Source organism: Mesorhizobium sp. NZP2298, from assembly GCF_013170825.1.
In the GTDB taxonomy this organism is placed as follows: Bacteria; Pseudomonadota; Alphaproteobacteria; order Rhizobiales; family Rhizobiaceae; genus Mesorhizobium.
The window spans coordinates 1,474,881-1,530,248 of the sequence record NZ_CP033365.1 but is presented as its reverse complement, the minus strand read 5'-3'; the positions used below and the strand labels follow the sequence as shown (position 1 = coordinate 1,530,248).

Below are 55,368 nucleotides of genomic sequence, written 5' to 3'. Positions count from 1 at the left end.
GCCGGCTTGCGGGAAACAGGCGTCCCTTTCGTGTTTGCCTCCGGTTATTCGGATGCGGACGAGATCAAGGCGTCCTTCCCGGGGGTGAGGCTGGTCACCAAACCCTATTCAGGCGAGGATCTCGTCGAAGCGGTGGCGCGGGCCTACGGACGCGGCTCTGCGGGGTGAGATCGATACAGCTGCGTTCGAATCCGCTCGCGGAACCTTACGTCAATGCGCCGCGGTCCCCGTGACCTGAGCCGAGATCGCATCGGGACCATATTCGTCCTCGCCGGAAATCTTCAGGATTTCCTGCAGGCGCGTGCGGGCCCTGCTGACGCGGCTCTTGATCGTTCCGACCGCGCAACCGCAGATTTCGGCGGCCTCCTCATAGGAGAAGCCCGATGCACCGATGAGGATGATGGCCTCGCGCTGGTCTTCCGGCAATTGCTCGAGAGCGCCACGAAAATCCTTGAGGTCGAGTTGGCCGTGCTGGGCGGGATGCACCGCGAGCCTGGCTGTCATGATGCCGTCGCTGTCCTGAACCTCGCGGCCGCGTTTGCGCATCTGCGAGTAGAATTCATTGCGCAGGATCGTGAAAAGCCATGCCTTGAGATTCGTGCCGGGCTGGAAGCTCTCATGCTTGTCCCAGGCCTTGACCAGCGTTTCCTGGACAAGGTCGTCAGCCTTGTCGGCATTCTGAGTCAGCGACACGGCAAAGGCCCGCAAGCTCGGGATTGCCCCAAGCAGATCGGTCTTGAAGCCTTGGGAGACCGCGGCCATGCCTCAGTCCTTCTTCTGTGCGGGTTCGGTCTGTTCCAGCTGGCTAAGCAACTGGGCAAAGCGATCCGGCACATCATCCGAGACCAGCTCGTCATAATATTGCTTGAGTTTGCGTCCGATCTCGGAGTTCGGCCCCAGAGGGTCGCCGACACCGTTCCGGCGCCTGTCCTCGGCGCCAGCCACAATATCTTTCGTCATATCCTTCATTTCGCCCTTATATTCCCAGCGTTAGGCCGCTCATACTCAACTCAATACAAGGCGAGCGGCACCCTCGTCTGGTTGCCCATCCCGACACCAAACGCCGTTCCCGCCTATTCGTTCCATATCGGCCGGAACTTTTTCACAAAACCCGCGTTGTATTAGCGGGGCTTGCAATCAGCTTGACCTGCAAATCCAGGCAATCACGTCATTCTGAGGGAGACGTTTTACCATGAGTTTATCCGCCACCATCGCACCGCATCTGCCGTTCCTGCGCCGCTTCTCGCGCGCTGTCTCGGGATCGCAAGAGAGCGGCGACGCGCTGGTCGCTGCGATGCTTGAGGCCATCATCGCCGACATCGACATCTTCCCCGAGGCATCGAGCGACCGCATCGCTCTGTACAAGGTTTTCGCCAAGCTGTTCACTTCCGTCGCCATCCGCGTGCCGCAGGAACAGGCGCAATCGGCGTGGGAGCAGCGCGCCGCCGCCAATCTCAATGCGATCGCGCCGCTGCCCCGCCAGGCTTTCCTGCTGGTTGCCGTCGAAGGCTTCAGCGAGGACGAGGCGGCCGAGATTCTCGATGTCGGCGACCAGCAATTCTCCGAACTGCTTGCCCAGGCAAGCAATGAGATTTCCCGCCAGGTGGCGACCGACGTGCTCATCATCGAGGACGAACCGCTGATTGCCATGGACATAGAGGAGATGGTCGAGAGCCTCGGTCATCGTGTCGTTGGAACGGCGCGCACGCATGCCGAGGCGGTGACGATGTTCGGCAAGACGCGGCCGAAGATGGTGCTGGCCGACATCCAGCTCGCCGACGGCAGTTCGGGCATCGAGGCGGTCAACGAGATCCTGTCGTCAACCTCGGTGCCGGTTATCTTCATCACCGCCTTCCCCGAGCGGCTCTTGACCGGCGAGCGCCCCGAACCGGCCTTCCTGGTGACCAAGCCGTTCAATCCCGATATGGTCAAGGCACTGATCAGCCAGGCGCTGTTCTTCGACCGCCAGGCAAAGGCCGCCGCATAGGTTCGCTGTTTTCCAGCACGAATATTCCAGAATCAGAGGCCGTCCGACGCGATGCGTCGGGCGGCCTTTTGGCAGCCGAGACCGTCATTCCTGAATTTCGCTATCGGTTCCGCCTCTAACGGTTTGCAAGCATCGTCTTTTTCGGCAAATGGTGGAACAAACCGCATCCACCCACGTTTTCCCTGCACCATTCGGAAGGAGATGAACCATGCTTTACTGGGCGCTTGTATTTCTCGTCGTGGCAATCATTGCCGGCGCGCTTGGTTTCGGCGGCATCGCCGGCACGTCCGCCGGTATAGCGCAGATATTGTTCTTCATCTTTCTCGCCTTCCTGGTCATTTCGCTTCTGGCCGGCCTGTTCAAACGGGCGTGAGGGCGAGCGCTTCTCCGAGCGAACACTGGAAGCCGCACCCCTCAAACGGTTTCCAGCCACCGCCGGGCGGTATCCCTCCAAGGGACACCGTCCGGCGGACCGCTTTAGAGGGGCAGGTTCTCGGGACATTTCATTTTGGAACCCATTCGACAGTGAGCCGTTCAGCCTGAGTTGGGTGGACAGATAGACCGATGCGCTCCAGGACTGCAGATAAAACGGAAGGCGCACGGAGCGATGAAGTCATCGCCTTGCATCCGGCTGAAAGTGGCATGCAGCTTGGCCGTGCCCTTCTCCACGCACTGCACAATGCAGGCATTTCCGTCCTCTATCAGGATCGCGACATGAAGACCGTGTGGGCTCGCAACATGCGTGCGCCCTGGGCTTCGGACAATTCCGACGGCAACGGCATCCTGCCGACGGCGCAGGCCGACCGGATCAGCGCCGCCAAGCGCGATGTGGTTGCGACCGGCAATCCGGAGCGCCTTGAAATCAGTGTTCCGGTCGAGAATGGCGTCCGCTGGTTTCAGGTTTGGGTCGATGCCGATCGGGGCGACGCCGGTGACGTGCAGGGTGTCGTCACCACCATGGTCGAGACGACCGAGCAGAAGCGGCGCGAACAGACACTGACAACGCTGCTGCGCGAGGTCAGCCACCGCTCGAAGAATCTCCTGGCGATCATCCAGAGCATCGCGAGCCAGACCGGCCGCTATTCAGATGGCATCGGCGACTTCCTGACGCGCTTTCGCGGCCGGCTGCAGTCCCTGGCCTCCTCACAGGATCTCGTTACGTCCTCGAACTGGCGCGGTGCGGCGCTTCATGAACTGGTGACGAGCCAGGTTGGCCGCTATGGGACGAACACACCGCACAGCCTTCGCTTCCGGGGTGCTAACCCCTACCTCAATCCCAACGCCGCGCTTCATATCGGCCTGGCCATGCATGAGCTCGCCGTAAACTCGGTCAGCTACGGCGCTCTGTCCCGGCCGGATGGATTTGTAGAGGTAACCGCCGATCTCAACACCGCCGCGACCGGTGAGGTTACACTCTCGCTGACATGGGCCGAAGCCATCGGAGTCAATGGCGGTCGGGGGACGGAGAAGCGCTTCGGCAGCGTCGCGCTGGAGCGGGTGGTGCCGACATCCCTGAGCGGAACCGCGACCCTCGACATCACGGATGGCCGCCTCGAATACCGCCTCGTCGTCCCACACAGCAATTTCGAGGCGCAGTGAGCGGCTCGCGGCAAGCAACGACCTTAACCAGCCGTTCACCATAAAAGCGGATGGTTTTTTACCCAGACACCGCCGGAACCTGTCCAGCCTTCGGACATTGTTGGCAGCAGGACTTCAGACGGTAGGGGAGGATTGTTTTGACGGTTGCCGACATCAACAGATTGGAACAGGCCGCCCGTATTTCGATGGGCGAATTTCTGGATGCCGAAGCTGCCGCGGAAACACGCCCTCATGCACGTCACGGCTTGATGAAAGGGATCGGCCTGACGCTGGCCGCGATAATACTCCTGGCCGCTCTGTTCCAGTTGACCTGACCCGAAGTCCTGCTCGCCCTCCCCGGCGCTCTCGGCTGGAAGCCGCTAACTTTGCCCAGGTCCCAGGCCGGCTTGTCGCTGGCAGCCTCTGGCCGTGCGGAAACTCAGTTCTTCACACCGTCATTATTTGCTTGTCCTTGTGGCATGACAGGAACTTTTTGACGATGTGCGCCGTTGTTGCGGCGAGAGGACATCTCGTCATGGAACACATAGCCGCGTTGTTGCTGGTCATCGGCTGTTCGAACTCAATGGCCGATTGCCACGAATTGCAGGTGCCCGTCAGTGTTTTCGCGACCGCCGACGAATGCACCGCTGAACGGCCATTCGCGATGGGCGACGTGCAAGGGCAGGCGCAGCATGTTGTCGCCAAATGCCTCGCGGTCGATCCCGCGCTTGAGGATGACTACGATCAAATAGTCTGGAATGTGCGCCCCGACGGCAGCCTCAATGCATCATTGGCGATTTCCAATGTGGTGATGGCATCGGCGGCGGCGCGCCCAGAAAAAGACTATCTTAGCCAACAATAAATTCGAGCAGCAAAGGCCGTCAGTTCGTGCTAAATGGCTGCTGGACCCAACTAAGCTAAATGGCTGCTGGAGCCAACTAAAGTGTGGACACAAGTGAGGAGTGACTCAATGCGGAAGATGATTATTGCGATGGTTGCGGTTGCCGCTCTCAGCGGCTGCACCTCGACCGAGAAGGACGTGGCTGGCGGCACCTTGATTGGTGCTGGCATTGGCGGTCTGGTGGGCGGCGGCAAGGGTGCCCTGATCGGGGCGGCTGTCGGTGCCGGATCGGGCTTGCTGGTTCGCAACCTGCGCAACGGCTATTGCCAGTATCGCGACCGTCACGGCCGGATTTACACGGCCCGCTGCAACTAATTCGGCGATAGTCGAAACTTCGATCCGGAGGCCGGCCATGCCAGCCTCCGGATTTTGCACGTATGGGCATTCCATCGCTATCGGCGCGGTCACTGGCCATCAGCCCGTGAGCGGAATTCTTATTTCCACCTTCAAACCATCGGCCTGAAAATCGCGCTTGATCGTGCCGCGCAACTCGCGCGTGACATTGAGGTCGATCAGCTTGGTACCGAATCCGGTCTCGACCGGCGCCTCGACCTTTTTCTTCCCGGCTTCTCGCCAGTTCAGAGCCAGCGTCCGCTCGCGCCCCCGCCCTTCCAGCGACCAGTCCACTTTGAGCGCCCAGTCACTTCGGTGCGCATTGGCGGAATTGCCGGCTTCGCCATATTTCAGCGCATTGGTCGCCAGTTCATGGAAGGTGAGGCCAAGCGCCTGCGTCGTGGTCTCGTCGAGCAGCACCTCGGGACCGGTCAACAACCCCTCCGGCAGGTCCTTGCCGAATACCTGGCCAAGTTCGATGCGCAGGAGATCGGCGAGATCGGCCTTCTGCCAGCGCGAGCGCGTCAGCATGTCCTGGGAAGCGGCCATCGCCTGCAACCTGGCCGAGAACGAGGCCGAAAACTCATTGACGTCGGTGGCTCGCGAAGCTGTCTGCCGCGCGATCGCCAGCACCCTGGTGATCGAATTCTTGATGCGATGCTTCATCTCCTGCAGCATCAGGTCTTTTTCGAGCAGGCTCTTCTCGGTTGTCTCGTGCAAGCGCGACGCCGCCTCATAGGCACGCTCCTGATAGCGCGCCACCAGCGCGATGGCGCCCGCCGCCAGCAGCCCGAACAGCCCAAGCATCACAGGGATGGCGCGCGACGACGGCTGCGAGAAGGCGCTGGTTGGCCTGAACAATACCGTCCACGGCCGGCCGGCCACCGTGATCTTGCGGGTGACCAGCAGCCGATCGCCAAAGGACGAAACCGGCGGCGTCTCCGACTGGAACAGAAGGTCGTCGCTGTTCACCGCGCCGTCATAGATTTCCGTGTTGACCGGCAATAGCGGCGCACGGCTGAGCGCGATCTGGAACAGGTCGCGGGCGCGGAAGGCCGCGTAGAGAAAGCCCGCGGTCGAGGATCGCGATGCGTTGATGACCTCGGGCGCTGTTTCGACGTTAAGCCGGACGAAGACCAGGAAGCCGGTGAAGGTCTGCGTGGCGCCCGTACCTTGGCCCAGTTGCAGCAGCCCGCTCGCGTGCTGCTGGTCATCGGCCATCGCCTTCTCGATCGCCGCGCGCCGCACTGGTTCGCTGAACATATCGTAGCCGATGCTGGCCTGGTTGGACGGGTCCATCGGCTCGAAGAGCATGATGGGCGCGCGCCATGGCTGCGTCGTCTCCGGATAGACCGGATGGCTGGTGCCAAAATCGTGCAGGATGTCGCGTTCGACCGCCGCCTCATCGCCCGTCTTGACCAGCCCGAGGAAGCCGATGCCGCGCAGGCCGGCGAAATTGGTGTCGACATCCAGCGCGTTGAAGAACGCCTTGAACTCGTTCTGGGAGATGTCGCCATTGCGGGCGTCGAACAGGGCCTGCGTCGACCGCAGCAGCGACAAATGCAGATCGATACGGCTCTCGATCCGGTTGAGTGCGTCATCGGCCGCCGCCTCGAACTTGATGCGGGCGGCTTCCTGCGTCGCGAAATAGGCGAACCCCGCCATGGTCATGCTGATCAGCGCAACGGCGATGAACGCGACAATCGGAAAAAGCTTTTTCAACGGATGATGCGGCCCATGAGCAATACCGGACCTTTATGGTCAAGTCGCCGGGCCAACACAATGGCAAGGCCAACCCATCGCGATCACTGGCACATCACGTGAGCGGCAACGGGGACGTGCGGGAGAGCCAATGCACCCCGCCGAAAGCCCTCAGGCGGCGATCTTCAACGCACCTGGTCCGGGAATGGCGCCAGGGGGACATTTGCCCAGGATGATCATGCCGAGCACCTCGTCCTGTGTGACGTCGGTGGTGCGCGCGGTGCCGACGACCTGTCCGTTCTTCATCACGCAGACCCGGTCGGCCAGCTCGAACACATCATGGATGTCGTGGCTGATCAGGAAGATGCCGATGCCGTCGGACTTGAGCTGCCTGACCAGTTCGCCGACCTGAGCCGTCTCTTGCGGACCGAGGGCCGCCGTCGGTTCGTCCATGATCAGGATGCGGGCGTTGAACAGGATCGCGCGTGCGATCGCCACAGATTGCCGCTGTCCGCCCGACAGTTTGATCACCGGTTCCTTGAAGCGCTGGAAGCGGGGATTGAGCCGCCCCATCACCTTGCGCGCCTCGGCCTCCATGGCAACATCGTCGAGCGTGCCCCAGGCGGTCATCAGTTCGCGGCCGAGGAAGAGATTGGCAGCGGCGTCGACATTGTCGGCCAAGGCGAGCGTCTGGTAGATCGTCTCGATGCCGTATCTCTTGGCGTCGCGCGGGTTGGAGATCGAAGCCTCCTCGCCATTGACGAAGATCTGTCCGGCGTCGCGCTTATAGGCGCCGGACAGGATCTTGATCAGCGTCGACTTGCCGGCGCCGTTGTGGCCGAGGAGCGCCACGACCTCGCCCGGGAAAAGATCGATCGAGGCGTCGTCGACGGCCCGGATGCCGCCAAAGGCGATCGAGATGTTGCGCATGTCGATCAGCGGCGTGCCGGCGGCGGGAGAGGTTTTGTCAGCCATGATCTTTCTCCCCCTAAACCCGTTTGCGATAGACGGTGTCGAGCCACACGGCGATGACCAGCACGGCGCCGACGACGATGCTCTGCAACGGCGAGTCGACGCCAAGCAACACCATGCCGGACTGCAGCGACTGCATCAGCAGTGCTCCGAGCATGGCGCCGATGATCGTTCCGGAGCCGCCGGCCAGCGACGTGCCGCCGATGACGGCGGCGGCGATGACAAGCAGCTCGTCCAATGTGCCAAGCACGTTGGTCGACGAGTTCTGCCGGGCAGACGAGATCGCGGCGGCGATCGTGGCCAGCACGCCCATGATCATGAACACCTTCATGGTGATCCAGCGTGTATTGATGCCCGCCAGGTTGGCGGCCTCCGGATTGCCGCCGATGGCAAAGACATAGCGGCCGAAACGGGTGCGGTTGGTGATGAAGGTCATGATCAGCCCGACGGCGATCGCCATCAGCACCGGGATGGCAATGCCGTGGGCGATGAACAGGCCACCCTCGGGCACGGTGATGTTGTTGGCGGCGGCGTATCTGTTCACGATGCCGATGGGCCAGGGATAGGAATTGGCCAGCCACACCGCGCCCATGATGACGGCGCAGGTGACGGTGCCAAGCAGCGTCTCGGCCCAGACCGGGCGCAACGGGAAGCGGAAGCGCTTGCGCTGCACCCGCCCATTGAACAGTGCAAACACGACGGCGAGGCAGGCGACGATGCCGACGATCCAGCTCCAGGTGGCACCGATCGATCCGGCCGGGCCGCCGCCCATCAGCTGGAACGTGGCGTCGAGCGGTGCCACGGTCTGGCCGCTGGTGACCCACCAGGCGGCACCGCGCCAGACCAGCAGGCCGCCCAGCGTGACGATGAAGGCCGGCACTTCGAGATAGGCGATGATGAAGCCCTGGAAAGCGCCGATCAGCAGCCCGAGCGCCAGCCCGATGACCAGTGCCAGAACCCAGATCCAAGGATTGCCGAGTTCAAGCCCGACGAACCGGACCAGGAAATGCACCTGGGCAAAGCCCATGACCATGCCGATCAGACCCTCGGCAGAGCCGACGGACAGGTCGATATTGCGCATGACGATGACCAGCACCATGCCGCAGGCCATGATCGCGACAGCGGAAGTCTGCACCGACAGGTTCCACAGATTGCGCGGAGTGAGAAAGGTGCGGCTGTCGAAATCGAGGGGATTGACGCCCAGACGCAGACTCGAAATCACGTGCAGCCCGACCCAGATCAGCAACAGGGCACCGATCATGCCGAGCATGCGGGTGTCGATCTCGGTTGCCTTCAGGAACCGGGCGACCGCGCCAAGCTCCGACGCGCGCGCGGTGTCGGCCTGCGGGTTGGACGTCGTGTCGGTCATGATTCCTCCCACCGGCCGGCCATCCGGCGCGGAGCCGGAACGCAGCCTAGAAGCTATCCGCCTGATGCGGAAACACAAATCTTTTTGAGAAAACGCCGCGGCTTTTGGGCCGCGGCGTCGATGACGAACAGTGCTGCGCCGTTCTAGTTGCAGGCCGCGACGCTACCGGCGGCGACGCCCGCGCAGACTTCATCCTTCTTGATCCAGCCGGCATCGATGACGAGATTGAGATTGTCCTTGGTGATGGCGACAGGGGTCAGGAACAGCGACTTGACGGTGTTGCCGCCGGGGGTCGTGAAATCCTTCACGCCGGCGATGTCGGTCATCTTCTTGCCGTCAGCCAGCTGCGAGGCGATCTCGGCGGCATTCTTGCCGAGCTCGCGCGCGTCCTTCCACACCGACACCGTCTGGGTGCCGAGCGCGATGCGGTTCAGCGCGGCATGATCGCCGTCCTGGCCCGACACCGGCACGGTGCCGGCAAGGCCTTGCGCCGTCAGCGCCGCGACGACACCGCCTGCGGTGCCGTCATTGGCGGCGACCACGGCATCGACCTTGTTGTCGTTGGCGGTCAGGAACTGTTCCATGTTCTTCTGGGCGTTGGCGGGCAGCCAGCCGTCCGTATAGGCCTCGCCGACATTCTTGATCTTGCCGCTGTCGATGGCCGCCTTGAGCACTTCCATCGAGCCCGAGAACAGGAAATCGGCGTTCGGATCGGCACCCGAGCCCTTGATGAAGACATAGTTGCCTTCCGGCTTGACCTTGAACACTGCGCTGGCCTGCAAGCGGCCGACTTCCTTGTTGTCGAAGGTCAGGTAGAAGACGTCCTTGTTCTCGATCAGGCGGTCATAGCCGACGACCGGAATGCCTTCGTCCAGTGCCTTCTGCACCGCCGGGCCGATCGCCGAAGCATCCTGCGCCAGGATGATCAGCGAATTGGCGCCCTGCGAGATCAGGCTCTCGACATCGGTAAGCTGCTTGCCGGGATTGGACTGCGCATCGGCGGAAATGTACTTGTCGCCGGCGGCCTCGATCGCCTTCTTCATGGCGGCCTCGTCGGTCTTCCAGCGCTCTTCCTGGAAGTTCGACCACGAAACGCCGATAACCTTGTCCTTCGCCTGCGCGACCGACGCAAGCGTCAGCGACATGGCGACACCCGCCAGGATGGCGGCCGTGAATCTCTTCATGATATCCTCCCTGCGCCGCGTATGGCGCGACCAAACTGACCCAAAGGCCGGCACAGAGGCTCTATTTTTTCGAGCCTCAAAAAAAATACTGATCCATCGTCGGAACGCTGTCAACATCGATTCTGATGGATCTTGAGGTGTCGCGGACTTTTTTTCGAGCCCCGCAATAAATAAATGACAGCACCGGCCGCTTCTGCCAGTATTTGCCCCAGTTGCCGGCAGTGTTCGAGGGGCAGGAAGAACCGCGGCGACCGGGAGGATGTGGGAAAGTATGTCGGTCGGAATCCGCCACGACGATCTGCGCCGGCGCAACCGCGCCATGGTGATTGCGGCCGTGCGCCGGGCCGGCCAACCCTCGCGCACCGAGATCGCCGCGACCACCGGCCTCAGCCATTCGACCATATCGGCGATCTCTTCCGACCTGATCGGCGAAGGCATCCTGGCCGAGGGCAAGCCGAGCGAGGCCGGTACGCTCAAACGCGGCAGGCCACAGGTCGGCCTCGGCCTCAACCCGGAGGCCGCGGCCATCATGACCGTCGTGCTGTCGCTGAATTTCCTGTCCGTCGCCGTCATCGACTATGCCGGCCAGGTGATATCAGAGGAACAGCGCCGGCTGGACACGCTGACCATGTCGCGCGAGGCGCTGATCGGTGAATGCGTCGCCATTGTACGGCGCCGCCTCGAGGATCCCGATATCGACGTGCGCAGTGTCGCCCGTATCGCACTGGCGATCCAGGGCATAACCGACACCAAGGCCAGGGCCATGCTGTGGTCGCCGATCACACCGCAGACCGACATCGCCTTCGCCGACATACTGGAAGCCGAGTTCGGCATCCCGGCCACCATGGAGAACGACTGCAACATGATGGCGGTGGCGCTGCGCTGGCGCGACCCCGAACGCTACCGCGACGACTTCATCGCCATCCTTTTGTCGCACGGCATCGGCATGGGCCTGGTGCTGAAGGGCGAGCTGTTCACCGGCACCCATTCGTCGGGTGGCGAGTTCGGCCACATGATCCATCGGCCAGGCGGCGCACTCTGCCGCTGCGGGCGGCGCGGCTGCGTCGAGGCCTATGCCGGCAACTACGCCATCTGGCGCAATGCCAGGCAGCTTGGCGAGGACACCGAACCGGTCGCCGACGTCAGCGACACGCAGATGCGGGCACTGGCGACGACGGCACGGGAACGGGCCGGGCCCGAGCGCGAAGCCTATCGCAAGGCCGGCGAAGCACTGGGTTATGGCCTCGGCAGCCTGTTCGCGCTGATCGATCCCGCACCCGTGGCCATGGTCGGCGTCAGCGCCGCCGCCTTCGACCTGATCGAGCCGGCATTGCGCGAGGCGATTGCTCAGACCGCCGGCGGCCAGCACTCGAAATCGATTTCGTTCGACACCGAACCGAACGAACTCCCCCTGATCCGCGAGGGCTGCGCCATGCGCGCACTGACCTTCGTCGATCAGGAGATCTTCGCGCCGGGCGCGCAGGCAAGAGGGAGTGCTGGAAAGAGCGTTGCCTGAAACCCGCGCGGAACGCCCTGGACTTCCGGAAAGGCACGGCCGGGCGCCGTGACTGCGCGTCTCAACCGCTTGACTGAGCGTCCCAAACCATTGACGGCTTCGGCAATCGCGACATCCATGCCGTGTGATCGGAGCGACGCCGACGCAGGAGACAGTGGAAAGTCGCCGCGTGGACTTCCGTTGTCGCGGCATCATCTTTGCTGGTTTTCGCGGGCGTATTGATGTTTGCCGTTATTATCTTTCGCACTCGCGCCGGCTGAGCGCTCCTTTAATCCTCGCGGATCGCGTAGCCTGCCCCACGGATGGTGCGGATGACGTCGGGCATGCGGCCATTGTTGACCGCCTTGCGCAGGCGGCCGACATGCACGTCCACGGTGCGTTCGTCGATATAAATCGTCTCACCCCAGACATTGTCGAGCAACTGGCTGCGCGAGAACACGCGGCCGGGATGGCGCATCATGAATTCCAGAAGGCGGAATTCGGTCGGCCCGAGCCGGATCTCGCTCTTCTTGCGGTAGACCCGATGCGATTCACGGTCGAGCACGATGTCGCCGACCTTGAGCACGCTGGACAGCACTTCGGGCTTGGCGCGGCGCAGCAGCGCCTTGACGCGCGCCATGAATTCCGGCGTCGAGAACGGCTTGACCAGATAATCGTCGGCACCGGTCGAAAGGCCACGCACGCGGTCGCTCTCCTCGCCGCGCGCCGTCAGCATGATGATCGGCAGCCGTTCGGTCTCGGGCCGCATTCTTAGCCGGCGACAGAGTTCGATACCGGACACCGCCGGCACCATCCAGTCGAGCACCAGAAGATCGGGCACGTTTTCCTGCAGCCGGATTTCGGCTTCATCGCCGCGGGTTACCACCTCGACCTGATAGCCTTCCGATTCCAGATTGTAGCGGAGGAGCACGCCGAGCGGCTCCTCGTCCTCCACCACCATGATGCGTGGTGCGATCATTGACTGGTCACCTCTAAAGCAATCCCGGGAAAAATATGTAACGGTTTTCCATCCTGAATTGCGTGAAACAAAGAGATAGAGCGGTTCGGCGTTTCCGCGAAACGATGAACCGCTCCAACGCTCAAGCCGCCGGCGCCGACATCGCCGTCTCGTCCTGTTTGGGGCGGTTGGCGGGCAGTTGCGTGCCGGTCAGGACATAGTACGCGTTCTCGGCGATGTTGGTCACATGGTCGCCGATGCGTTCGAGATTCTTGGCGCAGAACAACAGATGCGTGCAAGCGGTGATGTTGCGCGGATCCTCCATCATGTAGGTCAGCAGCTCGCGGAACACCGAGGTGTATTTGACGTCGATGCGTTCGTCGTCGGCGCGCAGCTTCGCAAGCGCGGCGGCATCGCGCGCCGCATACTCCTCGATCACGCCCTGCACCTGGATCAGCACCAGCTGCGCCATGGCGTCGATGGAATGCGACAGGTCGCGCGGCGTTGCGGTGAGACCGACGGTGCCGACGCGCTTGGCGATGTTCTTGGCAAGGTCGCCAATGCGTTCGAGGTCGCCAGCCATGCGGATCGACCCGACGACATGGCGCAGATCGTCTGCCATCGGCTGGCGCTTGGCGATCAGCGTGATGGCGCGATCGTCGAGTTCGCGCTGGCGCGCATCCATGATGGCGTCGTCGGAGACCACGCGCTGTGCCAGCGCGTTGTCGGAATTCAGCAGCGCCTTGGTGGCGCCGCCGACCATCGAGCCGGCGAGATCGCCCATGTCGCTGATCAGCCTGCTGATCTGTCCGAGATCCTCGTCGAAGGCTGCGACTGTGTGTTCGGCCATGATCCTGGTCCTCGTAATGCGTGCGATCAGCCGAAGCGGCCGGTGATGTAGTCTTGCGTGCGCTTCTCGCGAGGCGACGTGAAGATCTTCTCGGTGCGGTCGAACTCGACCAGTTCGCCCAGATACATGAAGGCGGTCTGCTTCGAGACGCGCGCCGCCTGCTGCATGTTGTGGGTGACGATGACGATCGTGTAGTCGGCCTGCAGCTCGTCGATCAGTTCCTCGATCTTGGCGGTCGACAGCGGATCGAGCGCGGAGGCCGGCTCATCGAGCAGGATGACCTCCGGCTTCACCGCCACCGTGCGGGCGATGCACAGCCGCTGCTGCTGGCCGCCCGACAGGCTGAGGCCGCTGGCATTGAGCTTGTCCTTGACCTCGGTCCACAAAGCGGCGCGCTTCAGCGCCTGCTCGACACGACCGTCCATCTCGGCCTTGCTGATCTTCTCATAGAGCCTGACGCCGAAGGCGATGTTCTCGTAGATCGACATCGGGAAGGGCGTCGGCTTCTGGAACACCATGCCGATCTTGGTGCGCAGCAGGTTGAGGTCCTGCGAGCGGTCGAGAATGTTCTGGCCGTCGAGCAGCACCTGGCCCTCGGCGGTCTGCTTGGGGTAGAGCTCGTAGATGCGGTTGAAGACGCGCAGCAGCGTCGACTTTCCGCAGCCGGAAGGGCCGATGAAGGCGGTGACGCTGCGCTCAGGCAGCGACAGCGTGATATCCTTCAGCGCCTTCGATTGGCCGTAGTAGAAGTTGAGGTTCTTGACCTCGATCTTGGCCTTGGCCGCCGCCTCGGCGGCGATCGTCATGTCTGGAGACAACATCTGGCTCATTTGTCCTCTCTGCGTCCGGTCAGGCTGCGCGCGAAGATGCTGAGCGCGAGAACCGTCAATGTGATTATGAGTGCGCCGGTCCAGGCCAGTTGCTGCCATTCCTCGTAGGGACTGAGAGCGAACTGGAAGATGGTGACTGGCAGGCTGGCCATCGGAGCGTTGAGATTGCTGGACCAGAACTGGTTGTTCAGCGCCGTGAAAAGAAGGGGTGCGGTCTCGCCGGAGATGCGGGCGATAGCCAGCAATATGCCGGTGACGATGCCCGAAAGTGCCGCGCGATAGGCAACCGAACGGATGACCACCCAGCGCGGCGCGCCGATCGCGGTGCCGGCTTCGCGCAACGCGTTCGGCACCAGATTGAGCATGTCCTCGGTGGTGCGCACGACGACCGGGATGACCAGGATGGCCAGCGCGACGGCACCGGCGATCGCCGAGAAATGCCCCATCGGCCGCACCATCAGCTCATAGACGAACAGGCCGATGATGATCGATGGCGCCGACAGAAGGATGTCGTTGATGAAGCGCACCACGGTAGTGAGCTTCGAGAAGCGGCCGTACTCGGCCATATAAGTGCCCGCCAGCACGCCGATCGGCGTGCCGACAATAACGGCGATGACCGTCATCACCACGCTGCCGTAGATGGCATTGAGCAGGCCGCCGGCGTCGCCGGGTGGCGGCGTCATTTCCGTGAAGACCGAAAGATTGACGCCCGCGAGGCCCTTGTAGAGCAGAGCGCCGAGGATGAGCGCCAGCCAGGCCAAGCCGATGCCGGCGGCGACGACGCACAGCGTCATCATCACGCCATTCTTGCGCTTGCGGCTGTGGTGAAGCGATGCGGCTATCGACATCGGTCAGGCTCCCGTGCGGGCATCGATGCGCATCAGCATATAGCGTGCGATGGCAAGGATCAGGAAGGTGATAACGAACAGGATCAGGCCGAGCGCGACCAGCGAGGAGGTGTAGAGATCGCCGACGGCTTCGGTGAATTCGTTGGCGATGGTCGCCGAGATGGTCGTTGCCGGCGCGAACAGCGAAGTGCTGATGCGGTGGGCGTTGCCGATGACGAAGGTCACCGCCATTGTTTCACCAAGCGCGCGGCCGAGAGCCAGCATGACGCCGCCCATGATGCCGATGCGCGTGTAGGGAATGACGACCCGGCGCGTGACCTCCCAGGTCGTGCAGCCGATCCCATAGGCCGATTCCTTCAGCACAGACGGCACCGTATCGAACACGTCCTTGGTGATCGAGGTGATGAAAGGCAGGATCATGATGGCCAGGATCATCGCCGAGGTCAGCAGGCCGATGCCATAAGGGGGGCCGGCGAACAGGCTGTTGAGGCCCGGAATACCGTGGAACACGCTGATGATGAAAGGCTGCACGGCCGTCTGCAGGAACGGTGCCAGCACGAACAGGCCCCAGATACCGTAGATGATCGAAGGGATGCCGGCCAGCAATTCCACCGCCATGCCGATGGGGCGCCGAAGCGGGCGCGGGCAGAGCTCGGTGAGGAAGATGGCGATGCCGATGCCGAGCGGCACGGCGATCAGGATGGCGATCGCCGAGGTGATGATGGTGCCGTAGATCGGGGCCAGAGCACCGAACTTCTCCGTCACCGGGTTCCAGCTTTCGCTGGTCAGGAAGGAAAAGCCGAAAGTCGACAGGGCTTGCCAGGAACCGGCAAACAGCGAGATCGCGACCCCGCCAAGCAGGACCAGCACCAATATCGCGGCGGCGCGGGTTGTCGCGTGGAAGATTGAGTCGGTCAGCGCGAACCGTCGAACGATGGCATCGCGGGAACCTCTGACGGCTGGCAAGGCTTCCTGGACAGCGCTCATGTCAAGCTCGGCTCTTTCAGGTTGAAGGGAAAGGAGCGCCACGGTCGCGGCGCTCCTTTGGAAGATGTTACTCGCCGGCGTAGACGGGCTTGCCGCCGGCCTGGATGTCGGCCTTCCACGAAGCCTTGATCAGGTCGACGACGCTGTCGGGGATCGAGACATAGTCGAGCGCCTTGGCGGTTTCCTTGCCGTCCTTGTAGGCCCAGGCAAAGAACTTCAGGGCGTCGCCGGTTGCGGCTGCGTCGTCCGGAGCCTTGTGGATCAGAACCCAGGTGGAAGCCGCGATCGGCCAGGTGGTGTCGCCCGGCTCGTTGGTGATGATGACGTTGAAGTTCTTGGCACCCTTCCAATCGGCATTCGAAGCTGCCGCACCGAAGGATTCGAGCGACGGCTCGACGACCTTGCCGGCAGCATTCAGCATTTTGGAATAGGACAGGTTGTTCTGCGACGCATAGGCGTATTCGACGTAGCCGATGCCGCCGTCGGTCTGCTTGACGGTGTTGGCAACGCCTTCGCTGCCCTTGGCGCCAACGCCCGTCGGCCATTCGACGGCGGTGTCGGAACCGACCTTGTCCTTCCAGTCGGGCGAGAGCTTCACCAGGTAGTCGGTGAAGTTGAAGGTGGTGCCCGAACCGTCCGAACGATGCACGACGGCGATCGCGGTAGACGGCAGGGTGAGGGTGGGGTTCAGCGCCTTGATCGCGGCGTCGTCCCAGGTGGTGATGGCGCCGAGATAGATCTGGGCCAGCGTCTTGCCGTCGAGCACGAGTTCGCCCGGCTTGACGCCGGTGAGGTTGACGATCGGCACGATGCCGCCCATCACCATCGGGAACTGCACGAGGCCGTTCTTTTCCAGGTCGGCGTCGGACATCGGCTTGTCCGTGGCGCCGAAGGTCACGGTCTTGGCGATGACCTGCTTGATGCCGCCGCCCGAACCGATCGACTGGTAGTTGAGGCCGATGCCGGTGTCCTTCTTGTAGGTGTCGGCCCACTTGGCGAACACCGGGTAGATGAATGTCGAGCCGGCGCCGGAAAGGTCAGCTGCCATTGCCGCGGAAAGGGTGAAGGTAGACGCCGTAGCCATTGCAATCGCAACGGCCGCCGAGCGGATGAAATGTCTCATGTGGCCTGCTCCTGTTCGGAAGATGGTCTCTCGGCGCCATTCGTAACCGGCGCCCGCTGAGGCCAATAGCCTTCGATTATAACAGTCGCATGACAGTTTCGTGTCAGCCCGGTAACGCGTCACGGGCACTGGCAAGGGCGGTGGCATCGGGCGGTCGCGACCTGATCCGAGTTTGCTCTCGGAATCAGTGACTTGGGCCATCCGCCAGCCGGAGCCGCCGCCGGATTCGACGGGGCTTTCTCGGGGGAAGAAAATCCGGACGGGAGCGCGTTGCTCAAGGCCAGAGCGTGTCGTGGCCGGGCCATCGCCAAAAACAGGTCCGTTGGGGTAGGTTGACGCTGCTTCTTTGCCGGCGGTCGCTGCTCCCGCCCGTAACTGCAAGGGCGGAATTCGATTTTGCTATTGTCTCGGCTGGGCGCCACCTTAGATATGGTGCGATCGCGCCATAGTCATTGCACGCAGGCGTAGCGGCAAATCCGCGATTGATTCCCTTGGCTTGCCTCTGGCACCCCCGGGACAGGCAACGCGGTGCTATCCCGCGTTGCGCTGGACCTGGCGGCCGGTGCCGATCCAGCGCTCGACCTTCTCCAGCAGGGCCCTGGGGCTGATCGGCTTGGGCAGGTAGTCGTCCATCCCCGCCTCCAGGCACCGCTCGCGATCGCCTTTGAGCGCATGCGCGGTGACGCCGACGATCGGCACATGCGTGTCGGTTTCCTGCTCCAGCCGGCGGATCGCGGCGGTCGCCTCGAGCCCGCTCATCTCCGGCATAGAGACATCCATCAGGATCATGCACGGATTGAGCTTGCCGAAGGCGTCGAGCGCCTTGCGGCCATTGCCGACGATCTCGAAACCATAGCCGGTTTCGCCAAGGATCTGGGTGAAGACCATCTGGTTCACCTCATTGTCCTCGGCCACGAGGATGTCCAGCCTGTCTCCGCCACCAGCGGTGGCAGGCAGCCTGGGGCGAACCGGTGGCGGCTGCAATTGCGCGCGTTGTTCGGACAATGCCAGCGGCGGAGAAGCGCCAGGCCCCTCGCCTGCGAGCGGCTGGGCGGCGTGGCCATCCGTGGCATGGCGATGGCGCTGTATGGTCGCGACCAACGTCTCCAGGAGCACCGAGGAACGCGCCGGCTTGATCAACTGGGCGTCGATGCCGAGATCGCGGTAGCTGGTGTTGGCGAGCGACTGGTCGACCGAGGTCAGCATGATGATCGGCGTGTCGGCGAGACCTTCGGTGTTGCGCACGATGCGCGCCATTTCTGCGCCGCTCATCCCAGGCATCTGGTAGTCGAGCACGACGCAATCCACGGGCACGCCGTAGGCGGCGGCCGCGATCAGCACCTTGAGGCCCTCGGCGCCGCTTTCGGCGGCGCAGGAATCGAACGTCCACGAGGTCATCTGCTCGGTCAGGATGGCCCGGTTGACGGCATTGTCGTCAACGATCAGCACCCGTGCGCCTGTCACGTCCACCGGCATGATGCGCTGCCCGTTCTGCTGCCCGGCACTGGGCAGCGTCACGGTGAACCAGAAGGTCGAGCCCTTGCCCTCGGCGCTCTCGACGCCGATCTCGCCGCCCATCAGTTCGACCAGCCGCGAGGTGATGGCAAGGCCAAGCCCGGTGCCCTCGTGCCGCCGTGTCGAAGAGGTGTCGACTTGGCTGAATTTTTCGAACACCAGCTTCAGTTTTTCCTCGGGGATGCCGATCCCGGTGTCGGTGACCGAAATCGTCAGCTTGGTTCCGGTCGGGACCCTCTCGCCGGTCACGTCGACCAGCACATGGCCTTCATCGGTGAATTTCACCGCGTTGCCGAGCAGGTTGGTGACGATCTGCCTGATGCGGCCGACGTCGCCGATGAACAGGTTTTCGAGCCTTGGCTCGACGCGCACGATAAGCTCGAGGTCCTTTTCCTTGGCACGCGTCGACACCAGCGTCGCCACATCCTCGATCGCCTCGGCAAGGTTGAAGGGCGCCGGATCGAGCACCATCTGGCCGGCATCGATCTTGGAGAAGTCCAGGATGTCGTTGATGATGGTCAAGAGCGCGTTGCCCGACTTGACGATGATGTCGGTGAACGTCTTCTGCTTCGGATCGAGATTGGACTTGGCCAAGAGTTCCGCCATGCCCAGCACACCGTTCATTGGCGTGCGGATTTCATGGCTCATATTGGCGAGGAATTCCGACTTTGCGCGGTCGGCGAGCACGGCGCGCTGGCGCGCCTCGCTGAGCTCCGCCTCGCGCATCTTCAGCTCCGTGATATCGGTGGTCGATCCGATGAGGTAGAGCGAACCGTCCGACGCGATCATCGCGCCCTTGCGCGCAAACTGGTGGCGCACGCTGCCATCGGGAAGCGTCACGCTCTCCTCGATCTCCTGGGTTTCGCCGGTGCGCAGCACGGCCAGATCGCCGGCGACGAAGGCCTCGCCATCCGGGCCGAAGATCTCGACATCGGTCTTGCCGATCGCCTCTTGCTTGCTGAAGCCGGTAAGGTCGCACCAGCCCTTGTTGACATAGAACTGCCTGAGGTCGGAGCGCTTGGCGTAGATCGACACCGGCACATTGTCGATCAGGCTGCGGAACACCTCGTTCTCGCGCATGCTCTCTTCCAGAGCCCGCTCGCGCGCCTTGACGTCGGTGATGTCGGTGCTGGAGCCGACCAGATGCACCGATCCGTCGGTCGCCACAAGGCGGCTCTTGCGCGTCATCAATTGCCGCACCGTGCCGTCGCGATGGGTGACGGGCTCCTCGACCTCGCGCACGGCGCCGGTCGCCACGACATCGGTGTCGTCATGGCTGTAGGCTTCCGCTTCCGCGGCGCCGAACAGCTGGCGGTCGGTCCGGCCGATGACGTCTTCCTTGGCGAGGCCCGTGATCGCGCACCAGGCCTTGTTGACGAATTCGATGCTCAGGTCCTGCGCCTTGATGAAGGCGGCCACCGGCAACTCATCCATGACGTGCCGGAACAGGTCGATCTGGCGCATGGAATCGCGCAGGGCGGCTTCGCGGCTCTTGATATCGGTGATGTCGACGCGCACACCGATGAACGTGCCGTCATCGGCGCGCATGTCGTAGACCTGATACCAGCGTCCATCGGCATTGAGGCGCTCGTAGGAAGAATTTGGCAGCCGGTAGCGCTCCAATATGCTGTCGAGCCAACGTTCGGGTTCGGATTCGTAAAGCCCGTCGATCCCGCTATCGCCGCTCGAGCGGAAATAGCCGACTGAGCGGCCGAATTCCAACGCCTCGCGGAAACTCCGGCCGGGCTGCCAGAAAGGTTTCAACGCCGGCAGCGTATCCTGCAGCTTGCGGTTGGCGAAGACGAACTTGTCATCGCGATCGTAGATGATCACACCGGCCGGCAGCGATTCCAGCACGCTGGCGAGATGCTTGCGCGCATCCTGCGCCTCGGTCTCGCGCCGTTTCATATCGGAAATGTCGAAGAGGAAGCCGGCGACATAGTCGCGGCCGCTTGGCATGCGGACGCGGTTTTTCCTGACAATGCGCGAACGAGCGGCGCCTTCATCGTCGAAATTCTCTTCGACTTCATAGATTTGTCCCGTCGACAGGACTTCCCGTTCACTGCGTTCGAAGAGCGCGACCTGGGTCGGCCCGAGGAAATCGCCACCGGGTCTGCCAAGCATGGCTTGCGGTGTCTGGCCGAACAGTTTCGCGAATGCCTCATTGACGAAGACGAACCGGAGATGATCGTCCTTGACGAAAATCGGATCCTCGACGGCGTTGATTACCGCCTCCGCGAGCCGCGCCTTTTCCAGCGCATCGGCGAGCTCGGCGTCGCGCAGCTTCAGCTCGGTGACGTCGTAATAGGTCAGCAGTCGCTTGCCACCCGACAAGGCTGTGATGGAGAACAGCATCGTCTTGCCGTCGGCATGGCGGAACTGGCGAGCCGAGACGCTGCCGGCTCGGATCTCATCCAGCCGGCTGGCGAGATAGCGCTCCCATTCCGGCTGGGCGATATCACCATAAATGCCGTTGCGCCGATTGATCTCCATCAGCAGGCTGAAGGGTGCGCCGACGGCCACATCGCCTTCCGACATCTTGGAGATGTCACGATAGGCCTTGTTGATAATCAGCGTGTCGAGCTTCGCGTCGAGAAGCACGATCCCCATGCGCATGGCATCCATCGTCCGCTCGAGATCGGCAAGATGCCCGGCGGTGTCGCCGCCGATTGGCGGTTCCTGCCTTGGCTCCATGTCTTCGAACGCGATGTCTTCGAACGCGCTGGCCAGTGCGGTGACATTGCGGCCTATGCCGCGATAGCCGGCAAATTTTCCTTCGCTGTCGAACCGTGGGAAGCCTGAAGTCAGCACCCAGCGACAGCCGGCGCGACCTCCCTTCAGTTCATAGACGAAGTCGCGGAAAGGCCGGTGCGCCTCCAGATCCTCCAGATGCGCCGCCGCGCTGCGCTTGCCTTTCAGGACCTGGGTCAGGAAATCGAAGCGGAACCGGCCGAGCACATCAGCCGGATCGATGCCGGTGGCCGCCTGATAGGTGGGTGAAAGCCAGGAGAAGCGCAGTTCGGCGTCGGTCTCCCAGATCCAGTCCGAGCCTGCCTCGACCAGCTGGCGAAGCGCGTCGGCCGAATCCATGTCCGCGCATGCTGGCGCGTCACCACGATGCACCGCCTTGCCGGACCCACGCCTGCCGCGCGCACCGATTGCTTCGTCCGCTTCCGCCATGCTGTCCCCACCCCGAAAATCAAGGTCGAACCCTCCCTCCGCGGTTCGTCGGCGGAATGTGCCCGAGAAGCATTAACGATCCGCTAACCTTAACGGCGCGACCGGCACGCTCGGTCTGCGTTATTCCGCCCGGTTGTCGGGCGGACCAAGGCTGCGTTATAAGTCCATGCAGGGGTGTTGCTAATGTACGGACGGATAGGGCCTTTCTTGCTGGGCGTGACACTGCTTTTCGGCAGTGGCTGTTCGCGCAGCTATGACGGCACGGTCATCATCCCGCGGCCGCTCGACGCCAGGCGCTTCTGGGAACGGCCGCCCCCGAATGTCGATTACGCGCCGCAAGTCGACAATGGTGCCTTTCCGGTGCCACCACAGCCGCCCGAACAATTTTCCGAACGCAGGATTTCGAAACCTGCCGTACAGAGACGACACCAGACGAGGCTTTCACCGCCGTCACCCGCGTCCTCGGAGCCGAAAAAACAACTGGCGTGCAGGAACGTGAGCGCGCCAGGCCAGCGAGTCCGCATGGTCTGCGACTGAGCCCTGGAAGTACAAACCGAAGTCGCGAGCAGGCTCTACAGTGATGCCGCGCCTTTCTTCGGCTCCTTTGCACCAAGCTTGTCGAGCGCGAACCGAACCTGGCGCAAATCGTCCTGCCAACCGTCATCATCACCCATCGAGCTCTCCGATGCCGCCCGTTGCAGCCCACGTGCCTCGGATTCGATCTCACGCAACTCGGCGATCTTTTGTTCGGTGGACAGGGATTCGTCCTCGACGATTTCCTGCACCCGCATTTCCCGGAACGTGGCCATGGCGTTTCTCCTGGCTGATGTCGATCACAACGCCGTGAGCGCCCCTCTGTTCCAGCTGACCTTGCCGCCGCGCCGGCGGCTCGCTGCAAGTCGTATCCGCCGAATGGGAAGAAAGAAGTGGTTTATTCCGCCGGAAAAAAGGCCGGGCCGACCACACGCACCGTCCGCTTGCCGGCCTCGATCGACTGCAGCTGGGCAACACCCGGGGCTTCGGTGCCGGATTGCGGGATTGCCGCGACACTGCCGAGGTCCGGCTTCGGCTGAGGCAGGGGAATGATGGCGTTGGACATGTCTGTCGGCGTCACGGTCCTTGCCCTGAGTTCGGCAACACGCGAATAATAACGTTTGACGTCGCAGGCCTTGAAATTTGCATCGTCTCGGTAGCGGAAAGCCGATGGCAGTTCGGTGTAGGGTTTGCGCGTATCTAGCGCGATCATCTTTTCGGTTTCCAGACTGGCATCGCTCAACGTGTAGAGATCGACGGCCGGATCATCGCAGATATAACGGCACTGATCGGCCGTTTGCTTGAGATCGCCGCTGCCGGCGAATTGCGACTTTGGCGCCGGGAAGAAATATCCATCCGACAGGCGCACGCAAAACAGCATCGTATTGCCGGTATACGTTGCTCCACCCGTTGCGGCTTGGGTCTTCGGTGCCGAACGCTGCTCCTTTGCCCCGGATGTGCAGCCGAGCGCCGCGAGGCGCGCCTGCAGGCCCGAAATGTCCCGGCCGGAATTGGACGCGGCCGCCATCTGGCGCTGCACCTCCGCCCGGTTTCTGGCAAGGTCGGCGCAGGCGTTGAAGAAGCCGCCCGTGGCACTTTGCGCCGTACACCTGCGCTGCCTCTCCAGGCCCTGGACTGCCGCAAGCTGGCGGCGCAATTGCGCCAGTTCGGGGCTCACGCCCCCGCCGCGGCCGCCAGAAAGCAACTGGCTTCTGATCGCGCTGCAACTATCCGCATAGGAAGACGTCGTGCCGAATGCAAAGGCAGCCACCGTCAGCAGCGCGACCATCATGGGAAGCCAGAAACGGATCATCGCGACGACACTGTCCCTGTTGCTGACGACGTGGGGAAGGCGTTATTTCTACTTGGGTAATCTTCGACTAAATGAGCTATACCTAATACTTAAGATTTTCCGATCTAGACAGACTTTTATCTAGTGCAATAGAAGGACTCCTGTAAATTCGGTATTACATTTTTATTTCAAGATTGAGACGAACCGGAAAACAAGTGCGACCAGACCGGTGCTGTCGACGTTGACAGGCCATGGCCTCTGGCGAACGATCAATCCGGCGTTACCGGGTGCATGACGCTGAAACCTTTGCCTGACCGCGGCGTTTATGGACAAGGGAGAACACAGATGTCGATCCACTTCACGGTATCGGAACTGACAAGGAACCTTTTTCATTCCCTCGGGCTGGATCACGAGCGCGCGCCACGACCGCTCAATCCCGAGCAAAATCTGCTGTTGGAATGCTACCTGGCCGGACAAATTCCGGAATCGGCCTGGAGCGATTATGTCTTCGAAACACCGGACCTGGCCCGGCATGCCGAGGTACGGCGCCTAAGCCATTGAGCCGTTGGTTTGAAGAACCGGTCTGGCGGGTTGGAAAGCCCTGACGGTCAATCCGCCATTTGGAAGCATTTCCTCGCCCAGTCGCGAGGTTACGAAATCCACGTGCCGCCACTTCCCGCTGAAGGGCCGGCGCGGACTGCTATTGCTTCGGGGAAGTCAGTTGCAGCGTGAAGACGTTGCCGCCAATGCCCTGCGCCAAGGCCGGTGAAAAAGTCAGGGGCGTGCAATTCCTGACGGCGGCAATGGCCGCGTCGATGAACGCCTTCCGCGCCTTGTCATCGCCGGCGACCTTGGCGGCGGTCGGCCGCGGCGGACCGATGAGCGAGCCGTCGCGCTTGAAGCTGAAACTCAAAGTGACGGTGGAATTTCCTGCATCCGCAGGCGGCGTCCAGCACGCTTGGATCGCGGCCCCGACATCATCCATTGTATTGAGCGTCGCGGCCCGCGATGGGAGAAGCGTCCCGGCAAGCATTCCACCGGCGATCATCAGCATTGCCGCCACGCATTTCATCGCAAACCCTCATCTCACTCCAGGCCGGCATTCCAGGCCGGATTCGCCGGAAGGGATGTTAGACCCAACGTCGACGATGACAATATCCCGACGCAAAAAGTTGATGCTCCGGGTTTGCCTGGTCACCGTCGCGCGATGTCCCGGCAGGGGGCTCGGAAAAGCAAAAAGGCCGGCACGGAGCCGACCTTTCCTTTCACCGATATTGCGCCAGTACATCCGTGGTCGCGCGGCGAATTCCTGACAGTAGATAGGGCTTTGGTTAACGAATCCTTAACGTCAGGCCTTCGCCTGCGATCTCACATAGGCGATGTAGCCACGCACGTCGCCGGCCGGCTCGGTGTAGGCCTTGCCAAGCTTCTTCTCGATTGCCGCCATATATTCGGTCGCCCATGGCGGCAGCGCGTAGTCGATGACCGCCAGGAACTCGAGCGTCGCCGCCAGCCGGATGTCAGCGATCGACGGGTTCTGGCCGCCGATGAACGGCTTGCCATCCCTGAAGAAGCTATGGAAAACCTCCAGCGGCTCGGCGATCGCTGCCATCGCGGCCTTCTGCGCCTCGGACTTCTTGTCGGGATGGGCATCGCTGTGGCCGACCTCGCCGGCATATTGCGGGAACCCCAGCGCCGGGTATGTGGCGCGCGCCACATAGGGGTAGAGTGTGCCAATCAGGTAGAACATGGCGCTATCGACCATCGCCCGCCTGGCCGGCGCCTTGGGATAGAATTTCTCCAGCCCGTACTTGTTCGCCAGATACTGCATGATGGCGCAGCTTTCCCAAAGCACGCCTCTGGGCAGCCCCTTGTCCTCGATCATCGGCGTCAGATGCGCCGGATTGCGCGCCATGTATTCGGACGAGCGCGTGTGACCCCAGGCGTCCGTCTCGGCGGCATCGAACCCTGCAGCGCGGGCAAACACCCGCACCGTCATGTTGTTGACGCTCGGCTTCAGCATGCTGAGCTTCAGCGCCGGCTTTTTCGCTGCCTTGGCCTTGGCGGTCTTCGGCGCCGGCTTTTTGGCTGCCGGTTTTGCCGAGGCTTTCGCGGCCGCCTTCGGCGCGGCCTTTGCTGCCTTCACCGCCGGCTTCGCGACTGTTTTTGCGGCAGGCTTGGCGGCTGCTTTCGGCTTTACCTTGGCACCCGGTTTCTTCACGCTCTTGGTCACTGTCTTTACCATTGTTGTCCTCCCTCTGTTTCGTTGGCCGTCAGTATGGATTCTTCGGCGCCCGGTCGTCCGACAAGGTCGCGCGGGAGCTTTCGACAAGCGCCTGGATCGCATCGGCAAGATGCACCTCGGCGATGTTGTAGTCGCCGCGCGCGACGCGCAGCCTGTGTGCCTGCATCAGCACGTCGGCATGGGTGAAACCCGCCGGCGGCTCGAAGCGGTAGGAGGCGAGTTCGATCAGCAGGCCGAGCGGATCCTCGAAGTAGATCGAATCCATGAACCCGCGATCCTTGACGCCGCTGTGCTTGATGCCACGCTCGTCGAGCCTGGCGACCGCCTGCAGGAAGGTGACGCGCGACACCGCGAAAGCGATATGATGCACGCAGCCCGTATCGGTCGGCGTGCGCCGCTTGACCGGTGTGCGGCTCTCATCGGTGAAGACGGTGATGAGCCGGCCGTCGCCTGGATCGAAATAGAGATGGCTTTCGCTGGCCTTGTCGAGGTTGGGCTGCTCGAAGATGAACGGCATGCCGAGCACGCCTTCCCAGAAATCGATCGAGGTCTGGCGCCCTGCGCCGACCAGCGTGATGTGGTGGACGCCCTGCGATTGCAGTTTCTGCATTGGCCTTCTCCCCGCGGCATCGATTGCCCGTCAGGATCTGCCTGGCACCCGGCATTCCGCGCGGCGCTTCAGCCGTGCCTCGAAATCCATGACGTGATGCTAATGCAATCGGCGACGCCGCGCCAGAAGCGGCACGTCCTATCATTGCACGAAGGGCGAGACCGCTCTTGGCCGCAAAAGCCTGCGGGATCTTCAAGGGATGGCGGCACGATCGCGACGCGAAAGCCGTCCGCATCGCGTGCCGGCCGAAGCAATGACTAGGCGACGGCCCTGAGTTCGGCTTCCGCAAGCATCCCCACGCCGCCACACTCTGTGCAAGTGAGGGTCTTCCCCGGGCAACTGGTCTGATGTGTCCCTTGTGGGCAGCAGTGCCCTTTCGAGGCACTCCATCTGGAGCAATCGAAAACCTTGCCGCCGCCATGACAACGCGGGCAAATCATCTTCAGTGACGCCATTCCAACTCTACCGACCCAAAAATCCGCACTGCCGCGGATGCTACCCCGGCACCGCAAGTAACAGAGATCGCTGCGCTTTCAAGCGCCGCAGCCTGACTTAAATTGGGTGGATCGAAGGCTTTAAGCCTCCGGGCTCTCGGAAATTTCGCCAATCCCCTGGCCAGACGCGATCCGCGCGGATGCGTGCCCGAGCGTCGTCCGAGCCCTCTCTATTCTCAGAGCTGGATCGCCACGAAACGTGGATAGGGCTGCCTCTTTCATCCATTCGGCCGATGCGCCAACTCATCCTGAGGGCCATATTGAACGTGATCCTACGGATCACCGAGCAGTCCGAAGCCAGTCCCTTTGCGACTACTCCAAGGCCCGCCTGACTCCCGGTCGGCGGGCCTTCCCATGCAGGCAATCAGGACGATCTCGGGGCGCGGGCGCGGATAGTGGCGCAGCCGGAATCGCCTCGATCAAAGATTGAAGACGTGCGAGGCGGTCAGCCCGGCCAGCAGCACGCCCGCAAGGAGAGCGATGATGGAGGCGAGGAACCAGCGCAGCGTGACCCGATAGACCGGCTCGTCGTCGTCGCGCGGGAGCAGCGAACGCCACAGTGCGACGAGTTGCAGAACGATGGCCAGTGCGAGAAGGACCGTCGCCAGGATCGAGGCAATCGTCCATCCGCCATCAGCTTCGAAATTCCAGTACCGCAGGAAGAGAAGCGAAAATCCGAGCAATACGGTGATCGCGGAGATCACACCTTGTCGGTAGCCGCCGGGCAGGGGAACCCTGCCTGCCTCGATTGCCTGAAAAGCCGGCTCGATGGCGTCGTCGGGATGGCCGCCCTGGCGGTTGGAAGGGTCGATCATGGAGGCAACATCTGGTTGGCAGCCCTGGAGGTCGGTGCAGGTTCCCCCTTCAATCCATACGAACGAGGAAGCCTTGCGGCCGTCATCATCATCCCTGTGCCTTCTTCGCGCAAGGTGAGCGGCTTGAGGCCATCGACAGCCAGAGTGCGGCCAGGCGCATGCTCAGGGTAAGCCGAGCGGCAAAAATGGCCAATCTAGCCAGAGAGGGAAGCTTGGTACGCCCAAGGGGAATCGAACCCCTGTTCCCGCCGTGAGAGGGCGGTGTCCTGACCGCTAGACGATGGGCGCGCTCAAGAACCGGCGATATAGGCTGACGGCCGGGAAAAAGCAACTGGCGTTCGGCGGCTTTACCAGATCGAATGAAAAGCCGCCCGCGCCTTACCGTTTCGGCTCGATCAGGTCCCAGAGATTGCCGTGGAGATCGGCGAAAACAGCAACCGTGCCATAGGGTTCGAAACGCGGCGCCTCGCGGAATTCGACTCCCTTTTCCAGCATCGCCGCATGGTCACCTGCAAAATCATCGGTTTCGAGGAACAGGAAAACCCGGCCGCCGGTCTGGTTGCCCATGCTTTGCCTTTGCGCCTCGTCGGACGCCTCGGCCAGCAGCAGCCTGGCGCCTTGCCCGTTGGCCGGCGCCACCGTCACCCAGCGTTTGCCGCCGCCGAGATCGACATCCTCGAGCAACAGGAAGCCCAGCCGCCCGACATACCAGGCGATCGCCTCGTCATAATTGGCGACGACCAGTGCCACGGTCGCGACACGGCGATGGTCGGCAAAACCCTTCATGCCTTGGGCCTGTTCGTTGTTGCGGCCTGTCATTTGTTGCGAACAGCAAAACGGCCGATCAGGCGGCGCTCGCCGATGTCATAGACGAAGATCGTGCGGCCGCCGTCGGGAAGTTCGGCATCGATCGAGATGCGATTGCCCGACAGCGACTGGCTGACCACCTTGGCGCCGACCGGCAGCACGATGTCGCCGCTCAACGGCTCGCCGGCGGGCACCTGGATATCGCCGGCCGATGGCGGGTTCTCGGGAGATGCTTTGCGGGCTTTGTAGACAATCGCCGCGATCACCACCATAAGGGCCAGCAACAGCAGGCCGAGATTGATGGCCATGAAGCGGACGAGCTTGCCACGCATCTTTTCGACCTCGGGATCGAGCGGCTTTTCCTGATCTTCTTCGGCAGCGGGCCGGGCCATGGCAAAACATTCCGGAACGGTTTTTCGATGAGCGCTCATAACGAAGAGGCCCCCGAATTGATAGGGGACCAATTGACGGAGGCGGCACGCGCCGTGCTGATAGCGGGCGAGGATGCGGCCGGCCAGCGGCTCGACCAATGGCTGGCGGCCAGCCTTGGCCCTGATATGTCGCGCAGCCGCGTGCAGATGCTGATCCGGCAAGGCGCGGTCAAGGTCGACGGCAAGCCGGTCGACGAGACCAAGCGCAAGATGACACCAGGCGAACATGTATCGGTCGCGATGCCGGAGCCGGAGCCGGCCACGCCACAGGGCGAGGACATCGTCCTCGACGTACTCTATGAAGACGACGCGGTGATCGTCATCAACAAGCCGGCGGGGCTGGTCGTGCATCCCGGCGCCGGCAACTGGACCGGCACGCTGGTCAATGCGCTGATCCATCATTGCGGCGACAGCCTTTCCGGTATTGGTGGGGTGCGCCGGCCAGGCATCGTCCATCGTCTCGACAAGGAGACCAGCGGCGTCATGGTGGTGGCCAAGACCGACCGCGCCCACAAGGCCCTGTCCGAAGCCTTCGCCGACCATGGCCGGACCGGCGATCTCGAACGCGCCTACCTGGCCCTGGTCTGGGGCATCCCGCAAAGGCCGACCGGAACGGTCGATGCGCCGCTTGGCCGCGCCGCCGACCGGGTGCGCCGCGCCGTGGTGCCGGAAAGCCGCGACGACGCCCGCCATGCCGTCACCCATTTCGCCGTTCAGGAGCGTTTTGGCGAGAACCAACAGGCATTTGCAAGCGCCAGCCTGGTCGAATGCCGGCTGGAAACGGGCCGCACCCACCAGATCCGCGTCCACATGGCCCATATCGGCCACCCGGTGATCGGCGACCCCGACTACGGCCAGGCCTTCCGAACCAAGGCCAATCGGCTGCCGGAGCCCCTGAAAAGTCAGGTCAAGGCATTTTCCCGGCAAGCTTTGCATGCCTGGCTCCTTGCATTTCGCCATCCGGATACCCATCTACCGATGAGGTTCGAGGCGCCGATACCGGGGGACATGGAGGAACTCGTCGGCGGCTTCCGTAATCTCTGAACCTGCCATCAACGAGCTCGAAACCAGCCATCAAAAACCTGACCGGCATTGTTCACTTCAACGTGACACACTGTTTCGTGTTGAACAAATGTCTGTCTTTTCTGGTTTTGTTCCTGTATAAGATCTGATGTCGCGAGCGAGCCTTTTGGTGTTCGCGTCACATGCCCGCCGCGTTTCGGGGGCATCACTCCAATAGAGAGGGGGCGCTATCATGGCCCAGTCACTACCCAGTATCGTTTCCGGCGAAGGCGGCCTCAGCCGCTATCTGGAAGAAATCCGCCGCTTTCCCATGCTTCAGCCGCAGGAAGAGTACATGCTCGCCAAGCGTTATGCCGAGCATGAAGACACTTCCGCTGCGCACAAGCTCGTCACCAGCCATTTGAGGCTCGTCGCCAAGATCGCCATGGGCTATCGCGGCTACGGCCTGCCGATCGGCGAAGTGATCTCGGAAGGCAATGTCGGCCTGATGCAGGCCGTCAAGAAATTCGAACCCGAGCGCGGCTTCCGCCTCGCGACCTACGCCATGTGGTGGATCAAGGCCTCGATCCAGGAATACATCCTGCGCTCGTGGAGCCTGGTCAAGATGGGCACGACCGCCAACCAGAAGCGTCTGTTCTTCAACCTGCGCAAGGTGAAGGGCAAGATTCAGGCGCTGGACGACGGCGACCTCAAGCCCGACCAGATCGCCGAGATCGCCACACGGCTCAACGTTTCCGAAGCCGAAGTGGTGTCGATGAACCGCCGCCTGTCGGGCGACGCGTCGCTCAACGCGCCGATCCGGGCGACGGAAGGCGAATCCGGCGAATGGCAGGACTGGCTGGTCGACGACCACGAAAGCCAGGAAGAGATGCTGATCGAGCAGGACGAGCTGGAAAACCGGCGCGGCATGCTGTCGGGCGCTCTTGCCGTGCTCAACGAGCGCGAGCGGCGTATCTTCGAGGCCCGTCGCCTCGCCGAAGAGCCGCTGACACTGGAAGAGCTGTCGGCCGAGTTCGACATCAGCCGCGAGCGCGTGCGCCAGATCGAGGTGCGCGCCTTCGAGAAGGTGCAGGATGCTGTCAAGGCCGCCGCCAAGCGCCAGACCCAGGCCCTGCGCACCATCGAGGCCCAGCCGGCGGCTTAAAGCCCGGGTTCGGTAATGAACAAAAGGCGGCGCCGGGAAACTGGCGCCGCCTTTTTCGTACGCGCGGCCGAGAGCGGCGATTGCCTTAAAGTGAGTCCAGCGGAAACTTCAGATACCGCCGGCCATTGGCTTCCTGTTCCGGCAGCCGTCCGCCATTCATGTTGACCTGCAGCGCATGCAGGATCAGCCGCGGCATCGGCAATGTCCGGTCGCGTCCCTCGCGCAAGGCGACGAACTCGGCCTCGTTGCGCGCTGCAACGAGATGGATGTTGGTCGCCCTCTGCGCGGCCACCGTGCTTTCCCACAACGGCTCGCGGCCACCGGCCTGATAATCATGCCCGACAAAGACGCGCGTCTCGTCGGGCAACGCCAGTATGCCCTGGATCGAGCGCCACAGCCGCGCGGCACTGCCGCCGGGAAAATCAGCACGCGCCGTGCCGCTGTCGGGCATGAACAGCGTATCGTGAATGAATGCGGCATCGCCGATCACGTAGGTGATCGAGGCCAGCGTGTGCCCCGGCGAGAACAGCACCTTGACCGGCATGGTCCCGACCCGAAAGGTTTGGCCTTCTGCGAACAGCCTGTCCCATTGCGAGCCATCGGCGGGGAAATCCGGCCAGTTGTAGATCACCTTCCACAGGTTCTGGACGTCGACGATCCTGTCGCCGATCGCCATCGGCGCTCCGGTCTTCTGTTTGAGGTAGTGTGCCGCCGAGAAATGGTCGGCATGCGGGTGGGTGTCGAGGATCCACTCGAGCTCCAGCCCGCTTTCTCCAACGAAATCGAGCAGCGCATCGGCGCTCTTCGTACCCGTCGTGCCGGATTTCTCATCGAAGTCGAGGATCGGATCGATAATGGCGCACCGCTTCGTCGCCGGATCGGTGACGACATACTGGATGGCCCCGGTCGGCTTGTCATAAAAGCCCTTGACCTCAGGTCTTGCCAAAGCCACGTCCAAACCGAGCTCTCCAACCTCAGCCGGCAGGAACAATTTTCTCCGCCGAAACCCAACCAGAGCATGGTTGTCCACCCAAGAAGGCCAGTCAAGCATGACTTGGCCCGCAGGGGCGGAAAAGACAAAAACCGTTCCGGCGCCTGATTCAGGCGGATGGCTGCTTGGTCTTCCTCAGATAGGGCAGGATGGTCTCGAAGGCGCCAAAACGCTTGATTGCATCCTCGTTGGAAACGGCGGCGGTGATGATAACATCCTCGCCCTGCTTCCAGTTGGCCGGCGTCGCCACCTGATGCTTGGCGGTGAGCTGCATGGAATCGACCGCGCGCAGGATCTCGTCGAAGTTGCGGCCGGTGGTCATCGGATAGGTCAGCACCAGCTTGATCTTCTTGTCCGGTCCGATGACATAGACCGAGCGCACCGTGGCGTTGTCGGCGGGCGTGCGACCCTCCGAGGTTTCGCCGGCACCGGCGGGAAGCATGTCGTAAAGCTTGGCGACCTTGAGGTCCTTGTCGCCGATCAGCGGATAGTTCACCGAATGGCCGGTCGCCGTCTTGATGTCGGCCTGCCACTTGTCGTGGCTCGCAACCGGATCGACGGAGATGCCGATGATCTTGACGTTGCGCTTCTTGAACTCGCCTTCCAGTCCCGCCATCGTGCCAAGCTCGGTCGTGCAGACCGGTGTGAAGTTCTTCGGATGGCTGAACAGGATCGCCCAGCCGTCGCCGATCCAGTCATGGAACTTGATCTCTCCTTGCGTGGTCTCTGCGGTGAAGTCCGGCGCGATGTCGTTGATACGAAGGCTCATGGCACATTTCCCCTGTAACTGATCTGGTCCCCGGTCAGCGCGACGGGCGGCAAACCGTGCCGCCACCAAGCGCCCGCCCACCGGCACAGCCGCATCTTAGCGCAAAAATCGTGACCGCAAGATAATATGAAACTCTTGTCGGCGGCGGAATGAGCATTTTCATGCTGCCGACGGCATCGGCGCAAGAGCCTTCCGGTTGCACGCGCAAGGCCTCGGCAACTCAGGCCTTGTTGATCGCCAGCGTCGCCGTCAGATCTTCCATGCGCTGCGCCAGCGCGCCGAGCGCGTTGGTCAGCACGCTGTCGCTCTTGTCGGCCTTGGTCAACGCCTCGTCGCGCGTCTTGCGCAAGGTCAGCACTTCGCTTTCCATGCCCTTGACGCGTTTCTGCAGCTCCGACAGTTCGTCCATCACCATGATGCCGGCCATGACCGTCAGCCGCTGGTCGCCGATCTCGCCGAACGAGTCCTTCAGGTGTGAGACATAGCGGTCGAAGCGCTCGGCAAGGTCGATCAGATGCTCTTCCTGGCCCTCGTCGCAGGCCATGCGATACTGCTTGCCGTCGATTGAAACCGTGACCTGTGCCATGGGCCAGCTCCTATCTGTCCAACACGGCGCGGATGGTTTCCATGGCGGTCACCAGCCGTCGCGAGACTTCCTTGTTGGCGTCTTCCAGACGTTCGGCGCGCGCTTCGGAATTGTCGAGTTCCTGCGCCAGCCGTGAGCGGTCGGCATTCATCCGCTGCACTTCGGCCTCGGCTTCCGAATAGTCGCGCTCGTGCTCCAGCTTGGCCGCGACGGCGTTCTCCAGCCCTTCGATGGCCTTGCCCAGCCTGGCGATTACTTCCTTGAGCGTGCTTTCCCCGGTCATGGCTTCGTCCTGTGCCCTGCCCATCACCGAATCGTTCGCGTTCAGAACGCGTTATCTCGGAAACATTAGGCACCGGGTGAAGGCAACGTCAACAAAGCTCTCGCGACTGTCCCCCGCTAACGCTAATGTAGGCCCGCCGCCGGCATCACAAGACTGGCAAATGTGCGCCCGATTTGTTGACTAAAAGCCCGCGCCTGCTATGTGTCGCGCACCCTTTTCAAGGGCTCTCCCAAGCCCCCAAACCCCCACCCTGGAGGAACCATGACGTCGCGTGAACAACATGACCGGATGGCCAATGCGATCCGTTTTCTCTCCATGGACGCTGTCGAGAAGGCGAATTCCGGCCATCCCGGCCTGCCCATGGGCTGCGCCGACATCGCCACGGTGCTGTTCACCCGCTTCCTGAAATACGATCCCAAGGCCCCGCACTGGGCCGACCGCGACCGCTTCATCCTGTCGGCCGGCCATGGTTCGATGCTGCTCTATTCGCTGCTCTACCTGACCGGCTACGAGGACATGACGATCGACCAGATCAAGCATTTCCGCCAGTTGGGCTCCAAGACCGCCGGCCATCCCGAATACGGTCATGCCACCGGCATCGAGACGACGACCGGCCCGCTCGGCCAGGGACTGGCCAATTCGGTCGGCTTCGCGCTTGGCGAGCGCATCATGAACGCCGCCTTCGGCAACGACCTCGTCGACCACTACACCTATGTGCTGGCCGGCGACGGCTGCCTGATGGAAGGTGTTTCCCAGGAAGCCATCGCGCTTGCCGGGCATCTGAAGCTCAACAAGCTGATCGTCTTCTGGGACAACAACAACATCTCGATCGACGGTCCGGTTTCGCTCGCCGACAACACCGACCAGGCCGCCCGCTTCCAGGCTTCCGGCTGGAATGCCAGCCATATCGACGGCACCGATCCGGAAGCGATCGCCTACGCCATCGAGGCCGCCCGCCATTCCGACAAGCCGACGATGATCGCCTGCAAGACGACCATCGGCTTCGGCGCTCCAACCAAGGCCGGCACCAACAAGGCGCACGGCTCGCCGCTCGGCGCCGACGAGATCGCCGGCGCGCGCAAATTCTTCAACTGGGAGTCGCCGCCTTTCGAGATTCCAGCCGAAATCCTCGAGGCTTGGCGCGCAGCCGGCAAGGCCGGCGCCGAGCCTCGTACCGACTGGGAAGGCCGCCTCGCCAAGGCCGAGCCGAAGCTGAAGGCCGAGTTCGAGCGCCGTCTTGCCGGCAAGCTGCCGTCCAACTTCGACGCCGTCATTGCCGAGTACAAGAAGAAGCTCTCGGCCGACAAGCCGAAGGTCGCCACCCGCAAATCGTCCGAGATGGCGCTGGAAGTCATCAACGGCGCCGTGCCGGAAACCATCGGCGGCTCCGCCGACCTGACCGGCTCCAACAACACCAAGACCAGCCAGACCAAGAACATCACGCCCGACGACTATGGTCAGCGGTATGTCCACTACGGCATCCGCGAGCATGGCATGGCGGCCGCGATCAACGGCCTGACGCTGCATGGCGGCCTCATCGCCTATGGCGGCACCTTCATGTGCTTCTCCGACTATGCCCGCCCGTCGATGCGGCTTTCCTCACTGATGGGCATCCGCTCGATCTTCGTCATGACCCATGATTCCATTGGGCTCGGCGAAGACGGCCCGACCCATCAGCCGGTCGAGCACCTGGCGGCCCTGCGCGCCATCCCCAACCACAATGTCTTCCGTCCGGCCGATGCGGTGGAAACCGCCGAATGCTGGCAGATCGCGCTCGAATCCGAAAAGACCCCGTCGACCCTGGCGCTGACCCGTCAGAACCTGCCGACGGTGCGCACCGAGCACTCCGCCAAGAACCTGAGCAGCCAGGGCGCCTATGAACTGGCCGCGGCCAGCGGCGAGGCGGCGGTGACCATCTTCGCCACCGGCTCCGAGGTCGAGATCGCTCTTGGCGCCCGTGACTTGCTTGAGAAGCACGGCCACCCGACGCGCGTCGTCTCGGTGCCTTGCTTCGAGCTGTTCGACAAGCAGAGCGACGACTATCGCAAGAAGACAATCGGCAATGCGCCGATCAAGATGGCGATCGAGGCCGGCATCCGCCAAGGCTGGGATCATCTCATCGGCTCGGACGGTATCTTCGTCGGCATGACCGGCTTCGGCGCCTCGGGCACGATCGAGCAGCTCTACCCGCATTTCGGCATCACCGCCGAAGCGGCGGCCAAGGCGGCGGAAGCACGCCTGCACGCCAAGTAAGGCCTGTGCATGTGCCCAAGCCGTATTGCGGTTTTGGAGTAAAGACATGCACGAAACAAAAATGCCCCGGCGAAGTCACGCAAAGCGATTTCGCCGGCCTGGCCCAACCTAATCGATTTAAATCCGCGTCGCTGCGGCTAGATTCTTTCCGCTTGCGCCGCTATGAAGCTGCGGACCCATCGTCTGCCCTCCAGCTCCCAGGGAGAGAAAAATGACCGTCAGAGTTGCCATCAACGGATTCGGCCGCATCGGCCGCAACATCCTGCGCGCCATCCACGAATCCGGCCGCAAGGACATCGACGTCGTCGCCGTCAACGACCTCGGCCCGGTCGAGACCAACGCGCACCTGCTGCGCTACGACAGCGTGCACGGCCGCTTCCCGCATGAAGTGTCGGTGTCCGGCGACCAGATCACGGTCGGCAAGGAAAAATTCAAGGTCACCGCCATCAAGGACCCGACGCAGTTGCCGTGGAAGGAACTCGGCGTCGACATCGCGCTCGAATGCACCGGCATCTTCACCGCCCGCGACAAGGCCGCCGCGCACCTGACCGCCGGCGCCAAGCGCGTGCTGGTATCGGCCCCTGCCGAAGGCGCCGACCTCACCGTCGTCTATGGCATCAACCACGACAAGCTGACCAAGGACCACATCGTCATCTCGAACGCCTCCTGCACCACCAACTGCCTCGCGCCGCTGGCCGCCGTGCTGCACGAGACGGTCGGCATCGAAAAGGGCATGATGACGACGATCCACTCCTACACGGGCGACCAGCCGACGCTGGACACCATGCATAAGGATCTCTATCGCGCCCGCGCCGCGGCCCTGTCGCAGATCCCGACCTCGACCGGTGCCGCCAAGGCGATCGGCCTCGTGCTGCCCGATCTCAAGGGCAAGCTCGACGGCATCTCGATCCGCGTGCCGACCCCGAACGTCTCGGTCGTCGACTTCAAGTTCATCGCCAAGCGCCCGACCACGGTCCAGGAAATAAACGACGCGGTCATCGCCGCTTCCAATGGCAAGTTGAAGGGCATTCTCGGCGTCACTCATCACCCGAACGTGTCGATCGACTTCAACCACGATCCGCGGTCCTCGATCATGGCGCTCGACCAGACCAAGGTGATGGACGGAAACTTCGTTTCGGTGCTGTCGTGGTACGACAATGAGTGGGGTTTCTCCAACCGCATGGGCGATACCGCCGTCGCCTTCGGCAAGACCATCGCCTGATCACAGGCTTGCAGTCTCGCAGCTTCAAACGCCCGGCTTTGTCCGGGCGTTTTTCGTTTGCCGGAGCAGCAACGCCTGACCGCCCGAAAATCATCGGCTTCGGCCAAAAAACCACCCTCCCGCCTTGCACTGGCCATCCCTTCGCCCCACTCTCCCGTAAATCGATACAAAGAGGAATTCGAGGGGCAAATCACGGATGGAGCATGCGATCTATCTCGTCACGCTGGTCGGCACGGCGCTCGTTGTCGCCGCCGCGTTTTCGAGCCTGATCGCCTTCCGCTTCGGCGCCCCCCTGCTGCTTCTGTTTCTCTGCATCGGCCTCGCCACCGGAACCGACGGCCTCGGCATCGAATTCGACAATGCCCGTATTGCCTATTTTGCCGGCTCACTGGCGCTGGCTGTCATCCTGTTCGATTCCGGCTTCGGCACGCCGCTCAACGCGCTGCGGCAGGCGGCGGGGCCGGCCCTGTCGCTGGCGACCTTCGGCGTGCTTATCACCACCGGCCTGTTCGGCGCCGCCGCCCACTACCTGCTCGACCTGACCTGGCTCGAATCTTTCCTGCTCGGTGCGGCCGTCGCTTCCACCGATGCAGCCGCGGTGTTCTTCCTGCTGCGCGCCGGCGAAATCAATCTGCGCGAACGCGTGCGCTCGACGCTCGAGGTGGAATCCGGCACCAACGACCCGATCGCCATCTTCCTGACCATCACGCTGGTCGAGATCATCGCCGCCCACGCCAACCCCGAGACCAATGTCCTGGTCACCAACCTGATCCTCGGCTTCATCCTCAATATGGGCCTCGGCGCCATTGTCGGCGTGCTCGGCGGCCTCGCCATCGTACGCCTCGTCGACCGGCTCAACCTCGACCATGGCCTGCTGCCGATCTTCGTGCTGACCCTGTCGCTGATGGTCTTCGCCGCCGCCGGCGCGATCGGCGGTTCGGGTTTTCTGGCGGTCTATCTCGCCGGCCTCATTGCCGGCAATTCCGACATTCGCGCCGTCACCATCCTGAAGCGCTTCCAGGACGGCATGTCGTGGTTGGCGCAGATCATCATGTTCCTGATCCTCGGCCTGTTCGCGACGCCCTCGCAGTTTCCGGCGATCATGGTGCCGGCGATTGCGCTTGGCCTGTTCCTGATGTTCATCGCCCGGCCGATCGCGGTCTGGCTCTGCCTGATCCCGTTCCGCCTGCCGCGCCCCGAAGTCGCCTTCGTCTCCTGGGTCGGTCTGCGCGGCGCGGTCTCCATCCTGCTCGCCATCACCCCGCTGCTCGGCGGGCTGGAGAATGGCCGTGTCATCTTCAATACCGCCTTCATCATCGTGCTCGTGTCGCTGGTCATCCAGGGCTGGACCGTCGGCCCGCTGGCGCGCCGCCTTGGTCTCATCGTGCCGGCGCGCCTCGGCCCGCTCGACAAGGTCGAACTTGAACTTCCCGGCTCCGCCCATCATGAGCTTCTCGCCTATCGCGTGGCGCACGGCAGCCCGGTGGCGCGCGGCGAGCGCATTCCGCGCTGGGCACGGCCCTCGCTGGTGCTTCGCGACGGACGATCGATGCGCTTCCAGGACATGGGCCGGCTCGCCGCCGGCGACCAGGTCTACATCTTCGTGCCGGACCGCTATCCGCGCCTGCTCGACAAGCTGTTTGCCAGCCGCGCGGTGGTCGACCCCGAGGATGCCGATTTCTTCGGCGCCTTCGCCGTCGATCCGGCGCGCTCCGCCGCCGAGTTGGAGGCCGCCTACGCGCCGGGCCTGACCGAGGCGGAGCAGAAGCAGACCGTCGGCGCGCTGGTCACGGCGCGGCTCGGCGGCCACGCCGAATATGCCGACCGCGTGCTCATCGGCTCGATCGAACTGATCGTCAGGGACGTCGACGACAAGGGCAGGATCACGGGCCTCGGTCTTTCCTTCGAGCCGACCGCACCGGTGGCCCGGGTGCCGGTGTTCCTCAGCGCCGGCGAGATGGGCGACCGTCTGAGTGCCTTTGTCCGTAACTGGCGCAAGCCGATCGAGACGCAGGCGCTGGCAGAGCCGGAAGACGCCCCCGAGCCGCCGGTTGAAAAGGCAACGACCGGAAGCTGACAAGGGCGATCGTTTGCCTCACCCCTTCCGCATGGGCGATCTTCACGGACTATGTCCCCGCCCGGCTCAAAATTTCGCACCGCACCGCGGCCAAAGCCTTGCATCATCATTGATGCGAGGTATGGTCCCGGCGATTTTCCGAGGAAAGGGACCGGCATGGCTGCCTTCAAGACACTGGACGACATCGGCAACATCAGCGGCAAGCGCGTGCTGGTGCGCGTCGACCTCAACGTTCCCGTCGCCGACGGCAAGGTCACTGACGCCACCCGCATCGAACGCATCGCGCCGACCATCGCCGAACTGTCGGGCAAGGGCGCCAAGGTCATCCTGCTCGCCCATTTCGGCCGCCCCAAGGATGGCCCATCGGCCGAATTCTCGCTCGAGCCGATCGCGAAAGCGACGGCCGAGGTGCTCGGCCGTCCCGTTGGCTTCGCCTCGGATTGCATCGGCGACACGGCGGGAAGTGCTGTCGCCGCCATGAACAAGGGCGACGTGCTGCTGCTTGAAAACACCCGCTTCTACAAGGCCGAGGAGAAGAACGACCCGGCCTTCACCGAAAGGCTCGCCGCCAATGGCGACATCTTCGTCAATGACGCCTTTTCGGCGGCGCACCGTGCCCACGCCTCGACCGAGGGGCTGGCGCGTCTGTTGCCTTCCTTTGCCGGCCGCACCATGCAGGCCGAGCTCGAAGCGCTGGAGAAGGGCCTGGGCAACCCGGTCCGTCCGGTCGTCGCCATTGTCGGTGGCGCCAAGGTCTCGACCAAGATCGACCTGTTGATGAACCTGGTGAAGAAGGTCGACGCCCTGGTCATCGGCGGCGGCATGGCCAACACTTTCCTTGCCGCGCGCGGCACCGATGTCGGCAAGTCGCTGTGCGAGCATGACTTGGCCTCGACCGCCAAGCAGATCATGATCGAGGCGGCCGAGGCCGGCTGCGCCATCATCCTGCCCGTCGACGGCGTCGTCGCCAAGGAGTTCAAGGCGGGTGCGGCCTGCGAGACCGTTGCCATATCGGAGGTGCCGGCCGACGGCATGATCCTCGATGTCGGCGCCAAGACCGTGACGACGATCGGCGAGTGGATCGACCGTGCCGCGACGCTGGTCTGGAACGGCCCGCTCGGCGCCTTCGAGATCGCGCCGTTCGACCACGCCACGGTGGCTGCCGCCCAGCACGCGGCGGCGCGCACCAAGGCCGGCAAGCTGGTCTCCGTTGCCGGTGGCGGCGATACGGTGGCGGCGCTCAACCACGCCGGTGTCGCCGACGATTTCACCTATGTCTCGACCGCCGGCGGCGCCTTCCTGGAATGGATGGAAGGCAAGCCCCTGCCCGGCGTCGACGTGCTGAAGCGGTAAACAATTCCAGGAAAAGCGTGCAACGGCTTTCCGTCCGGAGTTGCGTCAAGGCAGAGAGATTGAGTGTTTCGGCGTTTTCGCAAAACGATGAACCGCGCAATGGCATTTCGCAGCCAGGCAGAAATGCCTGGCGTTGCAGAAATGCGGCCAAAACAAACGGCCTGATCAACTCACCGGGAGCAAACGAGGGCGCCTGAGACTTTCAATCGATTCGAGCTTTCCGGCGTCATTCCTTTGGCGGTAGTGTTCTGCTAGGCGCAGATCAACCGGTTCAGGAGAAGCATGATGAGCGAACGTCTCGAAGACATTGCCGCCGCGATCGTGGCCAACGGGAAGGGCCTGCTGGCCGCCGATGAAAGTTCCGGCACGATCAAGAAGCGCTTCGATGTCATTGGCGTCGAATCGACCGCCGACAGCCGCCGCGACTATCGCGAGATGATGTTCCGCGCCAAGGACGCGATGGCCAAGTATATTTCCGGCGTCATCCTCTATGACGAGACGATCCACCAGAAGGCCGCCGACGGCACGCCGCTGGTCGACATAATCAAGGCGGCAGGCGCCATCCCCGGCATCAAGGTCGATGCCGGCGCCAAGCCTCTGGCCGGCTTCCCCGGCGACACCATCACCGAGGGCCTCGACGGCCTGCGTGAACGCCTTGCCGACTACTACAGGCTTGGCGCCCGTTTCGCCAAATGGCGCGCGGTGATCGACATCGACACCGCCAAGGGCGTGCCGTCCGCGACCTCCATCGGCGCCAATACCCATGCACTGGCCCGCTACGCCGCCCTTTGCCAGGAAGCCGGCATCGTGCCGATCGTCGAGCCGGAAGTGCTGATGGACGGCGCCCATTCGATCGACACGTGCTACGAGATCAGCAAGATGACTTTGCTTAAGCTCTATGACGAGCTCTACGCGGCGCGCGTCGTGCTCGAAGGCACGATCCTGAAGCCCAACATGGTGCTGTCGGGCAAGAAGTCGGGCACGGTGGACAGTCCCGAAAAGGTCGCCGAGATGACCATAAAACTGTTCCGCGAGACGGTGCCGGCGGCGGTCCCGGGCATCGCCTTCCTTTCCGGCGGCCAGGAGGACGAGGAGGCGACCGCCAACCTCAACGCCATCAACGCCATCGGTCCGCATCCGTGGAAGCTGACCTTCTCCTACGGCCGCGCGCTGCAGGCCGCCCCGCAGAAGGCCTGGAGCGGGAAGGCATCGAACGTCGCCGCCGGTCAGGCCGCCTTCACCCATCGCGCTCATATGAACTATCTGGCGGCGCTCGGAAAATGGAAGGCGAGCCTCGAACAGGCCGCCTGAAGACGGTTCTCTCGTCTTTTTCGAACCCGGGCCAATGCGCCCGGGTTTTGTTTGCGGCAGGCCCGGGCTTGGGATGGAGCCTGTCCATCCTTATCTCCCTCTCGGCGCTGGAGGATGATCCGAAAATTGGAAGCCGGTCTTCTCGGACAAACGGCAGCCGGTTTGCCCAGAGATCATGCTCAACCAACGAGCGATGTCGGTTTGCGCTCATCCCGAACGTCCTTGGGGTGCAGACAGGGAGAGATTCATGCATCGCAACAAGATCGTTTCACGCGAAGACTGGTTCCAGGCGCACAAGGCACATCTGGCCCGCGAGAAGGAACTGACCCGGCTTCGCGAGCGCATCGCGGCCGAGCGGCGTGAATTACCCTGGCTGAAGATGAGGAAGGATTATGTCTTCGAGACCGAACAGGGGCCGAAGAAACTGGCCGACCTGTTTGGCGCCAACAGCCAGCTGATCGTCTACCACTTCATGTTCGGGCCGGGTTGCAGGCATCATTGCGAGGGCTGCTCGTTCCTTGCCGATCATATAGACGGCGCCAACCAGCATCTGAGGCATCACGACGTATCCCTGGTGGTGATCTCGCGCGCGCCGCTGGCCGAGCTTGTGCCCTACAAGCGGCGCATGGGCTGGAAATTCGACTGGGTGTCGTCCTATGCCTCGGACTTCAACTTCGACATGCAGGTTTCCTTTACCGACAAGCAGATTGCGGCCGGCGACACCACTTACAATTTCGAGACACGTCCGCGGACATCGAAGGAGCTTCCCGGCACCAGTGTTTTCTACAAGGACGAGAACGGCGACATCTTCCTCACCTTCCTGTCGCGTGCCCGCGGCGGCGAGGCGCAGATCGGCGCCTATGATTATCTCGATATGACGCCGAAAGGCCGCAATGAAAATGGCCCCTATCATGGCCTGATGGACTGGGTGCGGCTGCACGACGAATATCAGGACAAGCAGTCGGCTCAGCCGGGCTGCTGCGACTGAAGGCGTTCACCTCCGCCGAAACATGCGCTAAGCCTGCCGCAGATCATTCCACGGTATCGCCATGCGTTTTCCCGCCCTTCTCACCTGGCTCGCCTTCCCCGTCTATGTCTGGCAGGGACTGGGTGTGCGCCGCCGCACCTCACGGATGCTGCCCGCGCAGGGACCGGTCATGCACGAGATATCAGGCCAGCCACCGGCGATCTCGCTGCTGGTGCTGGGCGATTCCTCCGCCGCCTCGGTCGGCATAGGCAATTCCGAGGACGGGCTTGCCGCGCAGCTCGCCATTCTGATCTCGCAACGTACCGGCCACGCCGTGCGCTGGCGCGCCGCCGGCTTCAATTCGGCGACGTCGGGCCAGATCCGCGATCACGTCCTGCCGAATCTGTCGGCCGATCCGTGGACGCATATCGTGCTCGCCATCGGCACCAACGACACCAAGAATTTTCATTCCGTGCCCCGCTTCAAGAAGGAGTTCGGCGGACTGCTCTACGCGCTGCGCGCCAAATGGCCGGAGGCGCGCGTGGTGTGGTCGCCTGTGCTGGAGTTCACGCGGGCGCCGGCCATGCCGACGCTGCTGGGCGAAATCCTCGAAATTCGCGCCACCGCGATGAACAGGATGGGCGAGCGACTTTGCCTCGAGCGCGGCGCAGTGCCCGCACCCCGCCTGCCGATCACCAATCCCGAGGCCGGTTTTGCCTCGGACGGCTTTCATGCCTCGGAGGCGGGTTACCGGGCCTGGGCGGAACATCTCGTCGGCATGGTCCTCGCCAGCTGACAGCGAGGAAGCCGATCTTGTCTTGGGAAGGCCTATGTCAAATGCCCGAGCACGGCCGCCAGCGAGATCGCGGCCATCGCCAGCAGCGCCAGCTTCCAGAAATCGGCGCGCCGCTTGAGCCCGGGCCAGCCGATTGGCTTGATCAGTTGGATGACCATGAAGCCGACGATGACAAGGGCGAGGAGTTTCGTCATGCTGCCTTTGACCAGCAACGCGACCGGCTGTCAAAACCTGCTTATGAACCACCGGCCGAAGCCAGATGTTTCAGCGCATGCCATCAGCGGACCATGCTAGCGGGGATGCAGGATCGCGCGTTGCGCAGATCATAGATCCTTACCGTCGGCGCGACATAGCCATAGTCCCCATATGGCTTCGAAAATTGCGCCGCGACATGGCCATCGAGGCAATGGAACATGCCGGCAAGCTGATAGATTAGCGGATCCTGCGCTCTCAATCCTCCGCCACGCAGATGTCGCTGAAACTTCAACGATACGAGGTAGTCTGCTGACGAGAGGTCGCGGTAGTCCCTGGTTGCCGGTGCCGGCTCTCCCATTGGAAAATCCACGACGAAACGCGTGACGCCTTGCTTCTCGAGGAAGCGCATTGCTGCAAAGCGTGTATCTGTTTCCCGGCCCAGGTTCGCGACATAGGCCATGCCGGCATGCGCGCTGGCAACCATCGCGGCAAGTCCAAGTCCGATCGCCACCGGCCTGCTTCGCGACCCGATCGACCTGGAACAGGCAATACCCGTGGCCAACAGCAGATAGACAACCACCGGCAGGACGTAACGCATGGAGCCGACGAGTTTGAGCGGCGAGAGTTCGAGCAGGAAGAGCCAGATGAAGGCCCCGCCCGCGTAGGCGGCAACATATTTGTTGCGGTCGGCGATGATGGCAAAAGCGATCGCCCCAAGCGCGATCGCTACGGTCGGGCCGGTGAGGCTGGGGATCAGGTGGTGACGGAAATGCGTAAGTCCATATCCCTCCCAGAACCACTCCTTGAGGTCGTGGCCCGTTTCAGCGTGCATCAGTTCCGAGCCAAGGCCTTTGATCACCGTTGAAAGGCCACTTCCGGCCTCGGTCAGCAGCGACACGCCAAAGATCGCCAATATGGTAAGCGCGTCAGTGGCGACGATGATGATGGTCTGCCTGAGGCCGAGCCGGCAGTAGACGATCGCCACGATGAAAAGAACGAGGCTGTTGCCGGCACCCACATATTTCGCCGAGACGGCGAGGCCGAGCGCAAATCCGAAATAGACGAGATTGACTGAGTTGGCCTGCTCCTTCAGCCGCACGAGCGCATGCAGCCCGACACACAGGGCGAAGATCAGGACAGCGTCTTCCTTAAAGTAATGCGCGTGAACCGCGATGGCTGGCGAGACCGCGAAAACGCAGGCCCACAGGAAGGCACTGATATCATCCGCGTATCGCCGCAACACGATATAGAAGAGGATGCTTGCCGCAACACAGGCCAGCGCGCTGACACTTCGGCCAGCCAGCAAATAGTCATGTTCGTTCGACGCGCCGGAAAGCCATCCCGCGAAGCGCGCCAGTACGATCAACAATGGCGGATGTGCGTAATTGTGGTGCTGCCCTGCGGCAAACTCCACTTTGATCGACTCGTCCGGCTGTATCCCGTACGGGAAATCGATGTTGTAGAAGGCCAGCGATGCCGAGATCGCGGCCAGCACCAACATAGCCAGCACCTGGGAATCGCCCCGCTGTGCCAGGCCGACCCAGCCGGTTTGCTTGATCGACTGGCTGACGGTCATGGCCTGGGCGCGAGGAGTTTCGACATGCCGCCCTTTTTGACCTGCATCACGGCCGGCTGTCAAAGCGCTCCATTCATCCGCGAATGACAGGGCAGCGCCACGATCCCGGACCGTGGCGCCTGCTCTTGACTGGGGAGCGATCTACTTCAACGGCTTGAGGCCGGCCTCGATCGAGGCGCGCTTCGGTTCGAGGAATGGCGGCAGGGCCAGGCTTTCGCCCAGCGTCTCCAGCGGCTCATCTGCGGTGAAGCCTGGCCCGTCCGTGGCGATCTCGAACAGGATGCCGTTCGGCTCGCGGAAATAGAGCGAGCGGAAGTAGTAGCGCTCGACCTCGCCGCTCGACGGCAGGCGGAATTCGCCCAGGCGGGCGGTCCATTGATGCAGCGTCTCCTGGTCCGGCGCCCTGAAGGCGACGTGGTGAACCGCGCCGGCGCCTTGCCTTGCCGGCGCCAGGCCGGGCTGCACGGCGACATGGAGCTCCGCCGCCGGCCCGCCCGCGCCCATTTCGAAGACGTGGACCTGGCCCTCGCCGTCCGGCGAGGCATAGTCACGGACCTTGCGCATGTTCATCACCCTGGTCAGCACCGCCTCGGTATTGGTGATGTCGGGGACGCTGATGACGATTGGCCCCAGCCCGCGAATCTGATGCTCGGCCGGTACCGGGCTTTGCGCCCAGGGGTGGCTGCCGCCCTTGCCGCCATCGCTGATCAGCCGCAGACGCTGGCCTTCAGGATCCTCGAAATCCAGGCCGGGGTAGCCGCCGATGTCGGCAATCTCTCCTGTCACGATGTTCTCAGCGGCCAGGTGCTGTTTCCACCAGGCTAGGCTCTCCTGGCTGCCGACCCTGAGGCTGGTCCGCGCGATGCTGTGGGTGCCGCGTCGTTCGCGGCCCACCGGCCAGTCGAAGAAGGTGAGGTCGGTGCCCGGTGTTGCCTCACCGTCGGCATAGAAGAGGTGGTAGGCCGACGTATCGTCCTGGTTCACTGTCTTCTTGACCAACCGCAGGCCCAGCACCTTCGTGTAGAAGTGAAGATTGCCAGGTGCATTGGCGGTGATGGCGGTCAGATGGTGGATTCCTGTCAGTTGCAGGCTCATGGTCGTCTCCCTGTTTTTGGGGAAGAATTTTCTCCTGTCATATCAGAACTGCGATGCCATCGCTGAAGGCCTTGTATCCCGACAGTCCGTCGTCATGGGTTGGACAATAGCGCCTTGATAAGCACTCATACAGTGAACAATCCTCCTTCCCGTGTGCTGGTCCGAGGTTGCGGTTCGAGGACGGCCTGCCGAGGATCTGTACCAAGCGGAACTATCGCCGCGAACCCTGCCATCCTCCTGACAGACTGCTGTCAGGAGGGATGTGCGATACTGCCTTTAGTCAGAGAGAGGAGAATAGCCATGAACGGTTTCACCATTCTGCGCGGCATGCAGCACTATGTCGGCAAGGTTCGCACGATGCGCAACGAGATCCGCACGCAGCGTTTCATGAATGCACTGCCCGCGGACATCCGCAAGGATATCGGCTGGCCGGATATGTATGCGGAACGTCGCTCCCCCGGCAATTGAGGCGAATTTTTCGACGTCGATATTGGACGTGGACGCGCCAATGCCCAGATATCAATGCATGTCGCCCAAAAGTGGCCCCCGTTTTTGGGGGCACGACATGCATGAAAACAGAGCTACGGCGCGCCGAGGGATGGAGCGAGCTTATGCCCAATCAGAAGACAATCGGTTTCCTTTTCATCGAGGGGTTTGCCGACTGGGAATATGGGTTGCTTGCGGCCTCGGCGGTTGAATGGTTCGGCGCCCGCGCCGTGTCGCTGACCCCCGAAGGCAGGCCGGTGACCGGCATCAGCGGTTTTCGGCTGACGCCTGACCGCTCGGCCGGCGTTGAAGAGAATGCCGATCTCGATGCTGTCGCCGTCATCGGTTCCGATCAGTGGGCGGGCAAGGCGCCGCCGGATGTCGCCGAACTGCTCAACGCCGTCGCAACGCGCGGCGGCGTGGTTGGCGGTATCTGCGCCGGCACGCTGGCGCTGGCCCGGGCCGGCATGTTCGAGGAAGCCAAGCATACCAGCAATGGCCGTGACTGGATCAACGGCCATGAAGCCGGCTATGCCGGCGACAGCAACTATCAGGACGTGCCGCATGCCGTCGCCGACGGCAAGATCGTGTCCGCGCCGGGATCGGCGCCTGGCACCTTTGCCCTTGCCTTTTTGAAGACGCTCTATCCTGAAAGAAGCAGCGATCTCGCTCAGATGCGAACGCTGTTCGCCAGGGAATATGCTGAAGCCTCCTGACAGTATGCTGTCAGGAGGCGCGTGCGATGGTGGGACAATGCGCAAGGCCGGCCGAGAGGACGATCGATGAAAAGCTGGAACGACAGGCTGAACACGCCTGGCATCAACGGCGTGAAACCGACGCCGCGCACGATGGGTGACGTGGTCGAAGGCCAACCGATGTTGGTGCCGACCGCTCGCCAAGTAGACGATTTCATCCGCTCGATCCCGAAAGGCGTCGAGATGGATATCCGTGCGTTGCGCACCGCCCTTGCCATCGAAAACGGCGCCGAAGTGACATGTCCGGTCACTGTCGGCTATCATCTGCGCACGGTTGCCGAAGCCGCCAAGGAAGACCTCGAGCGCGGCATGATGCTGAGCGACATCGCTCCCTTCTGGCGCGTGCTCGATGCCAAGACGCCGACAACGAAGAAACTGTCCTTTGGCGCGGAGTTCGTTGCCGCGCAGCGCAAGCGCGAAGGACTGAAGCCGTAATGCATGTCATCTGCAAGTGGATCCGGTCTGGGAGCCACGGCATGCATAGGAGAACCACTGGGGAAGCAAACGATGCGCCGCGCCGACAGGCTCTTTCAGATCGTGCAGCATCTGCGGGGTGGCCGTCTGGTCACCGCCCAGAAGCTTGGCACGTGGCTCGAGGTTTCCGAGCGAACAATCTACCGCGACATAGCCGACCTGCAGTCGACCGGGGTGCCGATCGACGGCGAGGCCGGTGTTGGCTACATGATGAGGGAGGGGTTCGACCTTCCGCCGCTGATGTTCACGCGTGACGAGATCGTGGCGCTGGTTGCCGGCGCGCGCATGGTGCGCGCCTTTGGCGGCGCCGCCATGGCACGCGCCGCCGACGAGGCGCTGGTCAAGATCGGCGCCGTGCTGCCCGATGCCGAGAAGGACCGCATCGCCCGCACCGAGATCCACACGCCGATGTGGGTGGTCAGCGACGCCGCCCGCGAGGCGATCGACCTGATCGAGCGTGCGGTCGAGAAGCGCCAGGTGCTGACCATCGACTACTCGGACGAGGCCGGCCGCGGCACCGCGCGCGACATCAGGCCGCTCGGCCTCTGGTTCTGGGGCAAGGTGTGGACGCTGGTCGCCTGGTGCGAGATGCGCGACGACTTCCGCGCCTTCCGCATTGACCGCATCGCCTCGGTGGTGATCGCCGGCCGCATCTTCAAGCCGGAGCGCGGCAAGCAGCTTGCCGACTTCTACCGGGCGGTAGAGCGCAGCGAGGATTACGGCATGGCGCCTGACCGCGTGGCGCGAAGCTGAGATCGCCCAATAAAAAAGCCCGCTCGAAGCGGGCTTTTTTGGTCTGTCGAAACCCTTATTCGTCGTCCGTGTCCTCGTTCTTCGACTTCAGCGCCGAGAGCTTGGCGAACACGGCATTGGCGTCGAGTTCGGCATCCTCGTCCTTCGGCTTTTCGGGAGCCGGCACCAGCCGCTCGGTCAGGGCGGCGGGCAGCAGCGTGTCGCCGACCGGCTGCGCCTGCTCGCGGCCGCGTGAGGCGCGGTTGACTTCCATGTCAAGGTCGATCTGCGAGGCAAGACCCAGCGTCACCGGATCCATCGGCTGCAGATTGGCCGAGTTCCAGTGCTTGCGTTCGCGGATCTGCTCGATCGTCGACTTGGTGGTGCCGACGAGACGCGAAATCTGCGCGTCCTTGAGTTCGGGATGGTTGCGCACCAGCCAAAGGATGGCGTTCGGCCGGTCCTGGCGCTTCGACAGGGGCGTGTAGCGCGGTCCCTTGCGCTTGGATTCCGGCACACGCACCTTGGGGTCGGAAAGCTTCAGCCGCTGGTTCGGATCCTTCTCGGCGCGCGCGATCTCGTCGCGGGTCAGCTGACCGGTCATGATCGGGTCCATGCCCTTGATGCCTTGTGCTGATTCGCCGTCGGCGATCGCCTTGACCTCGAGCGGATGCAGCCCGCAGAACTGCGCGATCTGCTCAAAGGAGAGCGCGGTGTTGTCGACCAGCCAGACGGCGGTCGCCTTGGGCATCAGCAGCGTATTGGCCATTTTAAAAATCCTTCTCGTTCGCCCGCGTTCCCGCGCGGGCGGTGGTTTAGAGCCACCAAAATGGGAAATTCGCGGCCTGTATAACCGTTCCCTTGCCGTTTCGCAATGTTTTTGGGAAGGCCAGCAAATGGCGCGACAGCTAAGGATTGACTGGCCTGGCGTCGCCCTTCGGCTGTACGGCAATGGACGGCGCATCGGGCGGAGGGCCTGAAGCCTTTGGCTTGGGCTGATCGGCGACGGTGTATCTGGCGCCTGCGGGCCGCTCGGCTTCAGATTGACCGAGACCGGACGCACCTATCTCAAGCGGATTTTCGCCAAGACCGGCACACGACAGCAAAGCGAACTCGTGGCCCTGCTCAAGAGCACCGAGCCGCTGCGACGCCGGTAGTCGATCGAGCTCTTGGGCCGAAGATAAAAGCCGTGATCATGGCGCCGAGAAACGGTCAACGCCCTTGAGAAGCGCCACAAGCTGGCTTTGTTGGCGTGTACCGGTCTTGGCGAAAATCCGTTCGAGATACGTTCGCGCGCTTTTGACGGTGATCTTCGACGTGGCCGCCGCGTCTTTCAGCGCAATGCCTTGCGAGAGTGCCGAGGCTAGACGCGCCTCGGCCGGCGTCAGATCGAATAGGCCGGTGAGCAGGGTCGGTGATGGGACCATTGAACTGGCGCTCAGCGCCGTCGCAGCCATTAAGATATCGCCGCCCGAAAAGATATCGTGAGCGGAGCGATGCAGCGGCAACAGGTGAATGATGAGCGGTGGCCGTCCCTCTTGCGCCTGCAACGGGATTGACCGGACGGAAAATTCCCCATGGCCAACCATCGCCCCGACGCATTTCTGGAACAGAAGATCAGCATCCGAGTCGCCGATCATCATGCGGCCAAGAGCAGCAGGACGGAAAATAGCCGGCATCGCTTCCAGGAGCGGATTGGCTACCAGAACCCTGCCCGCCGAGGACAGGACGGCAGCCGGCAATCCCATTGTCTCCATGGCCGAGACAGTACCACGGGCACGTTCCAGCCCAAGCCTTGATGCTACCAGACCGGCGCGAGCAAGATGCGGTCGCAAGGCATTCAAGCGCGCCATGTCCTCCCCGGAAGGACGATCATTGTGACGCCATCGTTCGGTCGAAAACAGCGCCATCTCACCTGTCGGCATGAAGACGAAAGAGCCGACCTGCCCGCCGATCCCCAGCGGTCGGGTTCGTTCGAGACGCAGATGGTTGCTCTCCAGTGCTTCCGGAGGAAAGTAATCGGCGTCGTAGATAAAGGCCGAAGGCGGCGTCATCGAAAACATGAGTTGCACCTCCTCGCTCTTCTGCCAGCCATTGGCAGCGTCGAAGGCCTCAAGCACTGGCGCAATCAGATCGGTCGCAATGAATTTCGGCGGGACGCGATCGCGGAACAGGACGAGCGAGGCGGCGGCCGAATGGGAGACCGTGCTCAGTTGGTCCAGCACGCCGGGCCATAGCTCGGGTACAAAGGCGGCTTCGTAGATACGATCGGTCAGTTCGACGATCATTCCTGCTCGCGCATGTTTATCTGGGGTAATTCCGCGCTCTTGAGCAGCGCGACGAGCTGGCTTTGCTGGCCGGTCCCTGTCTTGGCGAATATTCGCTCCAGATACGTCCGGGCGGTCTTCACCGTGATGTTCGAATTGGCGGCGGCGTCGACCAGGATTTTCCCTTGCGAGAGGGATGCGGCCAGACGCGCTTCGGCAGGCGTCAGATCGAAAAGCCCGGCAAGCAAGCTTGGCGAGGGGACCGTGGAACTGGCGCTCAACGCCGTTGCCGCGACCAGAATGTCCGCGCCGGAGAAAATCTCGTGCGCGGCGCGGCGCAACGGCAAGAGGTGGAGGATCAGAGGCTGCCGGCCGGCGGCGGCCGGGATCGGGATCGATCGGACCGGCGGTTCGACTTCGCTGCGTGCCGCGACGATGGCCTGCTGAAACAGCCGGTTGGCATCGGCATCCCCGATAGCCATGCCGCCAAGGGCCACTGGAAGAAAGACGGACGACATCGCTTCCAGCAACGGATTGGCGGTAAGCACCCGCCCACTCGAGGAGAGGACCGCCGCCGGCAAGCCGATGGCGGTCATGGCCGCGACAGTCCCCCTGGCTTTTTCGAGGCCGAGCCGCGCGGCGACCAGGCTTGCTCTTGCCATGGCCGGCCTGAGATTGTCGAGCACATCGAAGCCGCTGCGGTCGTAATTGCCTTCGCCCAGCCTACGCTGAAACACGAAGATCGCCAGTTCGCCACTTGGCATCGGAATGGCGGTACACGTATGGGCGCCGATACCGAGCGCACGCAGGCGTTTACGGACCGGATCATTCTCGATTTCCTCGGCCGTCAGGAAGCTTTCGACATCGACGAAGCTCGCCGGTTGAACCGCGCACATGCGCGAAACCGCTGTCGAAAACTGCAGAGTGTCTCCGACGAGAAACTCGCTTAGCAGGTCTTGCAACAACGGGACCGTTCTTCCGCGCACCGGCTGCTCGTCGGCGAAAAGGAAAACGGCGCCCCCCACCGACGTGGAAGCAGCATTTATGCCCTCCAGCACGTCCGGCCACAGATCCGGCACGAAAGCAGCTTCGTAGATCTTGTCGGTAAGATCATCCAACATCGAGCGTGGAAGCCTTCTTCGGCGTTGTGGCTTGCCGGCCGGACCACCACGCCCTCACGCAGCAACCGATCCCCTTCTGTCAAGATGGCATGCTGAAAACTGAGGTCAAGCCTGCCCAGCGCCTGATAGAGGTCTAACGGCGGCTTATACACTTGCCCCAAAAGACAAAACCCGCTGGACGGGGTCCAGCGGGTTCGGAACCGGAGACGGGAAGCGTCTGCGACGGCTCTGCTTCTCGGCACGTGCACGGCCTTGCGGCCGGGTCGTGCTTGAAATCAGATCGCCTGGCGGGCGATCCGTTCGATGTCGGCGCGGTTGATACCGAGATCGCTGAGCTGACGCGCGTTGAGACGGTTCAGTTCGCGCACGGTCTCGTTGTACATGCGCCAGTTACGGAAAGCGCGGATCGGGTTCATGATGGTCCTCCTGATGGGGTGTTCGTTTCGATACTGCACAGATAGTGATCATCGATGAGGACTTGAACGGCCGATTTTGCATAGCAATGATGCAAATGCTGCATTGCACCATTAAGCTTCTGTTCATCTTGTAGGCACTGACACCCACGCCGGGACGTGTCGGGATTCAGGTCAGGCCGAGCCGAGAATGGTGAGTTCCGAGAACCGGAGCGGAGCGTACTTAAAGTACGTGAACACCGGAAGCGCAGGAAGCCGCCATTCGCAGGCCGGGCTCACCTGAATATCGATACGTCCTAGCCGACGTCGAGCACGATCTTGCCGATATGTTCGCCCTCCTCCATCCGCTCATGCGCGCGCCAGGCATCCGTGAGGGGGTAGATCATGTCCATGACCGGAGCGACCTTGCGCGTACCGAGCAGCGGCCAGACCTGCGCTTCCAGCGCCGCCGCGATTGCCGCCTTGAACTCGACGGTGCGCGGCCTCAGCGTCGAACCCGTATGTGTCAGCCGCTTGACCATGATCTTGGAAAAGTCGGCTGTGGCAACAGCGCCCGCCTGCACCGCGATCTGGACGATGCGGCCCTCGATCGCCGCCGCCTCGTAGTTTCGTTGGACATAGTCGCCGCCAACCATATCGAGGATGACATTGGCACCCTTGCCGTCCGTCGCCTCTTTCACCGCCTTGACGAAATCCTCCTCGCGATAATTGATCGCGCGGTCGGCGCCGAGCCTCAGGCAGGCGTCGCATTTCTCCTTGGAGCCGGCGGTGGTGATGACATAGGCGCCGAAGGCCGAAGCCAGTTGGATCGCCGTCGTGCCGATGCCGGACGAGCCGCCATGCACCAGCAGCGTCTCACCCGTCTTCAGGCCGCCGCGCTCGAACACATTGTGCCAGACGGTAAAATAGTTCTCCGGCACGGCTGCTGCTTCCGTGTGAGTGAACCCGGCCGGCAGAGGCAGCACGCTGCCCGTGTGAACCTTGACATATTCGGCATAACCACCGCCGGGGGTGAGCGCGCAGACCCGTTCGCCGATGCGCCAGCGCGATACCTCGTCGCCAAGCGCGGCCACTTCGCCCGAGACCTCGAGGCCCGGCAGGTCCGATGCGCCGGGCGGTGGCGGATAGGCCCCCTTGCGCTGCTGCACGTCGGGCCGGTTGACGCCGGCGGCATGCACCTTGATCAGGATCTCGCCGGGACCAGGCTGGGGCACGTCGCGGGTTTCCGGTTTCAGCACCCGTGGACCGCCTGGCTCCGAGATCGCGATCGCTGTCATCCTTGCCGGAATCTTCTGTCCGTTCGCCATGAACTTTCCCATCTTCCTCGCCGCGTTCTTACCGGCTGTTTGCATCGACACCCTTGCCCTATGTATGCTCATTGCCAAATCAGGCAAATGGCCAATCTGGTCTGGCGGAGGAGGAGCAACCATGGCGATCTTCGACGACGAACCCAAGAAGAAGGCGCGTCCGCACGAGATCGGGCAGGACCTGTCGCTGCTCTCGGTTGGCGAGTTGTCGGAGCGCATCGGCATCCTGCGCGACGAAATCGCCCGGCTGGAGGCCGAACTCAAGGCCAAGGACAACACCAAATCGGCCGCCGAGGCGCTGTTCCGCCGCGGATAGGCGACGAGCGCAACGGCCCGCCGCCGAAAAGCCCGAATGCGACTGTCTTCAGACCTTGTGTCCCTCCCAGAGTCCAGCCGGATCAAAAAATGCTCGCATCCTACAGGCCGATCCTCTCCCTGCTTCGCGGCACTGCCTTCCTGCTGGCGGCATCGGGCCTGCATGGGCTGCTGTTGCCCTTGCGCGGCCAGGTGGAAGGGTTTTCGACAGCCTCGCTTGGCCTGATGGGCACGGCCTGGGCCGGCGGCTTCGTCACCGGCTGCTTTTTTGCGCCGCGCATCGTGCGCCGCGCCGGGCATGTACGCGCTTTCGGCGCCTTTGCCGCGTCCGGTGCCATTGTGGCGCTGCTCACCGGCCTGGTCATCGACGAATATGTCTGGATCCTGCTGCGCGCCTTCACCGGCTTCACCATGGCCGGCGCCTTCATGGTCATTGAAAGCTGGCTGAACGAGAAAGCCACAAACGAGAACCGCGGCACCGTCTTCGGCCTCTATATGATGGTCACCTATGCCTCGATCATGGGAGGCCAGATGATCGTCGCCGGCGGCGATGTGAAATCGGCATCGCTGTTCATGATCACCGGCATCCTGTTCTGCCTGTCGCTGATCCCGACCGCGGTTTCGACGGCCTCGCACCCCAAACCGCTGCAGGACGTCAAACTCGACGTCAAGGGGCTCTACGCCAACTCGCCGGTGTCGGCGATCGCCTGCCTGCTGATCGGCATCGCCAACGGCGCCTGGGGAACGCTTGGTGCTGTCTACGGCGCCCGCATTGGTATTTCCACCGCCGAGATCGCCTTGATGATGAGCCTTGTGGTC

The 55,368-nt window shown here is 62.7% G+C and carries 56 protein-coding genes, 1 tRNA gene and 1 pseudogene (2 of these 58 running past the window's edge); 24 read left to right on the top strand and 34 right to left on the bottom strand.

Going from position 1 to position 55,368, the window contains the following annotated elements; translation table 11 throughout:
• Positions 1 to 168, top strand: the final stretch of a protein-coding gene (locus EB231_RS07440) for a response regulator (RefSeq protein WP_140772841.1). 285 nt of this gene lie to the left of the window's left edge; only the last 168 of its 453 coding nucleotides appear in the window; its start codon lies off the left edge, out of view; the stop codon is at positions 166 to 168.
• Between the two features lie 42 nt (positions 169 to 210).
• On the opposite strand, the gene EB231_RS07435 is transcribed toward EB231_RS07440, so the two are convergent.
• Both EB231_RS07435 and EB231_RS07430 read right to left on the bottom strand, forming a co-directional pair.
• Positions 211 to 762, bottom strand: a complete 552-nt coding sequence (locus EB231_RS07435) for an RNA polymerase sigma factor (protein ID WP_010911883.1) — start codon at positions 760 to 762, stop codon at positions 211 to 213.
• A 3-nt stretch (positions 763 to 765) separates the two neighbouring features.
• Positions 766 to 969, bottom strand: coding sequence for a NepR family anti-sigma factor (locus EB231_RS07430; RefSeq protein WP_172348246.1), 204 nt, complete (start codon positions 967 to 969; stop codon positions 766 to 768).
• A gap of 223 nt (positions 970 to 1,192) precedes the next feature.
• Between EB231_RS07430 and EB231_RS07425 the strand changes: the two genes are divergently transcribed.
• From EB231_RS07425 to EB231_RS07400, 6 genes are all read left to right on the top strand, one after another.
• Positions 1,193 to 1,987, top strand: a complete 795-nt coding sequence (locus EB231_RS07425) for a response regulator (protein WP_027059087.1) — start codon at positions 1,193 to 1,195, stop codon at positions 1,985 to 1,987.
• Between the two features lie 208 nt (positions 1,988 to 2,195).
• On the top strand, positions 2,196 to 2,360 hold the full coding sequence (locus tag EB231_RS07420; protein WP_027031438.1) for a DUF1328 domain-containing protein: 165 nt from the start codon (positions 2,196 to 2,198) through the stop codon (positions 2,358 to 2,360).
• Between the two features lie 191 nt (positions 2,361 to 2,551).
• On the top strand, positions 2,552 to 3,586 hold the full coding sequence (locus EB231_RS07415) for a sensor histidine kinase (protein WP_172348245.1): 1,035 nt from the start codon (positions 2,552 to 2,554) through the stop codon (positions 3,584 to 3,586).
• 137 nt (positions 3,587 to 3,723) lie between these two features.
• Positions 3,724 to 3,900 (top strand): hypothetical protein, encoded by a 177-nt coding sequence (locus EB231_RS07410; protein ID WP_172348244.1) that lies wholly within the window; start codon positions 3,724 to 3,726, stop codon positions 3,898 to 3,900.
• A gap of 200 nt (positions 3,901 to 4,100) precedes the next feature.
• Positions 4,101 to 4,427, top strand: a complete 327-nt coding sequence (locus tag EB231_RS07405; RefSeq protein WP_172348243.1) for a hypothetical protein — start codon at positions 4,101 to 4,103, stop codon at positions 4,425 to 4,427.
• Between the two features lie 108 nt (positions 4,428 to 4,535).
• Positions 4,536 to 4,781 carry a YMGG-like glycine zipper-containing protein gene (locus EB231_RS07400; RefSeq protein ID WP_056575798.1) on the top strand — a complete coding sequence of 82 codons (246 nt, stop codon included), beginning with the start codon at positions 4,536 to 4,538 and terminating at the stop codon, positions 4,779 to 4,781.
• A gap of 99 nt (positions 4,782 to 4,880) precedes the next feature.
• On the opposite strand, the gene EB231_RS07395 is transcribed toward EB231_RS07400, so the two are convergent.
• The 4 genes from EB231_RS07395 to xylF all read right to left on the bottom strand — a co-directional run bounded on the left by EB231_RS07395 (position 4,881) and on the right by xylF (position 10,025).
• Positions 4,881 to 6,521: a CHASE domain-containing protein gene (locus tag EB231_RS07395; RefSeq protein WP_172348242.1), complete on the bottom strand. Its 1,641-nt coding sequence runs from the start codon at positions 6,519 to 6,521 to the stop codon at positions 4,881 to 4,883.
• A gap of 150 nt (positions 6,522 to 6,671) precedes the next feature.
• Positions 6,672 to 7,475 carry an ATP-binding cassette domain-containing protein gene (locus tag EB231_RS07390; RefSeq protein ID WP_172348241.1) on the bottom strand — a complete coding sequence of 268 codons (804 nt, stop codon included), beginning with the start codon at positions 7,473 to 7,475 and terminating at the stop codon, positions 6,672 to 6,674.
• 13 nt (positions 7,476 to 7,488) lie between these two features.
• Complete coding sequence (locus tag EB231_RS07385; protein ID WP_172348240.1) at positions 7,489 to 8,841, bottom strand: sugar ABC transporter permease; 1,353 nt, start codon at positions 8,839 to 8,841, stop codon at positions 7,489 to 7,491.
• A gap of 143 nt (positions 8,842 to 8,984) precedes the next feature.
• Positions 8,985 to 10,025, bottom strand: coding sequence for a D-xylose ABC transporter substrate-binding protein (gene xylF / locus EB231_RS07380; RefSeq protein WP_056575790.1), 1,041 nt, complete (start codon positions 10,023 to 10,025; stop codon positions 8,985 to 8,987).
• 271 nt (positions 10,026 to 10,296) lie between these two features.
• Between xylF and EB231_RS07375 the strand changes: the two genes are divergently transcribed.
• Complete coding sequence (locus EB231_RS07375; RefSeq protein WP_172348239.1) at positions 10,297 to 11,541, top strand: ROK family protein; 1,245 nt, start codon at positions 10,297 to 10,299, stop codon at positions 11,539 to 11,541.
• A gap of 268 nt (positions 11,542 to 11,809) precedes the next feature.
• Here EB231_RS07375 and phoB read toward each other — a convergent pair whose 3' ends face one another.
• The 9 genes from phoB to EB231_RS07330 all read right to left on the bottom strand — a co-directional run bounded on the left by phoB (position 11,810) and on the right by EB231_RS07330 (position 23,657).
• Positions 11,810 to 12,499: a phosphate regulon transcriptional regulator PhoB gene (phoB, locus tag EB231_RS07370; RefSeq protein ID WP_010911896.1), complete on the bottom strand. Its 690-nt coding sequence runs from the start codon at positions 12,497 to 12,499 to the stop codon at positions 11,810 to 11,812.
• 121 nt (positions 12,500 to 12,620) lie between these two features.
• A complete protein-coding gene (gene phoU / locus EB231_RS07365) occupies positions 12,621 to 13,328 on the bottom strand; it encodes a phosphate signaling complex protein PhoU (protein ID WP_172348238.1) in 708 nt (235 codons plus the stop codon).
• A gap of 26 nt (positions 13,329 to 13,354) precedes the next feature.
• A complete protein-coding gene (gene pstB / locus EB231_RS07360) occupies positions 13,355 to 14,158 on the bottom strand; it encodes a phosphate ABC transporter ATP-binding protein PstB (RefSeq protein ID WP_172348237.1) in 804 nt (267 codons plus the stop codon).
• Positions 14,155 to 15,006 (bottom strand): phosphate ABC transporter permease PstA, encoded by an 852-nt coding sequence (gene pstA / locus EB231_RS07355; protein ID WP_172348236.1) that lies wholly within the window; start codon positions 15,004 to 15,006, stop codon positions 14,155 to 14,157. The genes pstB and pstA overlap by 4 nt, the downstream gene beginning before the upstream one ends.
• Before the next feature lie 3 nt (positions 15,007 to 15,009).
• Positions 15,010 to 15,993, bottom strand: coding sequence for a phosphate ABC transporter permease subunit PstC (pstC, locus tag EB231_RS07350; RefSeq protein ID WP_172348235.1), 984 nt, complete (start codon positions 15,991 to 15,993; stop codon positions 15,010 to 15,012).
• 67 nt (positions 15,994 to 16,060) lie between these two features.
• Positions 16,061 to 17,116 carry a phosphate ABC transporter substrate-binding protein PstS gene (pstS, locus tag EB231_RS07345; protein ID WP_172348234.1) on the bottom strand — a complete coding sequence of 352 codons (1,056 nt, stop codon included), beginning with the start codon at positions 17,114 to 17,116 and terminating at the stop codon, positions 16,061 to 16,063.
• A 531-nt stretch (positions 17,117 to 17,647) separates the two neighbouring features.
• Complete coding sequence (locus tag EB231_RS07340) at positions 17,648 to 21,811, bottom strand: PAS domain-containing protein (RefSeq protein WP_172348233.1); 4,164 nt, start codon at positions 21,809 to 21,811, stop codon at positions 17,648 to 17,650.
• 572 nt (positions 21,812 to 22,383) lie between these two features.
• On the bottom strand, positions 22,384 to 22,620 hold the full coding sequence (locus EB231_RS07335) for a hypothetical protein (RefSeq protein ID WP_056575770.1): 237 nt from the start codon (positions 22,618 to 22,620) through the stop codon (positions 22,384 to 22,386).
• Positions 22,621 to 22,742: 122 nt separating this feature from the next.
• Positions 22,743 to 23,657, bottom strand: a complete 915-nt coding sequence (locus tag EB231_RS07330) for a DUF2865 domain-containing protein (RefSeq protein WP_172348232.1) — start codon at positions 23,655 to 23,657, stop codon at positions 22,743 to 22,745.
• A 324-nt stretch (positions 23,658 to 23,981) separates the two neighbouring features.
• Between EB231_RS07330 and EB231_RS07325 the strand changes: the two genes are divergently transcribed.
• On the top strand, positions 23,982 to 24,197 hold the full coding sequence (locus tag EB231_RS07325; RefSeq protein ID WP_140772725.1) for a hypothetical protein: 216 nt from the start codon (positions 23,982 to 23,984) through the stop codon (positions 24,195 to 24,197).
• Between the two features lie 139 nt (positions 24,198 to 24,336).
• Here EB231_RS07325 and EB231_RS07320 read toward each other — a convergent pair whose 3' ends face one another.
• The 7 genes from EB231_RS07320 to EB231_RS07290 form a co-directional block, all read right to left on the bottom strand.
• Positions 24,337 to 24,708 carry a hypothetical protein gene (locus EB231_RS07320; protein WP_172348231.1) on the bottom strand — a complete coding sequence of 124 codons (372 nt, stop codon included), beginning with the start codon at positions 24,706 to 24,708 and terminating at the stop codon, positions 24,337 to 24,339.
• Positions 24,709 to 24,984: 276 nt separating this feature from the next.
• Positions 24,985 to 25,881, bottom strand: coding sequence for a glutathione S-transferase family protein (locus EB231_RS07315; RefSeq protein WP_172348230.1), 897 nt, complete (start codon positions 25,879 to 25,881; stop codon positions 24,985 to 24,987).
• 28 nt (positions 25,882 to 25,909) lie between these two features.
• Positions 25,910 to 26,491, bottom strand: a complete 582-nt coding sequence (locus EB231_RS07310; protein ID WP_172348229.1) for a VOC family protein — start codon at positions 26,489 to 26,491, stop codon at positions 25,910 to 25,912.
• A 913-nt stretch (positions 26,492 to 27,404) separates the two neighbouring features.
• Entirely contained in the window at positions 27,405 to 27,800 is a 396-nt protein-coding gene (locus tag EB231_RS07305) for a hypothetical protein (protein WP_206681895.1), read from the bottom strand.
• A gap of 213 nt (positions 27,801 to 28,013) precedes the next feature.
• Positions 28,014 to 28,088: transfer RNA gene (locus tag EB231_RS07300), tRNA-Glu, on the bottom strand.
• 90 nt (positions 28,089 to 28,178) lie between these two features.
• Positions 28,179 to 28,586: a VOC family protein gene (locus tag EB231_RS07295; RefSeq protein ID WP_172348228.1), complete on the bottom strand. Its 408-nt coding sequence runs from the start codon at positions 28,584 to 28,586 to the stop codon at positions 28,179 to 28,181.
• Positions 28,587 to 28,615: 29 nt separating this feature from the next.
• Positions 28,616 to 28,999: a fimbrial protein gene (locus EB231_RS07290; protein WP_172348227.1), complete on the bottom strand. Its 384-nt coding sequence runs from the start codon at positions 28,997 to 28,999 to the stop codon at positions 28,616 to 28,618.
• A 27-nt stretch (positions 29,000 to 29,026) separates the two neighbouring features.
• On the opposite strand from EB231_RS07290, the gene EB231_RS07285 reads away from it, so the two are divergent.
• Positions 29,027 to 30,082 (top strand): RluA family pseudouridine synthase, encoded by a 1,056-nt coding sequence (locus EB231_RS07285; protein ID WP_172348226.1) that lies wholly within the window; start codon positions 29,027 to 29,029, stop codon positions 30,080 to 30,082.
• Between the two features lie 211 nt (positions 30,083 to 30,293).
• A complete protein-coding gene (rpoH, locus tag EB231_RS07280; RefSeq protein ID WP_019861619.1) occupies positions 30,294 to 31,205 on the top strand; it encodes an RNA polymerase sigma factor RpoH in 912 nt (303 codons plus the stop codon).
• An 85-nt stretch (positions 31,206 to 31,290) separates the two neighbouring features.
• Here rpoH and EB231_RS07275 read toward each other — a convergent pair whose 3' ends face one another.
• The 4 genes from EB231_RS07275 to EB231_RS07260 form a co-directional block, all read right to left on the bottom strand.
• Entirely contained in the window at positions 31,291 to 32,151 is an 861-nt protein-coding gene (locus EB231_RS07275) for an MBL fold metallo-hydrolase (protein WP_246740890.1), read from the bottom strand.
• 154 nt (positions 32,152 to 32,305) lie between these two features.
• The gene (locus EB231_RS07270) at positions 32,306 to 32,965 is read right to left on the bottom strand and encodes a peroxiredoxin (protein ID WP_172348224.1); all 660 of its coding nucleotides are present in this window, start codon (positions 32,963 to 32,965) and stop codon (positions 32,306 to 32,308) included.
• A 220-nt stretch (positions 32,966 to 33,185) separates the two neighbouring features.
• Complete coding sequence (locus EB231_RS07265; RefSeq protein WP_056575728.1) at positions 33,186 to 33,551, bottom strand: cell division protein ZapA; 366 nt, start codon at positions 33,549 to 33,551, stop codon at positions 33,186 to 33,188.
• Positions 33,552 to 33,561: 10 nt separating this feature from the next.
• Positions 33,562 to 33,834, bottom strand: coding sequence for a DUF4164 domain-containing protein (locus EB231_RS07260; RefSeq protein WP_056576508.1), 273 nt, complete (start codon positions 33,832 to 33,834; stop codon positions 33,562 to 33,564).
• A 261-nt stretch (positions 33,835 to 34,095) separates the two neighbouring features.
• Here EB231_RS07260 and tkt point away from each other — a divergent pair, with 261 nt between their 5' ends.
• The 7 genes from tkt to EB231_RS07225 all read left to right on the top strand — a co-directional run bounded on the left by tkt (position 34,096) and on the right by EB231_RS07225 (position 43,813).
• Positions 34,096 to 36,087 carry a transketolase gene (gene tkt, locus EB231_RS07255; RefSeq protein WP_172348223.1) on the top strand — a complete coding sequence of 664 codons (1,992 nt, stop codon included), beginning with the start codon at positions 34,096 to 34,098 and terminating at the stop codon, positions 36,085 to 36,087.
• Between the two features lie 211 nt (positions 36,088 to 36,298).
• The gene (gene gap, locus EB231_RS07250) at positions 36,299 to 37,309 is read left to right on the top strand and encodes a type I glyceraldehyde-3-phosphate dehydrogenase (protein WP_065005509.1); all 1,011 of its coding nucleotides are present in this window, start codon (positions 36,299 to 36,301) and stop codon (positions 37,307 to 37,309) included.
• Positions 37,310 to 37,505: 196 nt separating this feature from the next.
• Positions 37,506 to 39,386: a potassium/proton antiporter gene (locus EB231_RS07245; protein ID WP_172348222.1), complete on the top strand. Its 1,881-nt coding sequence runs from the start codon at positions 37,506 to 37,508 to the stop codon at positions 39,384 to 39,386.
• A gap of 156 nt (positions 39,387 to 39,542) precedes the next feature.
• Positions 39,543 to 40,739, top strand: coding sequence for a phosphoglycerate kinase (locus EB231_RS07240; protein ID WP_172348221.1), 1,197 nt, complete (start codon positions 39,543 to 39,545; stop codon positions 40,737 to 40,739).
• Between the two features lie 285 nt (positions 40,740 to 41,024).
• On the top strand, positions 41,025 to 42,050 hold the full coding sequence (locus EB231_RS07235) for a class I fructose-bisphosphate aldolase (protein ID WP_172348220.1): 1,026 nt from the start codon (positions 41,025 to 41,027) through the stop codon (positions 42,048 to 42,050).
• Positions 42,051 to 42,297: 247 nt separating this feature from the next.
• On the top strand, positions 42,298 to 43,038 hold the full coding sequence (locus EB231_RS07230) for a DUF899 domain-containing protein (protein ID WP_172348219.1): 741 nt from the start codon (positions 42,298 to 42,300) through the stop codon (positions 43,036 to 43,038).
• A 61-nt stretch (positions 43,039 to 43,099) separates the two neighbouring features.
• Positions 43,100 to 43,813 carry an SGNH/GDSL hydrolase family protein gene (locus tag EB231_RS07225; protein ID WP_172348218.1) on the top strand — a complete coding sequence of 238 codons (714 nt, stop codon included), beginning with the start codon at positions 43,100 to 43,102 and terminating at the stop codon, positions 43,811 to 43,813.
• A gap of 32 nt (positions 43,814 to 43,845) precedes the next feature.
• Here the strand turns inward: EB231_RS07225 and EB231_RS07220 are convergent, their stop codons facing one another.
• The 3 genes from EB231_RS07220 to EB231_RS07210 all read right to left on the bottom strand — a co-directional run bounded on the left by EB231_RS07220 (position 43,846) and on the right by EB231_RS07210 (position 46,679).
• A complete protein-coding gene (locus tag EB231_RS07220) occupies positions 43,846 to 44,007 on the bottom strand; it encodes a hypothetical protein (RefSeq protein ID WP_140776964.1) in 162 nt (53 codons plus the stop codon).
• A gap of 83 nt (positions 44,008 to 44,090) precedes the next feature.
• Positions 44,091 to 45,584: an ArnT family glycosyltransferase gene (locus EB231_RS07215; RefSeq protein WP_172348217.1), complete on the bottom strand. Its 1,494-nt coding sequence runs from the start codon at positions 45,582 to 45,584 to the stop codon at positions 44,091 to 44,093.
• 141 nt (positions 45,585 to 45,725) lie between these two features.
• Complete coding sequence (locus EB231_RS07210) at positions 45,726 to 46,679, bottom strand: ring-cleaving dioxygenase (RefSeq protein ID WP_172348216.1); 954 nt, start codon at positions 46,677 to 46,679, stop codon at positions 45,726 to 45,728.
• Positions 46,680 to 46,979: 300 nt separating this feature from the next.
• Between EB231_RS07210 and EB231_RS07205 the strand changes: the two genes are divergently transcribed.
• From EB231_RS07205 to EB231_RS07190, 4 genes are all read left to right on the top strand, one after another.
• Positions 46,980 to 47,147, top strand: a complete 168-nt coding sequence (locus tag EB231_RS07205; protein ID WP_081295019.1) for a hypothetical protein — start codon at positions 46,980 to 46,982, stop codon at positions 47,145 to 47,147.
• 143 nt (positions 47,148 to 47,290) lie between these two features.
• A complete protein-coding gene (locus EB231_RS07200; protein WP_172348215.1) occupies positions 47,291 to 47,881 on the top strand; it encodes a type 1 glutamine amidotransferase family protein in 591 nt (196 codons plus the stop codon).
• 66 nt (positions 47,882 to 47,947) lie between these two features.
• Complete coding sequence (locus tag EB231_RS07195) at positions 47,948 to 48,355, top strand: hypothetical protein (protein ID WP_172348214.1); 408 nt, start codon at positions 47,948 to 47,950, stop codon at positions 48,353 to 48,355.
• A gap of 72 nt (positions 48,356 to 48,427) precedes the next feature.
• The gene (locus EB231_RS07190) at positions 48,428 to 49,147 is read left to right on the top strand and encodes a helix-turn-helix transcriptional regulator (RefSeq protein ID WP_027041910.1); all 720 of its coding nucleotides are present in this window, start codon (positions 48,428 to 48,430) and stop codon (positions 49,145 to 49,147) included.
• 55 nt (positions 49,148 to 49,202) lie between these two features.
• Here EB231_RS07190 and EB231_RS07185 read toward each other — a convergent pair whose 3' ends face one another.
• The 5 genes from EB231_RS07185 to EB231_RS07165 form a co-directional block, all read right to left on the bottom strand.
• On the bottom strand, positions 49,203 to 49,895 hold the full coding sequence (locus EB231_RS07185) for a DUF1013 domain-containing protein (protein ID WP_032931999.1): 693 nt from the start codon (positions 49,893 to 49,895) through the stop codon (positions 49,203 to 49,205).
• Between the two features lie 424 nt (positions 49,896 to 50,319).
• Complete coding sequence (locus tag EB231_RS07180; protein WP_172348213.1) at positions 50,320 to 51,414, bottom strand: helix-turn-helix transcriptional regulator; 1,095 nt, start codon at positions 51,412 to 51,414, stop codon at positions 50,320 to 50,322.
• Entirely contained in the window at positions 51,411 to 52,514 is a 1,104-nt protein-coding gene (locus EB231_RS07175) for a helix-turn-helix transcriptional regulator (protein WP_172348212.1), read from the bottom strand. Before EB231_RS07175 ends, EB231_RS07180 begins: the two co-directional genes overlap by 4 nt.
• Before the next feature lie 275 nt (positions 52,515 to 52,789).
• Entirely contained in the window at positions 52,790 to 52,930 is a 141-nt protein-coding gene (locus EB231_RS07170) for a DUF1127 domain-containing protein (RefSeq protein WP_064987068.1), read from the bottom strand.
• Positions 52,931 to 53,223: 293 nt separating this feature from the next.
• Positions 53,224 to 54,234 (bottom strand): NAD(P)H-quinone oxidoreductase, encoded by a 1,011-nt coding sequence (locus EB231_RS07165; protein ID WP_172348211.1) that lies wholly within the window; start codon positions 54,232 to 54,234, stop codon positions 53,224 to 53,226.
• Between the two features lie 121 nt (positions 54,235 to 54,355).
• On the opposite strand from EB231_RS07165, the gene EB231_RS07160 reads away from it, so the two are divergent.
• Together EB231_RS07160 and EB231_RS07155 are read left to right on the top strand one after the other, a co-directional pair.
• On the top strand, positions 54,356 to 54,550 hold the full coding sequence (locus EB231_RS07160) for a DUF1192 domain-containing protein (protein WP_027047479.1): 195 nt from the start codon (positions 54,356 to 54,358) through the stop codon (positions 54,548 to 54,550).
• A 77-nt stretch (positions 54,551 to 54,627) separates the two neighbouring features.
• A pseudogene (locus EB231_RS07155) lies at positions 54,628 to 55,368 on the top strand (MFS transporter) (its annotated part continues 519 nt past the right edge of the window); the annotation flags it as partial.

What these genes read in the sequence shown, in the direction of transcription:
- EB231_RS07435 (WP_010911883.1), bottom strand. Translation starts at nt 762, where the DNA reads ATGGCCGCGGTCTCCCAAGGCTTCAAGACCGATCTGCTTGGGGCAATC.
- EB231_RS07430 (WP_172348246.1), bottom strand. Translation starts at nt 969, where the DNA reads ATGAAGGATATGACGAAAGATATTGTGGCTGGCGCCGAGGACAGGCGC.
- EB231_RS07425 (WP_027059087.1), top strand. Translation starts at nt 1,193, where the DNA reads ATGAGTTTATCCGCCACCATCGCACCGCATCTGCCGTTCCTGCGCCGC.
- EB231_RS07420 (WP_027031438.1), top strand. Translation starts at nt 2,196, where the DNA reads ATGCTTTACTGGGCGCTTGTATTTCTCGTCGTGGCAATCATTGCCGGC.
- EB231_RS07415 (WP_172348245.1), top strand. Translation starts at nt 2,552, where the DNA reads ATGCGCTCCAGGACTGCAGATAAAACGGAAGGCGCACGGAGCGATGAA.
- EB231_RS07405 (WP_172348243.1), top strand. Translation starts at nt 4,101, where the DNA reads ATGGAACACATAGCCGCGTTGTTGCTGGTCATCGGCTGTTCGAACTCA.
- EB231_RS07400 (WP_056575798.1), top strand. Translation starts at nt 4,536, where the DNA reads ATGCGGAAGATGATTATTGCGATGGTTGCGGTTGCCGCTCTCAGCGGC.
- EB231_RS07390 (WP_172348241.1), bottom strand. Translation starts at nt 7,475, where the DNA reads ATGGCTGACAAAACCTCTCCCGCCGCCGGCACGCCGCTGATCGACATG.
- EB231_RS07385 (WP_172348240.1), bottom strand. Translation starts at nt 8,841, where the DNA reads ATGACCGACACGACGTCCAACCCGCAGGCCGACACCGCGCGCGCGTCG.
- xylF (WP_056575790.1), bottom strand. Translation starts at nt 10,025, where the DNA reads ATGAAGAGATTCACGGCCGCCATCCTGGCGGGTGTCGCCATGTCGCTG.
- EB231_RS07375 (WP_172348239.1), top strand. Translation starts at nt 10,297, where the DNA reads ATGTCGGTCGGAATCCGCCACGACGATCTGCGCCGGCGCAACCGCGCC.
- phoB (WP_010911896.1), bottom strand. Translation starts at nt 12,499, where the DNA reads ATGATCGCACCACGCATCATGGTGGTGGAGGACGAGGAGCCGCTCGGC.
- phoU (WP_172348238.1), bottom strand. Translation starts at nt 13,328, where the DNA reads ATGGCCGAACACACAGTCGCAGCCTTCGACGAGGATCTCGGACAGATC.
- pstB (WP_172348237.1), bottom strand. Translation starts at nt 14,158, where the DNA reads ATGAGCCAGATGTTGTCTCCAGACATGACGATCGCCGCCGAGGCGGCG.
- pstA (WP_172348236.1), bottom strand. Translation starts at nt 15,006, where the DNA reads ATGTCGATAGCCGCATCGCTTCACCACAGCCGCAAGCGCAAGAATGGC.
- pstC (WP_172348235.1), bottom strand. Translation starts at nt 15,993, where the DNA reads ATGAGCGCTGTCCAGGAAGCCTTGCCAGCCGTCAGAGGTTCCCGCGAT.
- pstS (WP_172348234.1), bottom strand. Translation starts at nt 17,116, where the DNA reads ATGAGACATTTCATCCGCTCGGCGGCCGTTGCGATTGCAATGGCTACG.
- EB231_RS07340 (WP_172348233.1), bottom strand. Translation starts at nt 21,811, where the DNA reads ATGGCGGAAGCGGACGAAGCAATCGGTGCGCGCGGCAGGCGTGGGTCC.
- EB231_RS07335 (WP_056575770.1), bottom strand. Translation starts at nt 22,620, where the DNA reads ATGGCCACGTTCCGGGAAATGCGGGTGCAGGAAATCGTCGAGGACGAA.
- EB231_RS07330 (WP_172348232.1), bottom strand. Translation starts at nt 23,657, where the DNA reads ATGATCCGTTTCTGGCTTCCCATGATGGTCGCGCTGCTGACGGTGGCT.
- EB231_RS07325 (WP_140772725.1), top strand. Translation starts at nt 23,982, where the DNA reads ATGTCGATCCACTTCACGGTATCGGAACTGACAAGGAACCTTTTTCAT.
- EB231_RS07320 (WP_172348231.1), bottom strand. Translation starts at nt 24,708, where the DNA reads ATGAAATGCGTGGCGGCAATGCTGATGATCGCCGGTGGAATGCTTGCC.
- EB231_RS07315 (WP_172348230.1), bottom strand. Translation starts at nt 25,881, where the DNA reads ATGGTAAAGACAGTGACCAAGAGCGTGAAGAAACCGGGTGCCAAGGTA.
- EB231_RS07310 (WP_172348229.1), bottom strand. Translation starts at nt 26,491, where the DNA reads ATGCAGAAACTGCAATCGCAGGGCGTCCACCACATCACGCTGGTCGGC.
- EB231_RS07305 (WP_206681895.1), bottom strand. Translation starts at nt 27,800, where the DNA reads ATGATCGACCCTTCCAACCGCCAGGGCGGCCATCCCGACGACGCCATC.
- EB231_RS07295 (WP_172348228.1), bottom strand. Translation starts at nt 28,586, where the DNA reads ATGAAGGGTTTTGCCGACCATCGCCGTGTCGCGACCGTGGCACTGGTC.
- EB231_RS07290 (WP_172348227.1), bottom strand. Translation starts at nt 28,999, where the DNA reads ATGGCCCGGCCCGCTGCCGAAGAAGATCAGGAAAAGCCGCTCGATCCC.
- EB231_RS07285 (WP_172348226.1), top strand. Translation starts at nt 29,027, where the DNA reads ATGAGCGCTCATAACGAAGAGGCCCCCGAATTGATAGGGGACCAATTG.
- rpoH (WP_019861619.1), top strand. Translation starts at nt 30,294, where the DNA reads ATGGCCCAGTCACTACCCAGTATCGTTTCCGGCGAAGGCGGCCTCAGC.
- EB231_RS07270 (WP_172348224.1), bottom strand. Translation starts at nt 32,965, where the DNA reads ATGAGCCTTCGTATCAACGACATCGCGCCGGACTTCACCGCAGAGACC.
- EB231_RS07265 (WP_056575728.1), bottom strand. Translation starts at nt 33,551, where the DNA reads ATGGCACAGGTCACGGTTTCAATCGACGGCAAGCAGTATCGCATGGCC.
- EB231_RS07260 (WP_056576508.1), bottom strand. Translation starts at nt 33,834, where the DNA reads ATGACCGGGGAAAGCACGCTCAAGGAAGTAATCGCCAGGCTGGGCAAG.
- tkt (WP_172348223.1), top strand. Translation starts at nt 34,096, where the DNA reads ATGACGTCGCGTGAACAACATGACCGGATGGCCAATGCGATCCGTTTT.
- gap (WP_065005509.1), top strand. Translation starts at nt 36,299, where the DNA reads ATGACCGTCAGAGTTGCCATCAACGGATTCGGCCGCATCGGCCGCAAC.
- EB231_RS07245 (WP_172348222.1), top strand. Translation starts at nt 37,506, where the DNA reads ATGGAGCATGCGATCTATCTCGTCACGCTGGTCGGCACGGCGCTCGTT.
- EB231_RS07240 (WP_172348221.1), top strand. Translation starts at nt 39,543, where the DNA reads ATGGCTGCCTTCAAGACACTGGACGACATCGGCAACATCAGCGGCAAG.
- EB231_RS07235 (WP_172348220.1), top strand. Translation starts at nt 41,025, where the DNA reads ATGAGCGAACGTCTCGAAGACATTGCCGCCGCGATCGTGGCCAACGGG.
- EB231_RS07230 (WP_172348219.1), top strand. Translation starts at nt 42,298, where the DNA reads ATGCATCGCAACAAGATCGTTTCACGCGAAGACTGGTTCCAGGCGCAC.
- EB231_RS07225 (WP_172348218.1), top strand. Translation starts at nt 43,100, where the DNA reads ATGCGTTTTCCCGCCCTTCTCACCTGGCTCGCCTTCCCCGTCTATGTC.
- EB231_RS07220 (WP_140776964.1), bottom strand. Translation starts at nt 44,007, where the DNA reads ATGACGAAACTCCTCGCCCTTGTCATCGTCGGCTTCATGGTCATCCAA.
- EB231_RS07215 (WP_172348217.1), bottom strand. Translation starts at nt 45,584, where the DNA reads ATGACCGTCAGCCAGTCGATCAAGCAAACCGGCTGGGTCGGCCTGGCA.
- EB231_RS07210 (WP_172348216.1), bottom strand. Translation starts at nt 46,679, where the DNA reads ATGAGCCTGCAACTGACAGGAATCCACCATCTGACCGCCATCACCGCC.
- EB231_RS07205 (WP_081295019.1), top strand. Translation starts at nt 46,980, where the DNA reads ATGAACGGTTTCACCATTCTGCGCGGCATGCAGCACTATGTCGGCAAG.
- EB231_RS07200 (WP_172348215.1), top strand. Translation starts at nt 47,291, where the DNA reads ATGCCCAATCAGAAGACAATCGGTTTCCTTTTCATCGAGGGGTTTGCC.
- EB231_RS07195 (WP_172348214.1), top strand. Translation starts at nt 47,948, where the DNA reads ATGAAAAGCTGGAACGACAGGCTGAACACGCCTGGCATCAACGGCGTG.
- EB231_RS07190 (WP_027041910.1), top strand. Translation starts at nt 48,428, where the DNA reads ATGCGCCGCGCCGACAGGCTCTTTCAGATCGTGCAGCATCTGCGGGGT.
- EB231_RS07185 (WP_032931999.1), bottom strand. Translation starts at nt 49,895, where the DNA reads ATGGCCAATACGCTGCTGATGCCCAAGGCGACCGCCGTCTGGCTGGTC.
- EB231_RS07180 (WP_172348213.1), bottom strand. Translation starts at nt 51,414, where the DNA reads ATGATCGTCGAACTGACCGATCGTATCTACGAAGCCGCCTTTGTACCC.
- EB231_RS07175 (WP_172348212.1), bottom strand. Translation starts at nt 52,514, where the DNA reads ATGTTGGATGATCTTACCGACAAGATCTACGAAGCTGCTTTCGTGCCG.
- EB231_RS07170 (WP_064987068.1), bottom strand. Translation starts at nt 52,930, where the DNA reads ATGAACCCGATCCGCGCTTTCCGTAACTGGCGCATGTACAACGAGACC.
- EB231_RS07165 (WP_172348211.1), bottom strand. Translation starts at nt 54,234, where the DNA reads ATGGCGAACGGACAGAAGATTCCGGCAAGGATGACAGCGATCGCGATC.
- EB231_RS07160 (WP_027047479.1), top strand. Translation starts at nt 54,356, where the DNA reads ATGGCGATCTTCGACGACGAACCCAAGAAGAAGGCGCGTCCGCACGAG.